Origin of the sequence: [Bacillus] caldolyticus, from assembly GCF_003595605.1 — a bacterium.
Taxonomy (GTDB): domain Bacteria; phylum Bacillota; class Bacilli; order Bacillales; family Anoxybacillaceae; genus Geobacillus; species Geobacillus thermoleovorans.
The window spans coordinates 2,220,858-2,278,528 of the sequence record NZ_CP025074.1 but is presented as its reverse complement, the minus strand read 5'-3'; the positions used below and the strand labels follow the sequence as shown (position 1 = coordinate 2,278,528).

Sequence of the window (57,671 nt, the reverse complement as noted above, 5' to 3'; positions counted from 1 at the left end):
CGCCTCGCGCCCGTTGGCGCCCTCGGCGACCACCTCGATATCCGGAAGGTGGTCGCTAATCATTTTGCAAAGCGCTCTTCGCTCCAACGCCTCATCATCGACGATCGCCACTTTCACCGTTCATCCCCCCTTGCCATCTTGGCAGCCATAACCGCACCGTCGTTCCTTTTCCTAGTGCAGACTCGATTTCGGCCACATCCATCACTCCGTAAAACAGCTGCAGTCGGCGAATGACATTGTGCAAGCCGATGCCGGTTGAATGGCCGCGCCCTTGCTCACGGCGCGTCCGCGGTTCTTCGCCGCGGATCAACGCTTCAAGCTCCGCTTTCACCTGCTCATCCATGCCAACGCCATTGTCGCGCACTTCCACAACGACCCGCCCGTTTTCGGCGAAAACGGACACGGACAGCTCGGCTCCCTGCTCGTACGTCTCAATGCCATGGATGAACGCATTTTCAATCAGCGGCTGCAACGTGAGCGGCGGAATCGGTTGATCGAGGCAAGATGGTTCCGCCTCTAACGAAAACTTGATCCGATCAAAAAACCGCGTCTGCTGGATGAAGAAATATTCACGGGCGATGCGCACCTCATCGGCAAGCGTCACCGTCCGCTGCAAATCGCCCAAGTTGTAGCGCAAAATGGCCGCCACCGCTTCAATCAGCCGCGACGTTTGCTGGGCGTCCTCCAAGTACGCCATCTTCGCAACCGTGTTCAGCGTATTGAATAAAAAATGCGGATTGATTTGGCTTTGCAAGCTTTTGAGTTCCAGCTCCTTCACCAGCCGGTCGAGCTCAGCCTTTTGTTTCATCTCCGCAATCAGCTGCTTTAAATTGCGGCGCATATCATTAAACGTGATCGTCAACAATCGCAGTTCGTCATTCGTCGTCGGCTCCACATCCGGCCCGTCCAGCCGCCCGTCAGCGATGGATCGGGCAGCGCGCGAGAGAAGAATGATCGGCTTCGTTACGTGGCCGGAAAAGAACACCGCCAGCAAGGCGCCAAGCAACAACGTCGTGACAAACAATCCCATTCCCATATAGCGGAAATAGCGGTTGCGCCGCTCCACTTCATCGTACCGCCGTTGGTAGGCCGTCAGCTCATCGTCAATCAAGTTTAACGTTTCCTCTTGCAAAAAGGACGCAATGTTCATCGTTTCATGCAAGTGGGACGAGTACAAGCCAATATTTCCAGCTTGAAAATGATAGACCGTCAGCGCCGCCTCCTCCAGCAAACTTTCAATCATATGTTCATAGTTTTCCGCCGCCAACCGGTCGGACAGCACTGGCAAGATGGCGCCGAGCTGCCGGCGGCGTTGCTGCAGCCAGCGGAACTCCCGCTCATAAGCGCGTGCATACCGTCCTTCTTTTTCCGAGACGTACGCATTGAGTTGTTCGGTCATCCGATTCGTCCGCTGCGACACCTCATTCAGCAACAGCAATCGGCGCATCCGTTGATCATAATCGCTCATCATCTCTTCGCTCGTCTGATACAAAAGAAACACCGCTCCGTTGAGCAAAAGCAAAAACACGGTAAAGCAAAGCAGCATCTTCGTCCGAATGTTCATCTCGATTCCACCCCGCTGTCACCGGCGCTTTGTTGCCTGCATCGCCCTGCCGCTTCAAGCCGAACGTGTTCGAACGTCAAGGACGGCCATCTCTCATGCTTTAGCGGTGTTCGCCAACCTTTCTCCGCTTTCAGCCCCCTCCCTACGGAGGCTTGGAAGGCGCCTTCATGGCGTGTTGACCTCATAATGGCGCGCCGGGCGCAGCGGCAAATCCTCTTTTCGGATCACTTTCGTCTCCGTATTCGTCACCGCCGGCACGTCTTTCCCGGCGACGATCTCGGCCATCATGTTGACCGCCTTGTATCCCATTTCATACGGCTCCTGCACCACGGTCGCCGCAATCGTTCCTTTCTGCAAATAGCGGATCGTCTCCGGAAGCGTATCAAAACCGATAATATACGTCTTTTGCTCGCGGTGAAACTGTTCCACCACTTGGGCAATACCGATCGCATCAAGCGCGCTTGTGCCGTAAAACGCATTCACATCCGGGTGCTTTTTCAAAATCGTATACGCCTTTTCCGCGGCTTGCACACGCGTAATGTGCGACTCTTCGATGGCGACGATGCGGATGCCTTTTTCCTGTCTCACCGCATCCTCAAATCCGCGCACTCGCAGCTGTTGGTGCGCCGCCGTCAAACTGCCGGTAATAATCGCGACCGTCGCCTTGCCCTTCGTATCCTCAGCCAACGCCCGTCCCGCGAGAAAACCGGCATAATAATTATCCGTTCCCACATAGGCGACACGTCGGCTCGTCGGGGCATCCGTATCGATCGTCACTACAGGAATATTCTTGTCCGTAATTTCGTTAATCACGGGGACAAATTCCGCTTCCGTCAACCCTTGTGTGATGATCCCATCGACTTTCGCCGCCGCAGCTTTTTTCAAAATGCGCAAATGCTCATCCATATTCGCCTGCCGCGGGCCGATATACTCAAGATCAACCCCCAGTTCTTTCGCCGCCGCTTTCGCTCCTTTTTCCACGAGCCGCCAGTAATCATTATCGAGTTCCTCTGGCACAAGCACGAAATGATAGGCCTCTTTTGTTTTTTCCGGAACCCGTTCCTTCTCTGATTTCGGATACGCATACACGTTCCAAGCGCAATAGGCGGTGAAGGAAGCGCTTGCAAAGAGCAGGGCGATGCCGCCCCCGTAAAACAGCCGTTTCCACCAATCGCGCATCTTGATCCCTCCTACCGCCATTGTACACGAATGCCGGGGCGCTAGCCTAGACAAAAGAAAATGGATGCCGTGTCTCTCCCTTCTTCCCGCCTGCCGCGGCCTCACATCGCCCTCCTCTTCTTTTCGACGTATATAAATGATGCCCTTTTATGCAAAAAATTCATTTACCTACCTTTTTTGGCTCTTCACCACAACATGTACTTGACAAGCAATACAGTTTCCTGCACAAAGATGTGCCAAAATCGCGGATTTGTTGATTTTCCCTCACAAGCATAAATAAGGTATGTTCAGAAAAAATCAAGTACAACTTTTGGTGAAGAGCCCCTTTTTTACATGGACAATATATGTACCTTAAGAAAAAATTCAAAAAATTTTTGATCATATTTTCCTTTCGATCCTGCTTCTTTTTGTCGAATAATGATATAATAGAAACGGAAAAAAAGGAGGTGAAGATGATGGAGCAGTTGTTAGAACGTATTTTTGATGAGCTGGCTTTTTTGCGGGCGAATATGGCAACGAAAGACGATGTGGCTGCGTTGAAAGATGATATTCGAGCATTAGAAAGTCGCGCCAGTCATATTGAGCAGACAATGGCGACAAAAGACGATATTGCCGCTATGGACAAACGCATTAGCCAGATCGAACAAACGATGGCGACAAAAGACGATATTGCCGCCATGGACAAACGCATCAGCCAGATCGAACAAACGATGGCGACAAAAGACGATATTGCCGCCATGGACAAACGCATCAGCCAGATCGAACAAACGATGGCGACAAAAGACGATATTGCCGCTATGGACAAACGCATCAGCCAGATCGAACAAACGATGGCGACAAAAGACGATATTGCCGCTATGGACAAACGCATCAGCCAGATCGAGCAAACGATGGCGACAAAAGACGATATTGCCAGCATCGAACAGCGGATGGCGACGAAAGATGATGTGGCAGATATTCCGTTTATTAAACAAGCGGTGATGGAAACGTTAGAAACCATCAATGAAATCCCAGCAATAAAACAAACCCTCTCTGAAGCGCTACGAAAACTAGACAATGTTATCGCCAGTCAAGCGCGGCAAGAGCTCGTTCTCCAATCACTTGCATTTCGCTCGCTTGAACAAGAAAATGAGATTCGCGCATTAAAAGCGAAATAATCTAGCCACGCAACAACACTTCTTACCGTAGCAATCAATCCTATACTAAGCGCAAAAAGCAACCGCATGCACGGTTGCTTTTCTCCATTTATGGAATGATGGATCAGGCGCGCGTAATGCTTCTGCCAACAACGATAAAACATAAATTGACAACCAAACAAAAACATCCGACACTGGCCAATCCGCAGCAGATCAAAAATGTCCCGTAACAATCGGAAGAATGCTTCTGTCGTATTTCATGACCAAGCCGCCTGTCGTCGGCGGCTTGGTCAATCCGTTCCTAAGCGGCTTAGTTCCCAGCCGTTGCTTTTGCCTGTTTAAAAAACTGCGGCAAATGTTCTTTATGCGCTTCAAGCATTTCGTCCAACATTTGTTTGGCGATGGTGTCAGACGGGACAAGCGGGTTGATCGTCATGGCGACGAGCGCGGTTTGGTAGTCGCCAGTGACCGCGGCCTCGGCAGCGACGCGCTCGAACGACTTGATTTGCTGGACGAGCCCACGCACCGCGACCGGCAAATCGCCGACGGCGATCGGTTTCGGTCCATCTTTCGTGATGACGCAGTTTACCTCCACCGCCGATTCCGGAGGGATGCTCGCAATGGCGCCGTTGTTTCTCGTGTTGACCGGCTGAATGTCGCGCTTGTCGTTGTAAATGGAGCTGATCAAGCTGCACGCGGCGTCGCTGTAGTACGCCCCGCCGCGCTGCTCGAGCTGCGGCGGCTTGATGGCCAAGTTCGGGTCTTTGTACAGCTCAAACAGCTCTTTTTCGAGCTGCTGCACAACTTCGGCGCGCGTCCCTTTCGTTTTCGCCGCCTCGAGCTCTTCAGCCAGCATTTTGTCCGTTTGGAAGTAATATCGATGGTACGGGCACGGCAATACTTTCAACCCTTTCAAAAAGTCCGGCTCCCAGCCAAGGTCAACGATGTTTTTCATCGTCACACCGGAGCGGTCTGGATGGGCGACGAGGTCAATCACCTTTTCAGTCACTTCGACTCCGTCCAGATAGACGTGCAAGCCAAACACCATATGGTTCAAGCCGGCAAAATCAATGTGCACGCGGTCGGCATCAACGCCAAGCAGCTTGGCGACGCCCATGCGCATGCCGATCGGCACGTTGCACAAGCCGACCACTTTCTCCTGTTTCGTATAGCGCAAGACGGCTTCCGTCACCATCCCAGCCGGGTTCGTGAAGTTGATAAGCCATGCATCGGGGCAAAGCTCTTCCATATCGCGAATGATGTCCAAAATGACCGGGATCGTCCGCAATCCCTTAAACAATCCGCCCGGGCCGTTCGTCTCTTGGCCGATCACCCCGTATTTGAGCGGGATGCGCTCGTCTTTCGCCCGCGCCTCAAGACCCCCGACGCGAAACTGCGTCGTCACAAAATCCGCCCCGTCAAGCGCCCGACGGCGATCCAAAGTCAAATGAATCTCGATCGGCACGCCGGCTTTTTCGACCATCCGTTTGGCCAGTGCGCCAACGATTTCGAGTTTTTCTTTGCCTTCCGGAATATCGACAAGCCACAATTCCCCGACCGGCAATTCATGATAACGCTTGATCAACCCTTCGACCAATTCCGGCGTGTAGCTCGACCCGCCGCCAATCGTCGCAATTTTCAATCGTTTATCCATATTCCTCTTCCCCTTTCGCCCTGTTGGGCATGGTATAATCAATGTAGGAATCAACCAGTGGGCTTGAAAGCGCCATCCTTTCCCAGCTATCGCACGTTCCGTCCCATGAAAGCGAGGTGTCCCGATGTTCACTCCTGAACAAATCGCCCAGTTCTCCGAGCTCGACTACGCCATTTACGACTATGTGATGAAACATCCGCATGAAGTCGCGTACATGCGCATCCGCGAGCTCGCCGAAGCCGTCCATGTCTCGCCGCCGACCGTGCTCCGCTTTTGTAAAAAGGTCGGATGCGAAGGGTTCAGTGAATTTAAAACGAAATGGAAGCTGTATTTGCGCGAGACAAAGCGAACCGCGATCATCAGCAGTCAAGAGGCGCTTAAGGAATTTTTCGAACGGACGCTGACCGCCGATTACGAGCGGACCATTCTGGATGCGGCAGCCGCGATCGCCCGGGCGGATCACGTCATTTTCGTCGGATCGGGCAGCTCCGGTATTTTGGCCGAATACGGCTCGCGCTATTTTTCTGCCTTTCAAAAGTTTTCTGTCTACATCAAGGATCCGTTTTTTCCGATTTACGGCCATTATTTCCACAACTGCGCCGTCATCGCCTTGTCGGTGTCTGGAGAGACGTCCTATACGCTCGCCCAAGTGCACCGGTTCAAGGAAAACGGCAGCACGATCATCAGCATCACCAACCGGAAACATTGCACACTCGCGAACATCTCGGACTACAACTTGACGTACTACACCACACCGGAGCGGATCGGGCAGACCGATGTCACAACCCAGCTTCCGGTCGTCTACTTGCTCGAACGGTTAGCGAAAGAAATGTATCGACTGCTGGGACGGAAGACGGAAACGATCGGAAAGGACAGCAGCCCAACCGTTTGAGCCCAACTCTGCTGATTGCAGCAACGCCATCGCCTTGTTGTTGGCTCCATCTACTATTACTAAACCGCGCCGGATGGCAAAAGTAAAGGGCATGGCGCCTTGTTGTAACAAAAGGAAAACGAAAAACAACTGTTTCTATGTTGTAACACTATGTTACAAAGGCAAGAACGGGCTGTGCATATAAGTTTTAGAAGGAAGGGGGGAACTAGGGCGTCCCGTTTCCTAGCAACCCTTCTCAAATGAAGAAATCTTGAAACACCCGTTTCTCTTTTTCCATGATGGTCGATCCAAGGGAACCGGCTGTTTTTCACCAACCTTTTCGCGGACAATGCGTTTGTTTTTGTAAACTCAGCCTTGACACTGTGGTGTTGTTTGAGGCACGCTTAGCGGATTTCTCCTTTGCGCCGCCCGCCGATCAAAAGAAACATCCCCGCCAACAGGCAGGGATGCAGAGCGTCCGCTATGATCAAAAAATTTTCCCCGGATTGAGAATGCCGTTTGGGTCAAACAGCTGTTTCAACCGTTTCATCCACACGACGGCGTCTCCTTTCTCCTCGCGCAAAAACGCCCGTTTGCCAAGGCCGATGCCGTGCTCTCCCGTGCACGTGCCGCCGCGCGATAAAGCGTAGCGGACGATATGGGTGTGCACGCGTTCGATCCGCGCCATCTCATCTGCATCGTTCGGGTCAAAGGCAAGCACCGTATGGTAATTGCCGTCGCCGACGTGGCCGAAAATCGCGGCGGTCATCTTCTGCTCGTCAACGAGCCGACGTGTATCGGCGATAGCGTCGGGCAGCTCGGACAGCGGCACGCACACGTCGGTGGAGAGCATCGCCTTGCCTGGATAGGCGGCTTGAATGGCAAACGCCGCATGGTGGCGCGCTTCCCACAGCTTCGCGCGGGCGAGCGAGTCGGTCTCGACCACAAACGAAACCGCCCCCTCCGCTTCGCACAATTCGTTGACAAGCTTTGTCCCTTCCTCGACGCTTGACGGGCTGCCGCTCAGCTCAATAAAGAGCGTCGGCTTCACCGGGTAATCGGTTTTTTTGTACGCATTGACCGCGGCGATCGTCGCCTCGTCCACCAGCTCGATTTTGCCGGGGCCGACGCCGGACCGCAAAATGGCAAACGCAGCCCCTGCCGCTGTCTCGAGAGACGGGAAGCACACTTTGATGGCGTTCGTCGCCTCCGGAATGCCGTGCAGGCGGACGACGAGGCGGGTGAATACGCCAAGCGTCCCTTCCGATCCGACGAACAAGCCGGTCAAGTCATAGCCGGCCGACGATTTCACCGCCAAACTTCCCGTCTGAATGACTGAACCGTCCGCGAGCACCACCTCTAATCCGAGCACTTGATCGCGCATGACGCCGTATTTCACGCAGTTCGTGCCGCTCGCGTTCGTCGCCGCCATGCCGCCGATCGTCGCGTCCGCCCCCGGATCGACCGGGAAAAACAACCCGTATCGCTTCAGCGCCTCATTCAGCTGCAGCCGCGTCACCCCCGGCTCGACGATGGCGAGAAAATCGTCCGGGCGAATGTCGATGATGTGGTTCATCAACGTCAAGTCCAAACTGATGCCGCCCGCAACTGGAATGACATGCCCTTCCAAGCTCGTGCCGGCGCCAAACGGTGTGACCGGAATGCGATGCTCGTTGGCAAACGCCATCACCCGGCCCACTTCCGCCGCCGTTTTCGGAAAGACGACGACATCTGGCTTGTGCGGCGCATGGTAGGCGATGCCTTTGCTGTGGTGTTCGAGCACCGTTTCATTGATGCTCACCCGCTCGCGGTCGCCGATCAATTCAAGCAGTGATTCGTATACGTTCATCGTTCTCCTCCTCACCCGATCGGATCAAGCGACGCCACCCATCGATGCGCCGCCTTTTCTCTTGACGCACTCTGATGGTGGATCGATCGACCCGGATGGCATGGTTCGTTTAGTAACGGAGCAACGTTTCAATTCCTTCCGCAATCCGCTCAGCGTTCGGCAGCCAATCATCCTCCACCGACGGCACCGGATACGGCGTGTCGTAGCCGGCGATACGCACGATTGGAGCTGATAGAGAAAAGAGCGCCCGCTCGCTGATCAAGGCCGCCACTTCGGCGCCAAACCCGCCCGTTTTCACTGCTTCATCCTATTTCGCGCAGGAGACTCCCACTTCAACGACCAAAGGGAGTAAGTGGGAGAGGAATGCGCGTTCCCCTTTTCTTTTGTGTATGATATAATAAAGGCGTGGAGAAAACCGTTTAATAAAGGCACTCCAATAACTGCTACTCGATGTATGGAGTTGGTTACAGGAAACGTTGTAACCGTAAAACATCGAGCGTAGATCCGTCTGTTGTGTGTGGAAGCCAAGTACTGCCAACAGACACACCGAGAGAATCGGTAACGATGCAGGCATGACCTGCGTCGTTGGGTAGTTGTCAACCTGCCCTGATGCAACCCCAAGTCAAGGAAGGAGGACGAAGTCCGCTTGTACTTCTGGGGAGTTGCAAGCCCCCACTTCAAGCGTTAGCTAAGTGGGGGTAGTTGACGGACGATCATCACCCGCCCTGTTTTTTCCACCGAAGTGATGATGGTGTCGATATCAAGCGGCTGCAGGCAGCGAAGGTCGATCACCTCCGCATTGACTCCTTTCGCTTGCATCTCGGCGGCGACTTTGGCGGCAAGCGGCACGGTCGCCCCCCAAGCAATGATCGTCACATCGTCTCCTTCTTTCACAACCCGTGCTTGGCCGAGCGGAATCGTGTACGGCTCTTCGGGCACTTCCATGCGAAACGCCCGATACAGCTTCATCGGCTCCAGAAACAGAACCGGGTCTTCATCGCGAATGGCGGAAATGAGCAGCCCTTTCGCATCGTACGGATTGGACGGCATGACGACTTTTAAGCCCGGCGAATGGGTAAACAGCGCCTCCAACGCATCGGAGTGCAATTCCGGCGTCCGCACCCCGCCGCCGTACGGGCTGCGCACGACGATCGGGCACGAAAACCGTCCGGCCGAGCGGAAGCGGATGCGCGCCGCCTGGGCCGCCAGCTGGTCCATCGCCTGGTACACAAACCCGAGAAACTGAATTTCGGCAATCGGGCGCATGCCGTTGATCGCCAGTCCAATAGACGTGCCGATAATGCCCGATTCCGCAAGCGGCGTATCAAACACGCGCCCCTCGCCAAACTGCGCAAGCAGCCCGTCCGTCGCCCGGAAGACGCCGCCGTTTTCGCCGACATCTTCGCCCAGCACGATGATGCGCGGATCGCGCTCCATCTCTTGGCGCATCGCTTCATTGATCGCTTCAATCATCGTCAATTCCGCCATTTATCTCACCCCGCTCCGTTGTTTGCGCCGCATCACTTCGTCTTTTTGCTCGGCCAGCAATTTGGGCGCCTCGCTGTACACACAATCGAATGCATCGACAATCGAACCGGACTTGCTGGCGATGGCCTCCTCGTACGCCGCGGTCACTTCATCATTCACTTGGGCGACAAGCGCGTCTTCCTGCGCTTCCGTCCATAATCCGCGCCGTTCCAAAAGCAGGCGCAGACGGCGGAGCGGATCTTTCGCCCGCCATGTCTCGACTTCTTCCGGCCGGCGGTATTTCGTCGGGTCATCCGCCGTCGTGTGCGGCCCGAGCCGATAGGTGAGCGCCTCGATCAACATCGGCCCCTCGCCGCGGCGAGCGGCTTCGACGGCCTGCTTCATCGTTTCGTACACCGCCAGCACGTCATTGCCGTCAACGAGCACCCCTTTCATCCCGTACGCAAGCGCCTTTTGCGCGATCGTCCGGCTGGCCGTCTGCTTCCGGTACGGGACGCTGATGGCGTATTGGTTGTTTTGGCAGAAAAAGATGACCGGCACGTTGTACACCGCGGCAAAATTCATCGCTTCATGAAAATCGCCCTCTGACGTCGCCCCGTCGCCGAAATACGCCACCGATACGTGCGGTTCGCCCTTCAATTTCGACGCCCACGCGCAGCCGACCGCATGAAGCGTCTGAGCAGCGATGATGATTTGCGTCGGAAAAATATTCACCCCATCCGGCATCCGTTTCCCTGACAAGCGGCCCTGCACGTAATGGAAAAACTGCTCAAGCGGCATGCCATGCATCAAGCATACCGCCACTTCGCGGTAGCTCGGGAAAATCCAATCGTCTTTATGAAGCGCAAGGGCGCTGCCGATTTGCGCCGCCTCTTGGCCGCTGAACGGGGCGTAGGTCCCGATCCGCCCCTGCCGCTGCATGCGCAACAGCCTCTCATCAATGACACGCGCCCGCCGCATTTCCCGGTAGGCACGAAGCAGCCACTCATCGGAAAACGCTGCCAGCTTCCCCTCGTCGCCGTTTCCGTTTTCGTCCAAAATTTGCACGACCTCGACCGACAATTGGTCCGGATCAAACATGGGTTTCCCTCCCATTTGTATTTTCATAGGCGGCTCGTTCCTTTTCCCATCTCGCCCTTTTCCAACATGGGGCAAAGGCCCGCCCGTCACCGCGCATCCAAAAGCAGCACTTCCGGATGTTCCAAATAGTAGGCCACCGTCCGCATAAACCGCCCGGCCGGCTCGCCGTCAATGACGCGGTGGTCAAAGGTGAGCGACATTCCCATCATATCGCGGATGACAATTTCGTCGCCGACGACAACCGGGCGCCGTTTGATCGCATGCGCTCCGAAAATCGCCACTTCCGGATAGTTGATGATCGGCGTCGCAAACCACCCTCCGCCCGCGCCGGTGCTCGTGATCGTAAACGTGCTTCCTTGCAGCTCGTCAAGGCGAAGCGCCTGGCGGTGCGCTTTTTCCGACAGCTCGGCGATCTCAACGGCGAGCTCGCGGATCGATTTTTGATCGGCGTCGCGGATGACAGGGACGACAAGCCCCGCTTTCGTCGCCGTCGCGATGCCGATGTGATAGCGCTTTTTCAAGACGATTTCATTCGTCTCTTCATCGAGCGAAGCGTTAAACATCGGATATTGCTTCAGCGCCCTTGTCACCGCTTTAATAATAAACGGCAAATACGTCAGCTTGATCTGCTCCTTGGCCAGCTCGCTGGCCAGGTTTTTGCGGATCTCGACGAGCTTCGTCACGTCCACCTCGTCCATGCCGGTCACATGCGGCGCCGTGTACGCCGATTTCACCATTTTTTCGGCGATTTTTTTGCGCAAGCCGCGAAGCGGGATGCGCTCTTCTTCTGGAAGCACACGCTCCATGCTGGCGATGGACGTCCATGCGGCTTTGTCCGCCTTTTGCTCTATCGCCGTGCCCCCAACTGGCAAAACCGCGGCCCCGCTCCTTTCACGTAGCTCTGCCACCGCCACGGCTGCTTCCCGCTCGCGGACATATCGCTCTAAGTCGGCGAGCGTCACCCGGCCGCCTTCGCCCGTTCCTTCCACTTCATCGATCGGAACGCCCAACTCCCGCGCCCGCTTGCGCACCGACGGCGCGGCAATCGCCCGCTTGCGCCCCACCGTTGGGCGCGGGGCTTCTATATGAACAGCAGACGCAGGCTCCTGAGCCAAATGGTCAGTCGGCGCCGCTTCGGCCGCCACCGCCGCCTCGGTTTCCACGACAATCAACGGCTCTCCAACCTTCACCGTCGCCCCTTCCGGCCCGGCAAGCGCCACCACTTTGCCAGCGACCGGCGTCGTCATTTCCACCATCGCCTTATCCGTTTGAATTTCAGCGATCGGCTGATCGGCCTTGACCACATCCCCTTCGCGAATGAGCCAGCGGATGATTTCCGCTTCATGCAGCCCTTCGCCGATGTCAGGCAATTTAAATTCGTAGATCATGCCATATCCCCTTCCCCTTGTTCTCATGCTGTGATGGGAAACAAACACAATGGTGCAGCATCAATTGGTGCGGCGATCATGAGGAAACATAGAAGTTAAGCGCTTACAAAAAACGTGGTGACCATTCGTTTTTTCTACCAAAATATCAAATGAATATTTTAAATTTTCCAACCTACAAGATTTATGATAGTCTATAGATTGTCAAACTGTCAATATAAGGAGAGCAGACATTTTTCGCCCACTTCGACAATCAACGACAGCAACTTCCATTATCGCAACATAACATTTTCGATTTCATTTGTCCCCAAACACCGGGAACGGGTCCAAAACGGCGGGGAGGCTGTTTTTCCCAGTATGAGCCATACAGGCGCCAATCGGCGGCATTGGGTGAAAAAGAAGTTGGTTTTATAAGGTTTTTCTAATTGAAAAATAAAACTAGTTCAACGGCATCACCCGTTTATATAAGGAGGAATTGACATGCGCCTTGCCACGATTCACCATATCGCTTTGATTTGCTCGGACTATGAACGATCAAAACGATTTTATACAGAAATTCTCGGATTTCGCCCCATCCGGGAGCAATACCGCGCTGAGCGCCGTTCGTACAAACTCGATTTGGAGGCTGATGGCGGCATTCAGCTTGAGCTATTTTCCTTTGAAAACCCGCCGAAGCGCCCAAGCTACCCGGAAGCGTGCGGACTGCGCCATCTTGCTTTGGCGGTGGACAACCTCGATGAAGCCATTGCCTACTTGCGCCAACACGGCATCGATCCCGAACCCGTCCGCGTTGATGAAGCGACCGGCAAACGATTCACCTTCTTCCAAGATCCGGACGGGCTGCCGATCGAGCTGTATGAAAACTAGAGAGAAAAGCACAGTTGCTCCATGACGATGACAAAACGAAGCCTCTCCGTTGATTTGTGGTACAATGGGGTCGATACAAATGAAGGAGGCCAAACAACATGATTCGATTCGCAACCATCGGCACAAACTGGATCACCGAAGCATTTCTTGACGCCGCGCGCCTCGTCGATTCCTTCGAACTCGCCGCCGTCTACTCGCGAACCGAGGAGACCGCAAAGCAGTTTGCCGACAAAGTCGGGGCGCCGCGGACGTTCACGGACTTGCAAAAGCTGGCCGAAAGCGACGGCATTGATGCCGTCTATATCGCCAGCCCGAACGCACTTCATGCCGAGCAGGCGATTTTGCTCATGAATCACGGCAAGCACGTCTTATGCGAAAAACCGCTCGCCTCCAATGCGAGAGAAGTCAAAGCGATGATCGAAGCGGCGGAGCGAAACGGCGTCGTGTTGATGGAAGCGATGAAAGCGACGCTGCTCCCCACATTCCAGTCCATCCGCGAGCACATCCATAAGCTCGGCCGCATCCGCCGTTATGTGGCGAACTATTGCCAATACTCATCGCGCTATGACGCTTATAAACAAGGAACGGTGCTCAACGCCTTCAACCCCGCTCTCTCGAACGGGGCGTTGATGGACCTTGGCGTCTATTGCCTGTACCCGATGGTCGTTTTGTTCGGCCAACCCCGCAGCGTGAAGGCGCAAAGCGTGAAGCTCGAATCCGGCGTTGATGGCGAGGGCTCGATCGTGCTCGATTACGGCGACATGGACGCGGTCGTCTTTTATTCGAAAATCACGAACTCACACTTGCCTTCGGAGATTCAAGGGGAAGACGGAAACATGATCATCGACGCCATCCACACACCAGCCAAAGCGGAAATCCGCTACCGCGACGGACGCGTCGAGGACATCACCGCGCCGCAGGACAAGCCGCCGATGTATTATGAAGCACAAGAGTTTATCCGTTTGATCGAAAACGGAGAACACGAATCGGCCATCAACTCGCACCGCCATTCGCTTTGGACGATGGAAATCATGGACGAAGCGAGAAAACAAACCGGCATCGTGTTCCCAGCCGACGATCGATAATAAAAAGGTTCCAACCTAGTCTTCCTGGGGCTCGGTTGGAACTCTTTTTCTTTCTGTCTCATTGGATTTCCTTGGCTACCGATAAGCCATGGCTGTCACCTTCTGCTAAAATACGGGCCAAGCCATCCGCTTTCATGCGTCATGACAAACGTCCAGTTGAACTCACTGTCCACCACATATAGATCGATTTTGTCGTTTTCCGCTGCCAGATCGGCGGCTTTCAATCCGGACGCATCCTCCACGGTGAACGCATCGTCGCCATGTTGAAAGAAAAGATAGCAACACGTTTTCTCTTCTTGATCAAACGCCATTTCCGCTTCTTCTCCTGTGAAACAGCCTCTCATCCCATAGCTGAACACATGCCATAAGTAGCCGTTGACTCCATTCCGATTACGAAGGTGGATGTGTTGTTTTTCTTCCGCTGTCAAATGGCCGGCAAACACCTCTTCCCACTGTTGTCGCCATTGCGCTCCGAAACCGGACTGTTTGCGGATTTTGATGTTTCGGCGAGCTAACTGATGAAATAACTCCATTTCGTTTCTCCTCCAGTGACCTAATGTGGCACCGCCTTCATCGATGTGCTCATTTCGTCTATCAACAAGATGGCTTCTCACCATCTTCGTCACACCGAGCGGTTTTCGTCCGCCCAGCCACTTCCCTGTTTCCGTCCGCACTTCGACGAGCAGTTGCTGCGCACCCTATGCAAGATAGTTTCCCCGCTCTTTGCGCCTGCCTCGCTGCACCGCCCCTATTCCCCCGTCTCGGCAAACCGGCGGATGCGCGCGCCGATTTCATCGCGGACGCGGCGGAACACCGCGAGTTTCTCCTCTTCGGTCCCTTCCGCTTTCGCCGGGTCGTCAAAGCCCCAATGGACGCGCTTCACGTGCGGCGGTGTGACCGGGCAGTGGTCGGCCGCATGGCCGCACAGCGTCACGACCAAATCAGCGCGGTTGAGGAGATCCGGGTCGATGACATCAGACGTTTGGTTCGAAATGTCGATGCCGACTTCCTTCATCACTTTCACCGCATTCGGATTGAGGCCATGCGCTTCAATGCCGGCGCTGTGCACTTCCCATTCCTCACCAAGAAGTTGTTTCGCCCAGCCTTCCGCCATTTGACTGCGGCACGAGTTGCCGGTGCATAAAAAGTATATGACTTTTTTCTTCATCGCTGGTTCCCACCTTTACGTTGATGTTGGATTGCCCGAAGAAAAATACTTTCGCTGAAACGCCAATGCTACGTTGACAAGCGCCAGCATCACCGGCACTTCAATGAGCGGACCGATAACTGCCGAAAACGCCGCGCCCGAATGAATGCCAAACACCCCAACGGCGAGGGCAATGGCCAGCTCAAAGTTGTTGCTCCCCGCTGTAAACGCCAGCGTTTAAAGTCAGCACCCGCAGCGGTCCGCGGGATTCGCTGTCTCGATTTTGCGAATGTTTTCGCCTTGGTCCGGAACGTACGACAACACCGCTTGCAGCAGGGAGTAGTATTCGCTTTGCGGCCGGAGCGAATAATACACCCATTGCCCCCTCCGCTCCTCTTGGATCAGCCCGGCGTCTTTCAACTTGCGAAGATGCTGGCTGATCGCCGGCTGGCTGGTCGAAAACACCTCCAGCAGCTCGCACACACAGCACTCCCGCTGATTCAAAATCGCCAAAATCGTCAGCCGCGTCGGATCGCCGAGCAGCTTCAACACCCGAGCGGCTGCTCCTATCTCCATTGCGAGTTGCGGCATATAACCTCCTCCATTCATCATCATATCATGATTTGCTTATATAAAAACGAACATCCATCATGAAACGGCCACGCCGACCAATGAAATGGTTTCCGTCAATCAGTATATAATTAAATAATGATATAAGTTAACCATGATGTATCGACAAAAGCAAGAAAAGCGAGCGTGCCGCATGTTTCCGCCGCACGCCCCCCAATGTCAGTCCATCCGCTTTTTCGCCGCCGACAGAAGATCGATTGCCTTCGTCCCCACCCCGACGAATGTTTCCAAAATCGCTTGCGCCCCAGCGATCGAAAAAATAAAAATGAACGGCATGGCGATCTTCGGGATGAATAAATACCCAAGCGCGAGAAACATCGCGCTCCATACGCCCGCGCACCAGTAACAGTTCAACAAATAGCCGAATTTCGATTTCGGCACTTTCTTGATTTCCGTACTCCCGTCTTCGTGTTGGATTTTCTCTTTTTTCATGAACGGATTGCGAATAAATTCCGTGATTTTATCAAAGACGATCAAGTGAGTGAACCGATAGCTGGCCAAAATGATCATGATGTACGTCATCCAGTCAAGTTCGCGAAGCATGGTGGGTTCCTTTCTTTTTCCATTTTTATTCTTTAGTATGAACCAAGATGCGTTTCTTTATGACCTCCGATGGTTAATGGAGCCGGTCGAGGGAAAGAGCGGAAATCACTACTCACATGTCACACCCTAACAAGGTAGAAACAAAGGATTTTTGTAGATTGGTTGGTTTTGTTATCCCCTCTTGTATATGCTATAATAGATGTACATTATAGCCAGCGTATGTCTCGTACATGTTTTTTCAAAACAGGCATATGCTATTGCTAAGGTGGTGATAGCGTATGCGCAGAAAGGAGCATCGCCAGTTGCGAAGATCAGCCATCTCAAGGCGAAAAGATGTGCGAGCACAGTCATTAAGATCGATTTATGCTAAACCTGCTGTGCGAAATCGATACGCAAACATCAATGCGTCTTTAAGTTCAAGCATTTGTTTTGATCGGTTGCCTTCTGCTCCTTTATTGGATGTTAGCCCTGATGGTGTTGTGACTGTGAATCCCGATAATCCTGTGCATCAACGGTGGCTAGATGAAGAATGATGCAGCCGGGTGGTATTTACGATATATATTTTCGTTTTCAGGAAGGGCAGGGCGGTACATATCGTCCTGTTCTTATTTTGGGTTTTAGAGGCAATCGAGCCATTGCTATTGGATTAAAAGTCACAAGATCAAAACCAACATCTCGATACCCTTATCGAATACCAATTGTTTATTGGAAATATGTTGGATTAAAGGCACAATCATATGTTCAGTATGACTGGTATAACGAAATTCCATCTACCGTTCGGTTTCGGAAATTTTACGGGATTATGCACCCTTATGATTTTAATCGCGTCCTTAATGCGTTTCGTCGTTATCATGGCATTTAATAGATACATAGTGATCAAAGAGCTTGCTTTGCCAGAGTTTTGTTTTGATTAACCCAGGTGCTAGTTGAGCGTCAGAGCTCAACTAGCACCACGGATAAAATCCCATATTATTGCCCTTGAACCAACTCGAGCGGAACGGGGATAAATTGATCCACTTTCTCCCCTTTGTGAACACGAATGGCGGCTTCTACCGCCTTTTCGCCAATCAATGCTGGTTTTTGCGCGACGGTGGCCGCCATTTTCCCTTCTTTCACCGCCTTGATTGCGTCATCGGTCGCGTCGAATCCAACCACAATAACGTTATTCATTCCATGGGCTTGCAAGGCCTCCAACGCCCCTAAGGCCATTTCGTCATTATGGGCAAAGACCGCTTGAATGTCTTTATGGCTTTGCAAAATGTTTTCCATGACCGATAACCCTTTGGCCCGGTCAAAATCAGCCGCCTGTTTGGCCACGACTTTCATATTGGCGGCTTTGTCGATCACTTGGTGGAATCCTTCTCCCCGTTCACGTGCGGCCGAGGAGCCCGGAATCCCCTCCAATTCCACAATGTTTCCGCCGTTTTTCAAGTGGTCGACGATAAACTGCGCGGCCATTTTTCCTCCCGCCACATTGTCGGAGGCGATATGGGTGACCACTTTCCCGCCGTCCGCGCTGCGATCGACGGTAATGACCGGGATGTTGGCGCTGTTGGCGGATTCAATCGCAGACGTGACAGCGCTTGAGTCCGTCGGGTTGACCAGCAGCACATCGACTTTTTGCCTCATTGACTTCGTTCCTGTTCGGCCAAAAATGATTCCACCTCCTCTCGTCTCGGCATCCCAGCCTGCGCCCCGAGTTTTGTCACGGACAGAGCCGCAGCCGCATTGGCAAATCGGCACGCTTCATGAAGCGCCTTCCCTTCCGCCAGCGCCACCGCAAGCGCCCCGTTAAACGTATCGCCCGCGCCCGTCGTATCCACGACGGGAACTTGGAAACTTGGAATGAGCCGTTCTTGTCCATCTTGCCAAATGCGCACCCCTTTTGCCCCTTCGGTGACAATCAGCTTATCGGCAAACGCTTCTTCGTCCATCTTGTCAAACAAAATCGTCCGTTCATGTTCATTCGGCGTCAAGAAACTCGCCTGCTCAAGCACCACGAGCGGCAGCGGCTGGGCTGGAGCTGGGTTCACGATGACGCGCACGCCGTGGCGATGGGCGAGCGAAACCGCCCGTTCCACAACGGGAAGCGGAATCTCGAGCTGCAATAAGCAAACATCGCTTTCGGCGATCACGGATTCACATGAATCGAGATCTTCCGGCGTAAGCGCATGATTCGCCCCAGGAACGACGATGATCCGATTGTCCCGCTCAGAAATCGTAATGGAAGCAATGCCTGTACTCCCATGTGTAACCGGTTTCACATAATCGACGGAAATGCCCTCATTTTGTAACGAACGGATGAGCTCTTGACCAAACGCATCATCCCCCACCGCGCCAATCATCCGTACATCGGCGCCGAGGCGGGCGGCGGCCACCGCCTGGTTCGCCCCTTTGCCGCCGGGAGTGGTGAGAAACTGTTCGCCTAAAATCGTCTCTCCTTGGTTTGGAAATCGCGCCGCCACAGTGACTAAGTCCATGTTGATGCTGCCGATCACCGTAATGGTTGGTTTGTTCAAGTCAATCCCCTCCTTGACGTCGACTGCCGCACCACAAGTTGAACCGGAAGTTGATAATGGAGCTTCTCAAGCGGCTTCCCCTCAATTTGTTTAATTAAAATTCTTGCCGCCATGGCCCCCATTTCGTAAATAGGCTGAGACACGGTCGATAGTTCGGGTGTTGTCATTTCCGTCAGCGGGATGCCGTCGTAGCCAATAATGGCAATATCATCCGGAACCCGCAGCCCGCATTGCTGAACCGCTTTCAAAGCACCGACCGCCATCGCGTCGTTGCCGGCAAAGATCCCGTCCATATCATGTTCAGCCAACGCGGCCATCACCGCTTCTTTCGCCTGCTTCAACTGGTAATTCCCTTGAATGACGAGCTGACGATCTCCCAACCCTAACGCCCTCATTTCATCTTGATAGCCGCGGAAACGCTCCATGGCGTTCACCACGTGGTTGGGCCCTTGAATATGGGCAATCCGCCGGCAGCCCACTTCATACAAATGCCGCGTCGCTAAACGAGCTCCCTCGTAATTATCCGCGACCACCGACGGATAACGCTCATGCAACGGACGGTCGAGCACGACAATCGGAACATCCCATTCCTCGACTTCTTCCGGCGCGAACTGATTCGTGGTCAAAATGACGCCGTCCACATATTTTTGCTTTAACACTTCGATGTATTCTCGTTCTTTTTCTACTTTCTCATCGGAATTGCATAGAATGACCGTATAGTCATAAATATTCATCACATCTTCCACCGCGCGAACGAGTTCGGGAAAGAACGGATTGGTAATATCAGGGACAATGAGTCCGACTGTTTTCGATGTCTTTTTAAACAGAGCTCTCGCCACTTCATTCGGTTTATAATTGAGCTCTTTCATCGCCTGTCTAACCCGTTTTTCCGTTTCCTCATTAACATATCCATTTTGATTTAACACACGCGAAACGGTGGCGACGGAGACACCTGCACGCTTTGCCACATCACGAATCGTTGCCATGTTCGCTTCCTTCTTTTCTGTCTATGTGTAACCGGTTACACATAGTATATCCTATTTTTTGTGCGCCATCAAGCTTTTTTTAAATACTAGTGACTGTAGATGAGCAAATTCACTGACATAAATTGACAACTAAACAAAAAAGGAGACATGAACCCGATTCCTTGGTTAGAATAGATGTACCACCAACTATCCACAAGGAGGTTCATGTCTCATGAATAGATTAGCACATCACCAAGGAATCCACAAGTTTTTCTTCACGCTGGGGTTGACGCTGCAGCTTTCCAAATCGGTCATCAAGCATCTCATTCATATTGTCGATGCCTTGACCACCAAGGGATTCTCGGGAACATTGACTGATATTCATTACTGGAGCTTTCATCCGAATCATCGAACGACGCTCAGTCACTTTTTCACGAAAAGCCCTTGGAACGAGGAAAGGCTGCTTGGGAAGCTTCAAGAGTGGATCCTTTCCCAGGTCGAACGACTGGCCAAACGGAAGAATCAACCCCTTTTTGTTTCGATTGATGATACGATTTGCCAAAAAACGAAGCCTTCGTCACGGGCTGCGCACGCCATTCAAGGGTGCGACTGGCACTACTCGCATAAAGATCATCAATCGGTCTGGGGGCATTCGCTCGTTTGGCTGATGGTGCACACCTTCACGCAGGCGTTCCCATTTGCGTTCCGCCTGTATGACAAGAAAGCGGGAAAAAGCAAGATCGACCTGGCGATCGAGATGCTTTCCTCGCTCAAGGTGAAGCGGGCTCAGCCGGTGTATGTGCTCATGGATTCGTGGTATCCGTCCAAAAAGCTCATTGAAGCCTGCTTGAAACAGGGATTCCATGTCATCGCGATGCTCAAGACGAACCGGATTCTCTACCCGAAAGGCATCGCCATCCAAGCCAAGCAGTTCGCCCGCTATATCGAGTCCAAAGACACCCGCCTCGTCACGGTGGGGCAGGAGCGTTATCGCGTGTATCGCTATGAGGGGGCCATCCATGGCCTCGATGACGCGGTGGTGCTGCTGGCTTGGAAGGCGGATCAGCCGATGGCGCCGGAACATCTTCATTGCATCTTGAGCACCGACCGGGAACTCGGGGACGAAGACATCTTGCGTTACTACGCCCAGCGCTGGACGATCGAGTGCTTTTTCCGGCAGGCGAAAGATCAACTGAAGCTGGATGGATACCGCGTTCGCCACATTCGGGCGGTGAAACGGTATTGGGCGGTGGTGCTGTTGGCCTGCGTGTACAGCATCGCCGAATCCCGACAAAACCTCTCCACCGGGCTGGAGCTTCTTCGGTCGCGGAAAGACCACAGCGTCGTCGAGTTCATTTATGACGCTGCAAAGCAAGATATTCCCATTGATGTGATCAAAAAACAGCTCCGTATCGCGTAAGGGGTACCCTGTTTGTCTCTCTAACCATGGAAATTATTGTAATGAAAAATGCTCATCTACAGTACTAGTGATTTAAGGGGAAATGTTGCTCCCCAGCAACGTTTCTCAAACTAAAAAACCTTACAAAAAAACATAATTTTATCCCCTTCAACTTTTCGAATCCGTTGTGCTTCGCCGGTCTTTCACGGCGGTTCTCAAACAATGTGCGGCCTTTTTTGCAAGCTGACATAAACATGATCGCACAGCATTTTCAAAAAAAATCCCTTGCCTGCCGCAAGGGACTTCTCACTTTTCCCTCCACCGTTCGCTTGCTTCATCCGCCCGTTTCGCCACCGCCATCATGCTCATGATGACGAGCATCACAAACGAACCCACAAACATTCCCGCGATAAACGCGACCATGGCCCTCTCTCCCTTTTCTCGCAAACTCGTTATTGGCCATTCTTTCCGTTTACATCTAAATCTATACGATGGGAGAGCTTTGTTCTATTATACGCCGCGTTTGACCGCCCGATGCTTGGTCCTTGCCCAACAGCGGCAAGCCCATACAATCAAAAGCGCCAGGAGCGCCCCACATGAATCAATCACCACGTCTTTTGGCGTCGCCGTCCGCCCCGGTTCAAACGATTGGTGCCACTCGTCGGTTGCCGCATACACTGTCGCAAACAGCCAAGCGCCCGCATACGCAAACCGTTTTGGCGCAAGCGCCCGCCACACAAGCGCGGCCAAAATGCCAAACTCGGTCAAATGCGCCGCTTTGCGGATCACAAAGTTCAACCATGACGGCCCCTCTTCATCCCCTCCGCCAAACGGCAAGTACGATAAAATCACCTGCAGCACATGCGCCGTATTCGCCCCAGTGAACCAGGAAGACTCGCTGAAGCTGTAAATGACGAGGCACCAGAGAATGACGGGAAGCCAGCGGGAAAGGAAAGCTCTCATCGTTTCACCTGCCAACAACCTTTTTCCCAACAAAACAAGGTACCTACACAACAAACGAAAGTAGACACCTTGTTCGCTGAACCCTTTATCATCATAACAGGAAGGGTGATCTTTTTCCATTTTCTTTTTTGAAAGCTGCTTTACCATTGTTTTAAAATCGTTCGCTCACAGGCTGGAAAGAAGACTTCTTTTCCGTTCCCCTCTTTTCTTTCGACCATTCCCCTTTTAAGGGAGATTCTCTCCCTAGTTTATGTTTTCATGAACAAGGGTATGGGTATAGTAGTAAAAGGAAAATGTGTACATTTTTTTCGGTCAGCATTATAATTTTTAGAAAGGAGAATCAATGAGGTGATCGATATGCCTTCCGCTTTGGAAACGAAAATGAGGGTGACACTGTCTTGCACGGAACAGGCCAACAAACCGGATAAGGATCTTTCATTCGCCGAATTACGGAAAAAAATAGCCAAACCTTCTCCCTTTGGCAAAAAATTAGTGGACATCTACAAACAAGGACGGTAGCCGATTATGTCTTTTGTGATGACATATGAAGATGCCATAGATGAACATTTTGGACAAGCGTCTATATATATCGATGCTTGTCAACATTCAAGATTTAGCCTTGGCTCAAATGCGGTTCCTTCAGCTCGAAGCCTATGATGCCTTGCACTACGCCATTGCGACATACCATCATTATGACTACTTCGCTACGCTTGACGGCGATTTTGTCCACGCTCTTTACAGCTAGGATTCTGCCTCAATCCCGATGATCGGAATCGCCAAAATCGCCTAACCATCTTCATCTTACACGAAAAAGAAGGCACAAGCACGCCCGCTTATGCCTCCTCTTTTCCACTTTCTTTCCTATCCCGTGAAGGAAAATAAAGCTTTTTTCCTACATCGCCCGTTTTCCTTCTTTCACCGTAACTGGGCCAAACGGAATCCAACTCACCACAACTGTCACGACAGTGTTGACAATCAAAGCGACAATGCCAACGTTCAAATCTTGCACGGCTTGCAGCAACGATGGAAACATGGTGCCGACACTGCTGCCTGACAAGTTAATATACGCTACGGTGGCTACACCAGCTAAAATGCCGGCAAACGCCCCTTGCTTCGTGACAAAGTTTTGCTTCGTCAAACTGAGCACAAACGATGGGAACAGTTGGGTGACAAGGCTGTACCCCATCAGAAGCAACGCCACGATCGTATCCCCGCCCCGGAACGTAAAGTACAAGGAGACGAGAGCGATGATCGGGACGAGGTATTTCGCCAGTTTCGCGACTTGCTCATCTGTAGCAGACGGCACAATCACTTGGTACACGTTTTTCGCCAACAGGGTTGATGCTGTCATTAAAATCATCGACCCTGGCACCATGGCCGTGAGCAACCCAGCGGCGCCAATCAATCCGACCACCCAAGGATCAAACGTTTGGACTGACAATTTCAACAACGCCAAGTCTGCATCCGAACCTTCGAGCCCCGGTACTTGCAAAATCGCGGCAAAACCGACGAAAAAGACAAACAGCAACACGAGTTGGTAAATTGGCAAAACAATCGCATTTTTCCGAAAAACATTGGCGCTTTTCGCCGAATAAATCGACCCGAACGTGTGCGGCCACATATAGAATCCGAGTGCCGTCAGCAACACTGTCGAAATAAACCATGAGATGCTCATGCCTTTGTCCGGCAACGTCAAAAAGCCAGGTTTTGCCTGCTCAACCGCCTCAAACATCGGCTGAATTCCACCGTAATAGTGGAACGGGAGATAGATCCCTAAAAAGACGGCCACCGCCAAAATCATAATGTCTTTCACAACAGCTGTCCATGCCGAACCATGAATGCCTGAAATCATCACGTAGACGGTTACTGCCAACACCCCGATCCAAATAACGGCAGTCGGGGGAATCGTACCATAGGAAGCTTGGGAAACGATGATGCCCAACCCTTTGAGTTGCAATACTAAATACGGAATGAGCGCCACCACCCCAACAAGCGCTACGAACACACCTAACATCGGGCTGTTGTACTTGCGGGCGAAAAAGTCCGATTGGGACATCAATCGGTGTTCTTTCGCGTACTTCCATACTTTCGGAAGCATGCAATACGATAACACATAGGCCAGGCAGCCGTAGGCAATGATGTAAAACGTCGGCCCCCCTTTTCCATAGGCCCAACCGCTTCCGCCAAGGAACGTGAACGTTGTGTAAATTTCACCGGCCATCAGGAGGAAAACGAAAACCGTGCCAAATCCGCGCCCACCGACGGTCCATTGCTCCAAATTCATGTCTTTTCCTTTTCGCGCCTGCACCCCTAGATAAAGAGACAGCAACAAGAAAGCAAAAATCATCACTAAGGCCGAGTTCATGTCTGCTCATCCTCCTTCACCGCAGGGTCAAAACGATACACGATGGCCATGATAACCGAAGTGGCGATCACCCAAGCGACCAGCCAAAAGAGAAGCAACGGCATGCCAAACACGTACGGAGTCACTTGATTCACAAAAGGAACGCCGCCGAGCATGCCGATAAATGGGACAATCATTAACCAACGGATGCTTTTCATCTTCTCTCCCTCCTTGGATATGTCAAGCGAAAACAGCTATTCCGCCCCCGCCAACAGTTTCAACGTCGCCGCGACAAACATTTGCACGCCAATCTCAAGCGCGTCTTCGTCAATCGTAAAGCGCGGGTGGTGGTGCGGGTAAACGATGCCTTTTTCTACATTGCCCGCGCCGACGTAGAAAAAGCTGCCGGGCGCTTTTTGCAAAAAGGCGGAGAAATCTTCGCCGCCCATGTTCGGTTTCAAGCGGGCCACTGCCTCTTCGCCGAACAGCTCGCACGCCGTTTCCTCCATGACGCGGGTCACTTCATCGTAGTTGATGACCGGGCGGTAGCCGTAGTCAAATTGAAACTCATACGAGGCGCCGTGCGCTTCGGTGATTCCTTTGACAATGCGCTCCATCCATTGCGGCACCGTGCGCCGCAGCGTCTCATCGAACGTGCGCACTGTCCCTTGGATTTCGACCTCCCCAGGCAGGACATTATGCGCCGTACCCGCCACAAATTGCGTCACGGACAGAACAAGCGGCTCGAGCGGGTCGACATAGCGCGAGACGATGTGCTGCAAGTTCGTCACGACTTGCGCTCCGATGGCGATCGCATCGATCGTTTGGTGCGGCATCGCTCCATGGCCGCCTTTGCCGATGATGCGGATGAAAAAGCGGTCGGGTGCGGCCATCATCGGCCCATACACAATGCCGATTTTTCCGCGCTCAAGCGGCGACCAAAGGTGAGTGCCGATGACGACGTCCACCCCGTCCATGACGCCGGCTTGCACCATCTCCTCCGCCCCGCCGGGGAACAATTCTTCCGCGTGTTGGAACAAAAAGCGGATTTCACCGCGAATGTCATCGCGCAGCTGGGAGAAAATTTTCGCCGTCCCGAGAAGCATCGCCGTATGGCCGTCATGTCCGCACGCATGCATCACGCCTGGGTTTTTTGAGGCAAACTCAAACGTGTTTTCCTCTTGAATCGGCAATGCGTCCATATCAGCGCGAATGGCGACGACCCGGCCTGGCTGTTGGCCAATGAGCCGCGCCATGACGCTCGTTTTCGTCGGCCGCGACAACTCAAGATGGCCGAATGATTGCAGCGTCTCATAGACAAACTGCGCTGTTTTCTCTTCTTGGAACGACAATTCCGGATGGGCATGCAAATGACGGCGCCAGGCGATGACGTCCGTTTTCACTTCATCGACGAGTCGTTTGATTTCTTCACTTGTCATCCATGGTCTCCCCCTGTTCGTTTGTCTTTTTCGTTATTCCCCTTGGGCCAGTTGCCACACTGTATGATAAAGCACCTCTGCTCCAGCGGCGCAGTCTTCTTTAGTACTCCATTCCGCCGGACTATGACTCACTCCGTCTTGGGAGCGGACAAAAATCATCCCGATTGGGCAAATCGGAGCCAACTGTACGCTGTCATGGGCTGCGCCGCTCGGCAGCCAAAACGACGGGTAGCCAAGCTTTTGGCACGCCGCCTCCGCCGCGCGCTTCACCTCATCGGAACATAGCACCGGCGGCATTTCTTGCAGCCGCTCGGTCGTGACGCGGACGTTCCGCTCCTTGGCGATCGTCTCTGCCCGCACGGCTATGGCTTTCCATACTTGATCGCGCACCTCAGCCTTCAAGTCGCGCAAATCGAGCACAAATTCGACCCGTTCTGGAATGACATTAATACCGCCCGGATATACATGCAACTGTCCTACAGTACCGACCGTTGTCCCTGTTCGTCTTGCTTCCTCTTCGATCACTATGATGATCTGGGCGGCCGCCGCCATCGGGTCGCGCCGCAATGACATCGGCGTGGCGCCGGCATGTTCCGCTTTTCCTTCGATGATAAACTTCACCCAAATCAGCCCGGCGATGCCAGTGACGATGCCAACTGGAAGACCAGCCTCCTCCAGCACCCGTCCTTGTTCGATGTGCAGTTCGACATAGGCTTTCACCGTTCCTGGTTTTCGTGCTGCCTGCGGCAAGCGGTCCGGGTCAAGCCCCGTCTGTTTCATCGCTTCAGCGAGGGAAATCCCTTCCGCGTCGCGGCACTCGAGCGCTTCCGGCGGCAGTGTTCCGGCCATGGCGCGGCTGCCGATCATGCCGAAACGAAAGCGCGCTCCCTCTTCGTCAGTGAACGCCACTACTTCAATTGGGTGGTGCGTCACAACACCGTGCTCGTTCATCGTCTGAACGACTTCCACGCCGGCCAACACCCCGAGCGGTCCATCAAAGCAGCCGCCGTTGTAAACCGAATCGAGATGAGATCCAACAAGGACGACCGGGGCATCCGGATTCGCCCCTTCTTTCCGTCCGATCAAGTTGCCAGCCGTGTCTTCATATACGAAAAGCCCGGCTTCGCGCATGTAGGAAGCGACCAAGTCTTTCGCCCTCCGCTCTTCAGCAGTGAACGAGAGGCGCGTGACGCCGCCGCTTGGTTTCTTGCCGACCTCCCCTAGTTCCATGAGCCGTTGCCAAAGACGTTCCCCTTGAATCAAGCTATCCTCCCCTCACGCCAATTACGGATAATTTTCGGATATGTCCTTAATTATAATGGAAACAGAGGAAATTTTCAAATAATACAAATAATACAAACGCCTTCAAGACAACAAAAAACTTCTGCCTGTCGCTAAAGGCAGAAGCTGATCGAGCAATTATAAGAAAATGCGGTATACTTTGCGCGGACGCCCGCGCGGATACGGGTTTGTTTCCCCGGCCACTTCGGCAAGGCCCACGGTCTCCAATTGGTTTAAAATCCGGCGGGCGCTGCGCGGCACAATCCCCATGTAAGAGGCCAACTCATGCGCTTCGATCTCGTTGGTTCCTCGTTTTTGCAATATTGCTTTCAATTTGCAGAGCGTCGCGGCGCTTAATCCCGTCCGCTCCGCCAGCTGCCGCAGTTCTCCGCCGCCGAGCGAATAGCGGAGGTGCACACTTTTTCCTAACGGACCCGAGATCGTTCCGTCATCAAACACCACCATCCACGCACCCCGTCCGCTTTGTTTCGCATGCAAAAACGCCTTCCCAGCCTGAATTTCGGCCTCATACGCCGTTCGGCCGATGCCGATTCCGCACGCGATGACCTCGCTGTACAAGAGCTCCGTCTCCTCCGCCGAGGGGACCGTTTTATAGCCATCGGTGATCTCTTTTAATGCGCCCCTTGTCGTAAAAATGACATAGCGGCCCGGCCCGGCGCTTTTCAGCGACCCTTGGACTTTTTTTGCATACCGTAGCAATTTTTCCGTTGTCTTCATCTCCAGACGATATATGTCATCGGTCGAAAATGTCTCTGGGGAGGCCGCCTGCATCGCATCGACTTCAATCATTTGCACGGCGATTTGCGCATCTTGCGCCTGTAGCATCTGTCCGGTGCGAATGATTGTTTGGATGACCGCTTCCACCGCCGAGCGGGCAGGCAATACCCGATACACCGGCATCCCGAGTTTCTCCAGTTCGAGATGGGCTGTCCGCAAACAGGTGACCGCTGCTTCCGTTTTCCCTTGTTTCCAAAGGGTGTAATGATAGTCGGACAGTTCCTGGGCCGAAATGCCTCCCTCGTAATGCTTGACGTATGGAATCGGTTCTTCGATGCCCGCCTCTTCCAGCAGCCGTTCGATTTCGCGACGCTCGTACGTGTCAAAACTAAGTCGGCTGACCGGAATCTGCTCCGTATAGTGCGCCTGCAGCAGTGTGCGGTACAAGCTGGCACCAATATGTGGAACATAAAACAGCGGCGCATCGACCTCACCGGACTGCTTGACGATCGAATACGGCACTTGTCCGGAAAACAGCCACATATCAACTTCTGACGCGAGCGGGCGGATCAAATCGATCACTTCACTTTCATCCCAATACACAACGGGAACGCAAACAAGCTCTTTGTACTCTTGCGCCACCGCCTGAATAATTGACAGCGAATCGTCCGCACCAAACAGACCTAAGCGAATGCGGATGATACATCCCTCCTTTTGCCGCCTGCCCATAGCGGTGGGAAAAGACGGCTTCTTCAGCCGCTCTCTTCCCCGCCTGTCTCCGCTTTCAAAGTGGCGGGCCACGACCCCACGTTTTCCCATAAAACCACTGGAAACATAACCTTCTCTTTCTTTGAAACGGCGATTGATGCCCCGCGCCCGCCGGCATGTCTACTATCCCACTTCCATCGAACGGACAGACCGCCTTATTCCCTTTTTTACAAAAAAGCCGTCGTGGCGATGCGAACGGGACAATTAAGCGGCATCCCTATTCACTTTGTTTGTGGAAAAAGGCAGCTGAGGCGCACTGGAGAACGTCAACAGCCCGATCCACTTTCAGCTGCCTATGCCCCACCGGCCGACCGATCGACTCGTAGATGAGGCCGGCGGCGTCGGCTTGTTTCGGGTCGTAGCAGTTGCGCCCGTCAAGCACAATTGGCCGATTCATCAGCGTCTTGTAACGGTGAAGGTCAAATTGCAGCACAGCCGGCCATTCGGTGAAAATGAAACAAACATCCGCGCCGCGAATGGCTTCCTCCATTGTCTCGCAACAAACAACCGCATCGCCAAAACGGCGCGAGACATGACCGAGGGCGGCCGGGTCCCAGACGCGCACGTCGGCTCCTTCGGCAATGAGCCGTTCGATGTTCGCCAATGCCGGCGATTCGCGCACATCGTCAGTGCCGGGCTTGAATGCGGCGCCCAGCACGGCTGCTGTTCGACCGCTGAACACACCAAGGTGGGCGCGCGCTTTCTCGAACAGTTTCCATTTCTGTTTTTCATTGACGTCCATCGCCGCCCACACGGTTTTGAGCGAATAGCCATGGGAGGCAGCCAACGCATAAAGCGCCTTCGTATCTTTCGGCAGGCAAGAGCCGCCATAGCCGACGCCGGCGCGCAAAAAGCGGCGGCCAATGCGCGGATCCATGCCGATTCCTTCCGCCACCGCCTGAATGTCGGCCCCTACCAACTCGCATACGTTGGCGATCTCGTTGATGTACGAAATTTTCAGCGCCAAAAACACATTGGCAGCGTACTTGATCATCTCTGCGCTTTTGCGGTCGGTGACAACGTACGGGAGCGCAAACGGGGCGTAGAGGTCCTTCATTATCCGCTCAGCTCTCTCCGATTCGACGCCTAACACAATGCGCGGCGCCTGCAACGTATCGCGCACCGCCGTTCCTTGTGACAAAAACTCCGGATTGGAAACGACATCGATACGCACCCCCCCGCGTCCGTGTTCCGCCAAAAAGCGAGCCGCTTCGTCTCCCGTACCGACTGGCACGGTCGATTTGATGGCCACAAGGCAGTCGCGTTCGGCCGACGCGGCGATGCGGCGCAGCGTTTCCCATACGTCATCGAGCTTGACCGATCCGTCCGGCAGCGGCGGGGTGCCGACCGCGACCATGATCACTTCCGCCCATCGATACGCTTCCGCATCGTCTGTGGTAAAGCGAAGGCGGGCCCTGTTCCGTTGGATGAGCGGTTCGAGCCCCGGTTCATAAATGGGGACGATTCCTTCATTCAACCGCCGAATTTTTTCCTCATTGACATCCACGCATATGACATCATGCCCTTTATCAGCCAGGCAGGCGGCGGTCACAAGCCCAACATACCCAGCCCCGGCGATCGTGATTCTCATCGTTCCTCACACCTTTTTGATCCATTGCGGCTATTGTCGCTTGTTCTCATTATATCGAATCGCCTGGGGATTTTCATTGTTTTCGCCTAGCCGCTGAGTTCACCGGTTGTGCTCTGCGGCCAAAAGAAAACCGGGAGGAGCCACCCCCCGGTTGCGCGGCGTGTTTCCGTTTGCTTGATGACGGCCGATTGATCACAAAAACGAACAGACCGCCGATCAACGATTTCTCCACCATCATTCCTTATTCAAAATAATGCCGAACCGCATCCGCAATCGCGGTCGTCACCGCTTCCTGATAGTCGTCTGTCGCCACCGTCGCCGCATCTGTGCGGTTGCTTACATAGCCGAGCTCAAGCAATACAGACGGTCTGTCGTTTTCCCGCAGCACGTAATAGTCGCCAAACGCAACGCCGCGGAAAGGCAGTGCGGCCAATCGGGAAAGCGGGTCTTCGAATGATTGCGCTAAGCCGTAATCGGCAAAACGGTCGTAATAATAAACGGTGATGCCGCTCGCCTGTTGGTCGTCTGCGCTGTCATAATGCAGGCTGATAAACGCATCCGCTTGATACAGGCGCGCCATCGCCACGCGCGCGGACAGCGGCACATACTCATCGCTGGAGCGCGTCAGCACGACGCGGGCGCCGTAAGATTGCAGCTTGTTTTTCAGAAGCTTGGCGGTTTCCAACGTCAACTCCTTTTCCTTGATGCCATCGACACTTTGGGCCCCGCCGTCTTTGCCTCCGTGGCCAGCGTCAAGAACGATCGTTTTTCCGGCCAGCGCCTGAACAGGACCGCGCGTCCAGCTGTCTACATACAGGCGCGAGTCGCTAGGCGCGATGATGGAAAGCAGCGAGCGGTCAGCCGACTGGGGCGCTTCCGCTTCCTTTTCATTGGCTTGTCCACCCTTTACCTGCACATACGCGGACGAAACCCAGCCACCAAGCCCTGTTGAGGAGGCAATTTTATACCATCCCGGTTTCTTTTCTACAATCTCGACCTCTTCACCACGGACAAGGCGGCCGACGCGCGCTGCCTTCAATGACGGCTCAGCCCGAACGTTGAGCGAACTGGCGTTGACGATTCCGGTTTGATGCGAAATCGATGACTCCCGAGCTGCAGTGAGGTATGCTGAAGACACCCAGCCGATCGCACCGTCTGCGATCACTTCCGTCCATTCCCCATCTTCCTTGATGACCCATACCGTTTCTCCCCGCGCCAAATGCCCGATAATTCGCCCATCTCGGCTCGGCTCTTGTCGAAGGCGGAGTCGGTTTTCTTGCACGATGGCCGTCTCTTTTGCCAACGCGACGTACCGCGCGGCGATCCACCCGGTTCGATTCGGTTTCCACTCGATGTTCACCCATCCATCCTTGACCTCGATCAGCCGATACGCCTCGCCGCGGTGAACGTTCGCCAATGGACGGTATGGCACCCCCGGCCCTTGGCGGACGTTCACCTGATCCGCCGTCACCACCGCCAACTGAGCGGTTTTCCCACTCTCCCCTTTCGCCCCCACCGGCCAAGCAGCCGCAGCCAGCCATAGCAAACAAAACAACAGGGCGAGCCATATTCCTCGCCTCATGCGCATTCCCTCCCCCGTTGTCTCCAATTTGTCTACTATATCGTTCGCGCACAACGGGGAATTTCCTGTCTGTCACTTGGGAAAACCGCTCGACAAAACTAGCGGGGCGGCATCCATCAACCGACAATAGCTCTCCTTTTTCTGCATGATGCCTCTTCACACGACAGCAGCCACAACGCGCAACCCAGTCGAACCATCCAGCTACGGCCGACATACCACCATCGCTTCTCTAACCGATGTCCGAATGGATAAGCCGTCCCCATGAAGAAACACGCAGAAGCGCCAAAAGCGCTCCGTGCTCCAACGGGAGACGGTGTCCTTTGTCGCGCTGGAACCATTCAATGACGCGCATTCCATTGGGAAAACGGTGAATGAACAAGCACCAAAGTGTTTCAAAAAATCCAAAATATTACAAATACTTCATACCCTCTATTTTTTGGTAAAACGTCCGTCTCGCCACTGCTTGTTCGTTGTAAGACAGCGATTCATCCAAAAATCGCTGCACCATTTGCGACAGCTCATATTTTTGGCCAAAAAAGCGGCGCTGGCGCACCCGTTTGATTTCATGATTCTGCTGTTTGTTCATGCAGCACTTCTTATACTTTTTCCTACTTCCACACGGGCATGGGTCATTCCAGCCGATCGACATGCGTCATCCTCCTCTCCCATCTTTCTTTTTTCAATATTTCCATCAATAATGTTTAAATTCTACTATGGACAGGATAAACTACTATTATACAAAACGTTTATCCGAAAGGAGACGAGGGCTATGAACCCCGACAATCTTGCTAAACTGATCGACGAATTGTCTGCCATGTTCCATCCGACAGAGCGGGACCGTCCACACGGCAGATGGGTTAAGGCGCCAAAGAGCACACCCCCCTCCAAACGGCGGCGGTCCAAAACAGCCTACCAGCTGAAAATCACATTAAACGGCATCCGCCCGCCGATTTGGCGGCGCGTCCTTGTTCCCGGACATGCGACATTTCACGAGCTTCATCTCATCATCCAAGAAGCGATGGGATGGGAACAAGCCCATTTATACGAATTCGATTTCGGAAGCGTTCTCATCGGCATCCCTGACGGCTGGGATTCGTTTCAGCTGGAAAAAGAACTGATGGACGCCCGCCGCATCCCATTACAGCAATGGCTGACGGAAGAAAAACAAAAGTTTCTATATATTTACGATTTTGGCGACTACTGGCGCCATACCGTCACTGTTGAAAAGATTGAAACACTCCCAAAACCGTTGGAACGCGCCGCTTGCCTGAAAGGAAAACGGGCGTGCCCTCCCGAGGATTGCGGCGGCGTCTATGGCTACCTGGAGCTGCTGGAAGCGGCGGCGCAAAAAGACTCTCTTGCCGATCCCGAATTGCGCGAGCTGGTAGACTGGATGTACGACATGAAAGGCGAAGATTTTGACCCTGATGCCTTTGACGTCGAGGAAGCGAACGAGCGGCTGGCCTATATCCGATTGTAACGCATGCGAAAGAAGGTATCCGTCATCTCTCAAGGGCACCTTCTTTCGCACCCATCTGTCCTTTGTTGCCTGCTTTGTCCATCGCCTTACAAAAATCCCCGTTCGGCAAACGTCTCCCAGACGAGCTCCTCGAGCTCCTTGCGCAACTCAGCTGCATCGACTCCTTCAAGCAACCCGTCCTTTTTCCATGTTCGGATCGCTTTGTCGATCAAGCGATGGACTTGATCAACGTCCCAGCCCTCGCAATCAAACAACTCCTCAACTTGGTCAAGCCATTCCTCAATCGCACGGTCCAGCTCATCGCCATCCTCCATCCCACCGTCGTCGAACCAGATCTCATCACCGTCATCCCCATCGTCAAAGAGCCACTCATCATCATTCTCGCCCTCATCATCTCCATCATCGAGCAACTCTGTGCGAAATAAAAACAATTCCATCACAGCGGCTTCCACTTCCTCTACAGGAACGCCGTAGTGTTCCGCAACCTTTTCCATATTGACAAATTCTCTTCCAGCCATTTCACTCGCCAAATAACGGAGTGCAGCCGCATACACAGCAGGATTCTTGATGACCGGTTCATCCATTTCGCAATATGCGCGCCAAAGGAACGCAGCCTCGCTGAGCACTAGGGAGGAGGTTGTTTCTTCCTTTTTCTTTAATTCGCGAAAAACATCATCTTGATCTCGATCCCCCCAGTCCTTTTCGCTCAGCAGCTGCCACAACAGCTCATGGACCGCTATTTCAAGCAATTCCGGAAACGACTCGCGCAAAAACACTTCACACGTTTTCATATCCGGATTCCATTCCGCTTGAAGCGCCCGCGCAAGCCGATCCTTCCCGCTCTTTGGAATCGGCAGCACCTTCATGAAGTACGCCCACTCGTCCCCATGCGGAACGAGGCATCCTACTAACACGTCCCCCTCCCTAGCAGACGGAAGCTCCTCCGGCGTCAAAAAACGGACGTACTTTTCTTTTCTGGTCAACAGATCGCGTACAAGGAAACGCCGCTCATCCTCGATATGAATGATCTCGTCAAACGACGGAACCGCCTCGTCCCATCGCTTCAAATGAGTTTGCACTGCTGGACGCCACCGCGTGCGGCGCCGGCTTCTCATATAGGCTGAAAAAATTGTCATCCCTTTGTCATCAACGTGTCTGTGAAAAATCGCCCAGTTCGTCAGCAATAAATTGGCGCTGGTCTCCAGCTCGTTAGGAAGCCCTTGAAATGGAGAACCAGACATCATGAAAGCAAGCTCTTCCTCATATCGCTCTAACGCAAACGAAAACACATCTTGCATACATTTGGCCACTTCACGGTCAATTAGAGATTCTATCGATACTGCTTCTTTCTTCCCACAACAATGCTTGTACGTTTTCCCACTGCCGCATGGACAAAGATTGTTTCGCGATGCCTTCACCATATAGCTACCTACTTTCTTTGTATCATAGTCATTGAACGTTCTCCCCCTCTACGCTAACGCTCGGGCCAGCTAAACACTTTGGGGAGACATTCACGATCAACGTGTGATGGAACTGCTTTCAGCAACACATATCGCAAGCACTTTGGGACTTCCGTCGCTCATGTCGAGAACATCGATTCGCATTCCATTTTTTATCAAAAGGTGCCCTTGGCTTTTTCAAAACATGCCATATTTCCTTCTCCAAGGAGAAATCAGCCAATCCATGATTTTCATGCCGGTTGACACTCCGCACTCCTAAAGGTGTAGGATTCTTGGATCATTCGCGTTCTCATCCGTTTCTCGGTAAAACGAGAAAAACCCTGCTTCTCAAGCACACGTTATGGTGATGGACCAAAATCCTAAGAATGTCAACTACCCCCACTTAGTTAACGCTTGAAGTGGGGGCTTGCAACTCCCCAGAAGTGCAAACGGACTTCGTCCTCCTTCCTTGACTTGGGGTTGCATCAGGGGGCAGGTTGACGACTACCCAACGACGCAGGTCATGCCTGCATCGTTACCGATTCTCTCGGTGTGTCTGTTGGCAGTACTTGGCTTCCACACACAACAGACGGACCTACGCTCGATGTTTTACGGTTACAACGTTTCCTGTAACCAACTCCATACATCGAGTAGCCGTGATTGGAGTGCCTTTATTGAACGGTTTTCTCCACGCCTTTATTATATCATACACAAAAGAAAGGGGGGAACGCGCATTCCTCTCCCACTTACTCCCTTTGGTCGTTGAAGTGGGAGTCTCCTGCGCGAAATAGGATGAATGACTCTTACCATTGGGCTTGCCTGCATAATGGAGAATCATAGAGGCCGAGCCGAGAGAAACAAGCGCCCCGTCATTCATCGGGACGCCTACGGCCGGCGAAGCAAACGGGACAACGAGGCAAGCAGGCGCTCTTGAAACGCAGCCCGTTCTTTCTCCACCTTGTCTGGCCACTCTTGCAGCGCCTGAAGCCACGGCTCTACGTACGGAGAGAAAGACGGCGGATATACGCGGGCAAGATCGTCCAGCTTGCCGTTGCGATCGGTCGCGGCGACGATATACATGCCCGGCAACAGATGCGGCTCTGCCCGCTTCGGAATGTCCCATGTCACCGTTCGGTTATGGGCAAGCCAATCCAGCACCGCCTTCCCCTGTTCCACACGCTTGACGCGGAAAAACGAGAAACCGACGGAAAGGGGAATAGGCAAACCAAACAAACGAGCAAGCTGCCAAGCCATCAGTTCCTCATCCGCCTTTCCGTTCTCGCCCCTCCATTCATCCAGCAAAGCAAAGCAATGTTCCAATTCGCTTCTGACCTCTTCCAGCACGGCACAAACAACAGTTCGATGATTCGTTCCATAACGGCGGTCCAGCCAATCGGCCCACTCAAGCAACATATCGAGCGCTCGGCTCACCACTTCCCATGAAAACGAACTCCATCTTGACGGGATTTGCTCGACGATGCATTGTTTCCATTCTTCTTCTCCTACGTCCTCCCACGATGAAAACGTCCGCCCGGTCATATATTCACACACGAGCAAAACCACGGCCCAACACGCCTCTTTGGCTTCTTTTTCTTCGCTCACGATGACTTCGTTATAAAACGCCAATGCGTCATCGGTAAAATACATCCCTTCCCATTCCGCGCGGATCAACAATGTCTCGGTTCTTTCCGGCCCCATCCATTTCATTTTCCATAAGTCCGAAAGACGATGTGATGAGCTAAACGGAGATGGGGGCAATCCATAACGGGAGCGAATGGAATTCACTCCGATGAGCACCGGCAAATTGGCTCGTTCTTGCATGTTAAATAAATGGAATTCATACTCTTTCAGCCACTCATCCACTTCCTGAACACGCCCCTCGCGCGCCATTTCGTGAGGGGTTTTTCCATTCCATTTCTCAAGCGGGATGTGAAGGGCTTTTTCCATTTGAACATCCAATCCGGCCATCGTTGCCACCCAAGGGGGAGAGTCTGGGTCTGAATCAATATGAAGCGAAACGTTTTCGATCCCTTTTCGGCGCAAAACAGCTTCTGTCCCCCGTTTTCGTTCTTTTGGGGAATACCCAAACGCCTGCAGCAACGACACGAGCTGTTCGGCCGTCCCTTCCTCCTCGGTAGACAACACGAGACGCGACCGATGAGCGGATAATGACCCGCCTAATTCAAACACATGAATCGGCTTGGGGGAAATCACTCCGACATAATGGTACACATTGGTGCACCATGAACCTTCCACTTTCTCCCCATCGTCATGATCAATGTGAGCGCGTCCGATCGAAGCAAGCTTCCTCATCGCCTCAGCGGCTTCCTGGCATTCGTATTCATACGTCCATCGCGTGCGCTCCTCTTGCACATCGTCCGCCCTCGGAGGATAGCCTGCATCAACGATATCGAGAAAATGTTCAACGGCTACCTTTTCATACGGCCAATCGGTTTGCGTCAACAAGACGCGAATGTTCTCTTCCGCCCGTTCCACGCCCTTCGGATCCACAATCGATGATACACCGCAAACGTAATAGCCGCCGTCAAAGGGCTCCAAAAAGGCAAACATGCCGCCCCAAGGGCGCACAACCTCCAATGTCTCGCAATACGGCATGAGAAGTTTCTCGCCCGTCAACCGGTCGACCGCCACTCCTCCTTCATCATGCAAATCGACAAATTGCACAAGGCGCGGCACAAGCCGAACCCAGCGGTCCAACATTTCCTTGAGCTCCGGAGACAGACGACGCCCTTTTTCCTGTTGAAACCATTCAACGCCGCGCAATCCATTCGGATAACGATGGAGGAAAAAACGCCAAAGCGTCTCAAACACCTTCAACTCTTCACGATGATCCTTTTGTTCGATCATTCGGCGAAATGTACGGTTGACCGCTTCGCGTTCATCATAAGACAGCGATTCATCCAAAAACCGCTGCACCATTTGCGACAGCTCATATTTTTGGTCAAAAAAGCGGCGCTGCCGCACCCGCTTGATTTCACGCTCCTGCTGTTTGTTCATGCAGCACTTCTTATACTTTTTCCCGCTTCCGCACGGGCACGGGTCATTTCGGCCGATTGCCATGCAAAATCCTCCCTTCTAATCATTCCTTTCCAAAACGGCGACCAAGATAATGAACCTCCCCCACTTATCGAAGTGGGGGTTTCCTGTTTCCCCTTCGGAGGTGGATGCATGATAGGCTGGTTGGCAGCCTATCTGCAGGCAACACCTGGCACCCGTCCCGTTGGGAGCCACAGGCAACATGAGTATCCATGATACTCAAGGGCGGGAACTCGCCATCTACGACTTCATACCTAAGCAATCCGTCGATACGTAAACGGTTTGACCGTAAATTCCAATGGGCGGATTTCACCATAATATACTTTGGCAAATAAATTCATTGCCCCATGGATATCACGGTGTCGTTTGTACCCGCATTGACATGTATAATTTCTAGAAGAAGATTTATTTTTCTTCCCGCAAACAGGGCATGTTTGCGAGGTATAACTTTCATCTTTTTTCTCGATTTGAATTCCTTCGGCATTCAATTTGTATTTGAGATAATCAAATAATTTTCCAAACGACCAATTGGATAATTTCTGATTGGTCTTTTTGTTTCGTTTCTTTTTCGTATTCCGTTGGATTCCTTCGATATCTCCAATGACGACTTCTTTCACTTGGTTTTCCAAACACCAACGAACAAATTGTCTCGTGGTTTTGTGCAGTGCATCCTTTAGTTGTGCCTCTGATTTCGAAAGTACATATTGTTTCGCCCGATTGTACTTTTTCCATTGTTTGGAGCCTTTTTTGCATCTGCTCATGAGTTTTTGCAGTTCTTTTAATTTCTTGTTTCTCAACCGATGAATGCTTCTTATTTTTCTTCCCGTGATAATGAGGCTTTCCCCATTTTCACAAATGGCTGCGATGGTGTGAATTTCCCCTGGGTCAATAGCAACACGGTTTTTACATGGATTTTCTTTTGGTTTTTTCCCATCTTCATACGATAAACAAAGCCACAAACCACGGTCATAGACCAACTCGATTTCTTTGACTTTTCCGTTTGGAAGTTTCTCTTTGTCGATTTTCACCACCAAAGGAGATTGTCGTTTTCGATTCCAAATTCCTAGCGACAGTTCCAACGTTCCGTCTTCATGCAAAACAAACCCATCTTTTGCCCATTTCGTGTTGAAATGTTTTTTCTTTTTGTATGGATATTTGATTTTTTCTCCTTTTTTCCGTGCTTCTTTTGCCCCATCACGGGCAAAGATATATTTATGCACAACCGCCTGGATGCTTTGGCTGTGGATAGAAAAACGACCTTTTGTTGCTTTTTGCAGTTCCGTTTTGGTTATCCATTTTCCTGTTTCCAAATGATGTTCTTTTGCCAAACGAAGGCATTCGTTCCAAACTTCTGCGGAGATACGATTGCATTCAAATAGTTTTTGGATAACTTCTTTCTTTGCCCGAAAACGGGTTTTCAGCGTTCGATACATGGTTTCACCTCCTATGTTTATTGTATTCTATTGCCATCCAAAGAAGAAAGAGAAAAACAGAAAAACCGAACGCCATTCATCCCCCACCTGTAGAGGTGGGGGACTTCTGGCTGATTTATGTTAAAAACGGTCGGAATCGCGCACAAAGCCATTTTTCCCAATCCATTATGGATTCGGTCAAAACCGATCGTTCCCCGCCGCTTTTTTTGGAGTTTCACGAATGGAACGCATTCCATTCCCTGTTTCTACTTATAGAGGGCTTGGGTTGAGCCCAATGATGTTTGAATGAGAGAGCCCTTATGGAACCGGCTTTCCTTTCTGACGAAATGCCGCTGACTTGCGCGCAGCGCCCGTTTTTCTGCCAGCTTCTAGATGAATCCCCGATCGGTGAAGATCTCCCACGCTACATCGCGGAGTTCTTTACGCAATTCTTTTTCATTCACTTCCTCGAGCAGGCCTTCATTCCGCCACGAACGGATGGCGCGGTCAATATGACGGTTGACTCGCTTCTCGTCCCATCCTTCACGCATCAACATCAGATCGATGTCATCGATCCATTCATTGATGCGCGCATCAAGCTCATCCCCTTCCTCTTCGAACCAGTCTTCCTCCCAGTCATCGAGCCATTGCTCGTCGTCTTCATCATCAACAGCCATCAGGAAAAAATCCAACGCCGCCGATCGCACATCTTCTGGCATCACGTCATACCGATCGGCGATGTCTTCCACCTCCGATCCTTCCGCCTTCATCAAATGCCCAGCCACATAGCGGAGCGCCGCCGCGTAGACGGGGACCGAATAAGGGAGGCGGGATGTTTTTCCGCAATAGATCGCCCATATGGCGAACGCTTGATTGAGCAGCGCCGCTGGCGCCTCCGGCTCGTTTTCATCGAGCTCGCGAATGACGGCCGCTTGTTTCGGATCATCCCATTTGAACTGTTTGGCGAACTGCCAAAGCCACTCCAAGAGCACATCGGAAAGCACAGCGACGAACCGATCGCGCATCCATAAAGCCGATGGCTGACCGCTCCACTCCCCTTCTTGTTGAATCGCCCGAAGCAATCGATCTTTCCCTGACGCCGGGAGCGGAAACACCGCTGTGAAACACGTGAACACGTCTTGGTACGGCACAAGGAAGCCGAACACCACATCTCCTGTTTCGATCACGCTCGGCCATTGATGGGAAGCCAATAAATGAACGATCTTTTCCCCTCCCGTCAACAAATCCCGGACAACGGGGCGATTGTCGTCCTCATAGCCGATGAACTCGCCAAGCGACGGAACGGCTCCTTCCCACCTCTCGATGTGAGCCTGAACGGACGGGCGCCACCGCTCCCAATGACGGCTTTTCCGGTAAGCAGAAAAGATCGTTTGTCCTGTTTCATCAAGCGGCCAACAAAACAACATCCAGTTCACCGCCATGATCTGCACGCCAAGCTCGAGTTCCTCCGGCATCTCATCAAGCGGGAACTGGTCTAAAAGCTCTTCCGCCTCCCTCTCATACCGCTGTAAAACAAACTGACGCATATCATTCATGCATTCGATCAACTCGCGGTCAATCAATGACGAAATCGAAACCGCCTCTTTTTTTCCGCAACAATGCTTGTACTTTTTCCCGCTTCCGCACGGGCATAACGCGTTCCGCGGCGTTTCCGCCATATTCGATGCACCTGCTTTCTTTTCCATTTGGACTTTTTCTATTCCTATTATACCATCATCGATAGACGTTCAACCATCACCAGCTTTCTTTCTATCAAAACGCGTACACGTTCAAAAGCTCGCAATGTCCTTTCATGCCGGCTCGAGAACAGACGCGTTTTGTCACATTGCCCCTCTTTTTTCGACACGCTATCACATGCTATAATTAGATGATAAGGAATGGAACGGAAAGGACGGACCGACATGTTGCAAACAACCGTTTCCAAGCCGCTTTTGAAGCAGGCGGCTGGGGAATTGCTGAAAGAATTGCCGTTTCCTATTTTCCACAATCTCATTCAAAAAGGGCGCGACTTGTCAAGAAACGGGTTGGTCTATAACGTCATGGTGATCAACAGCCACGAAGTGGAAGGGGTCGTTTCCGACATCACCCCCCATGATGTCATGCTTGATTTGGCCAACATCACCCGCCGCCATCGCTGCCCATGCGGGACGGAAGGGCTGTGTCCACACGTTTTGGCGCTGTTCTTTTATATATACGGCAACGTGTTCGACGTTGGCGAGCTGTTCCGCCTTTGGAAAAAAGGGCAAATCGGCGCGTTGTGGAAAGAATCCGCTGTCCATGAACCAAAAACGCCTGCTCCAAAACGCGCGGGGAAAACGGCAGGCCTTTCGATCACAGCCAATGAAACCGTCGAAGATTGGCGGGACCAATTTGAGAAACAGTATCAAGACTTTTTCTCCCGCCATCAAAACGGCCAAAACTGGCCGTACCGTTTAGCCTTCCAGCTGCTCCCGAAACTTGGCAAAAACGAAGGGAAGCAAGCTGGCGCCCGTCCGTTGCGGGAGCTTCATGCCGCCCTCTTTTTGTTGGAAAAGCTTCGGCAGTACGGGGAGGCGCAAGGGTGGAACGACGTCGTATTCGCCTCTTACGGACAGTTTTCCTGGCAGCAGGACGTCAACTATGTCGCCGACCGCGCCTTTGACGCCTTGGAAAAATTGTCTACTCAATCGCTGCCGCGGTCGCTCAACGCGTTGATTGAACAGACGATTCCGTATGTTCGTGATGTACTGTTTTTGGACGGAGGGCTGTCATCATTCGGCTATGACTTTTACACAACCGCGTGGGAGTTGTTGTTCACCAAGCCCACATGGCGGCAAGAGGAACGAGCCGAACTCCTTCGGCTCGCCAAAGACCGAGACGACATCCGCGCCGCTATGGCGGCGGCTCATCTTTCCTTTTTGCTTGGCGAAGACGACGAAGCGATGGCTCTGTACCGCGCGTTTCCCCATCAGGCAGGCTTGTTTTTGATTGAATGGATCGGGCGATTCATCACCAACGGCCTCGTCAAGCGGTTTGAATCCGTTTGGGAAAAAGCGAAGGACGATTGGCCGCTTTATCTTTCCCACATGTCCGACCTCGCCCGGGGAAGTTTTTTGGACGAAGCGGTTCATTTGTTTGAAATGTATGCCCGCCAACGAAACCGACCGGATGCATGGGAAGATTTTTTGCAGCGCAGTCTTCCATACAGCGTCAACTATTATACCAACTTTTTGTATCGGCAAGGGCGATACCGAGAAGTCGTTGACCTGTTTTTATGGGCGAACATCACCGCTGATGAGCTGCATCCGCAGCTGCTCAAAACATTGCAAGCGCGCGGGACGGATCTTGTCATGCCGTTATATCATCGGACCGTGATCAAGCTGCTCAACGAGAAAAACCGGTCAAGCTACCAAAGGGCGGTCCGCCACTTGAAAACGATGCGGGCTCATTACCGCTCGATGAAGCGATTCGATCAATGGGAAGCGTATCTTGAACAGCTGCTCGCCAAAACGGCGCGCCTGCGCGCGTTTCATGAAGAATTAAAGAAAGGAAAACTGCTTCCATGAAGGCATTGGAGACGATTCAGATTTCCTGCAGATGGAATGAAGAGATTCGATGTTTCGAGCTCTCTGGTTCCACCCATCCCTCATCATGGGTTTCGCCTTTATTGGCTTGGCACGAAGAAACCTTTTACGGGACCATGATTGATATCGAAGACGACATCGTGCGGCTGTCGCCGTGGCAAGCGCTCACTCTGTTCGCGTTGCGTCCGCACTCGCGCTTTTCCGTCATCGAATGGGCGGATGAATTCACCGCCCGATTGGAAGAGTGGGCGAGACACATTTGGAATGGGTTGGGGGAACGCCGCTTCCTTCCAGATGCTTCCTTGTGGAAAAGCACAGGCGGCGCATGGAGCGAAGCAGGACGCACCCGCTGGCGCGGCGCGGATGACGATCCCGATCCGTTCGTCGCCACATGGCGGTCGCTTGCGGTCGCCGACTGGCTCTCACGCGACCCGGAACTTCGCGGCATTTGGGGCGAAATCGTTCGCACTTATCCATTGATCGCCTCCCCCAGCGGCCAATGGACCGGAACGGAAGACGATTGGCTGGAACAAATCGGCTGGCTCGGCGACCGGCCGCCGTTTACGGTCGGGCTTCGCCTCGTCGAGCCGCCTGAGGACGGCGACGCATGGACGCTGGAAGCGGTGTTCATCGCCATCGACGACAGCGTCATCGCCTCTGCCCGTGATATTCCGCGCGCCTGGCGCCCATATGAATCATCGATCCAGCGCGCCATTCGCCGCATTTGCGCGATCGTGCCGTGGCTTGGCGATGAAAATGAGTCTTTGCTTCATGAACTGTCTGACGAACAAGCGTGGCGCTTTTTGTCCGAAGACAGCTTAAAGCTGACGGAAGCGGGCGTGCGCCTGCTGCTTCCCGACTGGTGGCACGACATCCGCCAGGCGCAGCTGTCGATCAAAGCGAAACTGTCGCCTTCCGTCAACGCGGAATCATTATTCGGCCTTGAGCGGCTCGCGGACTTTGACTGGAGGGTGGCGACCAACGGGATTGAGCTGACAGAAGAGGAGTTTGCCGCTTTGGCGGAACAAAAGCGGCGCCTCATCCGCCTGCGCGGCCAATGGCTCATTCTCGATCCCGCCCTTGTCCGCCGCGCACAGGCGCTCATGGAAAAGGCGAAAAAAGAAGGCGTGCCGATCCACGACATCGTGGCGCAAACGCTGCTTTCGGAAGCAGAGGAGCGCGAAGAGGCAACGGACGAATCGATCCCGATCCACATTGACGTCCACGACCAATTCCGGGCGTTTATCCGCCAGCTCCAGCAGCTTGATGGATTGCCGAAAGCGAATGTGCCGCCGTCTTTTCACGGCACGCTCCGCCCGTATCAGCAGCGCGGCGTCGACTGGCTCGTCTTTTTGCGCCGATTCGGCTTTGGCGCCTGCTTGGCCGATGACATGGGGCTTGGCAAAACGGTGCAACTGCTCGCCTATTTGACCTATGTAAAAGAAATGGAGCGGCCGGACACGCCGGCCTTGCTCATCTGCCCGACCAGCGTGATCGGCAACTGGCAAAAGGAATGCGCCCGCTTCACCCCAGACTTGCGCGTCTACGTGCACCATGGACCGAACCGGGCGAAAAACGATGCGTTCGTGCAAACGGCAGGCGAGGCCGATCTCGTCATTACGTCTTACAACCTTGCTCATTTGGACCAAGACGATTTAAAACAGATGCACTGGCACGTCATTTGCTTGGATGAAGCGCAAAACATTAAAAACGCGCAAACGAAACAAGCGCGCGCCATCCGCCGCTTGAGCGGAAAACATAAAATCGCCTTATCCGGCACGCCGGTTGAAAACCGTCTCGGCGAACTTTGGAGCATCTTCCACTTCCTCAACCCCGGCTATCTCGGCAGCCGTGCGGAGTTTGAGCGGCGCTTTGCCGGGCCGATTGAAAAAGAAGGAGATGCCCATAAAAAAGCGGCGCTGCAGACGCTCATCCGCCCATTTCTCTTGCGGCGGACGAAAACGGATGAAGCGGTTGCGCTCAACTTGCCGGATAAGCTTGAACAAAAAGAATATTGCCCGCTCACGGCCGAACAGGCTGCCTTGTACGAGCAGCTCGTCAACGACACACTCGAACGGGCAAAGGAAGCCAGTCCGTTTGCGCGGCGCGGCTTGATTTTGCAAATGCTAAACGGTGTTAAGCAAATTTGCGACCATCCGGCGCTGTATTTGAAAGAACGCCGACCCCGCCAGCTCGTCGAACGGTCGCACAAACTCGAAAAGCTCATCGAACTGATCGAGCAAATTCGCGCCAACGACGAATCGTGCCTCATCTTCACGCAATATGTGCGAATGGGCGAGATGATCCAAGAACTGCTTTCCGACTTGTTTGATGAGCGGGTGTTGTTTTTGCACGGAGGCGTCCCAAAACAAACGCGCGACCGGATGGTGGATGAGTTCCAAGCGAAAAAAGCGCCGATTTTCCTTTTATCGCTCAAAGCCGGCGGCACCGGGCTCAACTTAACAGCGGCCAACCACGTCATCCATTTCGACCGCTGGTGGAACCCGGCCGTCGAGAACCAGGCGACCGACCGCGCCTACCGCATCGGGCAAACGAAATTCGTCCACGTCCATAAATTGATCACCGTCGGGACAATCGAAGAAAAAATCGACGAGATGCTCGAACAAAAGCAAGCGCTCGCTGATGTGATCACCGAAGGCGAGGCGTGGATCACCGAACTGTCCGATGACGAACTGCGAGACTTGCTCGCCTTATCAGCCGCGGCGAAAGGAGGCGCTTAAGCATGGCGGGAGAAAAGCCAAAGCGCAAGAAAAAAACGGCGGAAAACCCGTGGGAAAAGCTGCTGAAGCGAATGGAGGAGAAAGTGAAAGAGCGGGAAAAGCGGCAAAAGCAACCGTAAAGGAGCATCACGCGGGCGATGAACGTCGCCCCGATCCCGTTGGACACAGAAAAGATCCATGAGCAACCTTTGCCCTTCACCTGGGCATGAAAATGCCCCATCAAGACGCGTGCATTTTCACGGAAACAGCGTGGGAAGAATCCCACGCTGTTCGCTTTTAAGCAGTCCTTTCGAAGACCGTTGAAAAACGACGGATTTGTTCGATTTGGGAGAAGCCGAAAGGGGTCACGCGACGGTGTTGCAAAGTTTTGAACTGAAGAAACGCTGTGAGGAAGCAACATTTCCTCTTTCATCACGATAATGCAAACAAACAAGGTTGAACATCCGCCTGCTCATATAGCCGTTCCTCATTGAGCACATACACCGTCACCGAACAAGTCACGTTTATGTCAAACCGAAGTCCTTCGCACAAGGCAAGAAACCGGCCAAATGCAAAAAAGGACCGGCCGCCAACCTTCCTCATCAAGAGAAGGTCTGTCGCACCGATCCTTTCGCTAAACGGAAGCATACATCCGATCGAGCTCTTGCGCTTCGTATTTCGCAAACGGGTCGATGAGCGAAATTTTTTGCGCTTCCGCATCGCCGACGCCGGCGTACAGCTCGGCGGTGCCGTCGCCTTTGCGGATGAGCCCGCCGCTGAAGACAACGTTCGCCAAATCCGGCCGTTTCGCCGGCCCGTCTAAAAAGTGGGAGCGAAGCGCAAGCAATTCCAGCTCCGAACGCTCCATCGTCTCGGGGTTCAACACGAACACCATCGGGTAGTAATGGCGGTTGCCTTGCTCGTCAAAGCAAGCGATATGGCCGAGCGCCCCAACAAGCCCGTTTGCAAGCAAATGCGCCTCGTTCACGCCGCCCCATTCTTCATCCGTAAATTGGGCATCAAGAATCGGCGCTGCCTCGATCACGTCCGGCGTCAACTCATCGAGCGAGAAAATGCGGGTGAAACCGATTTTCCCGCGGCCGCCTTTTTCCCCTTGCGGTCGGGTAAACACGCCGATCGAGCCATCTTTCAACTCGACGAGGCGAATGTCTTTCATCCCATCCGGCCCTTCGGCGAACTTTTCTAAGCGGCGAATGTTCGGTCCACGGTAAAAGACCGTCCGCCAGCTATGCTCGCCAACAAACACCGGATGCGGAAACGTCTCCACGCCGCCAAACACAAGCTGACCGTGAATGCGCGACACGAACGGGTCTTGCAAGGCGAACACCGGCGCCCCTTCACGAGGGACCCAAACGCCGTCACGCTCGACGAAAAAGTACACTTCCGACTGCTCGCTGTCGCGCGCCTCGACGCGCCCAGCGATCACCCATTCTCCTTCATCCACAAACGGTGCGGAAATATTATAAACGTCTCGGTCCCCAACACCCGCAAAGCGGAGTTTTTCCGGCTCAAACGGCTGTGGGGCCAGGCGGAATTCATCGACTAATACTTGACATGTCTTCAATGTTGGCGATTGGAATAACATGATCATCCCTCCAGGCGTTGCCAAAAACGCCGTATGCATCGCTTTTGGCCATTTTCCCTGAACAGGTTCGAACAGGAAACGCTCTCCAACTTCCTTTCATGCCAGTCCAATCAATCGGACATGGATGGCTGCGCCACCTCCTAGGCTAGGCAAGGAAGTCAATGAAACTGGTTTGTGTGTTATATTATAATATGATATGAAGGATTGTGAAACACGTTATTCTTTGCCAAAAAAAGAAGGGCCAAGCGTCTGTCAAGGCCCTTTTTTTCTTAATTTTTATTTAATATGAATCAACCATTTGGATAAATGACTCGTCGATATCAACGACCACAAATTCCACATCCTCAACCGGCGCGAGCACCTCGCGAAATAACCTAGCCACTCTCGCTTTGTCAAGCCGGCCGACTCCGGTTCCCAAGGCCGGCAGCGCCACCTTCTTGATCCCGTGCTCCCGACAGTGCGCGACAAGCCGCTCAAGACACGACCGGACGATCTCATACGACGTTGCTCCAGCCGGCTGCTTCATCGTCACAAGATGAATCACACCCCGAAACGGCAACGAGCCTGCCCCTGTCACGTACAAATCGCCTGGCTGTGGATCTTGCGCTTGACAGACGCGGATCGCTTCCTCTTCAATCACGCGCCCGCCTGCCCGACGGATCGCCGCTGCCACCCCGCCGCCCATCGGTCCGATGCCGTTGGCGGCATTGCAAATGTACTCGACCCCTTCAACCTTCGTCAAATCGCCGACCATCGCAGAAATCACCGTTCATCCCTCCTGGCTTCGCCTCTCGGCTATTTTGCGCAAAAAATCACAAAGGACAACGGCATGGTTATGTCGTTCATTTTTTGCTGCATACAACAGCGTCACCACTCCGGAAAGCAACAACAGCTCATCCACAAGCTCCTGCTTCGTTTCCTCTGTTTCCAACTCCCGCTCATATGCCCGCGCAAACTCGGCAAACCGCTCTGGCCGATGGCCAAACCATTGCCGCAGCGCTGGACTCGGGGCAATCTCTTTCATCCAGCGGTCGATGCGCGACTCGGCCTTTGACACCCCGCGCGGCCAAAGGCGGTCGACGAGAATGCGGATGCCGTCATCCTGTCCGATTGGGGTATGACTCCGTTTTAGCCTGTAATAACCCATACCGGTCGCCTCTTTCCTGCCCTATACGTTTACCTCGTCCCACTTGGCTTTTACCACTAATGTCCCACCCGTTCTCCTCAACATTTTTTCCAGCTTCATCAAATAAGTCGATTTCAAAGCAGGCGTTCTCACACGGGTAGTCACGATTCTCCCTTCGAATCGATATCCAGGCAGCCATTTCCCTAACTGTTCGATTGTTCGGGCGATCTGGTGTACAGCTTGCTTAAGGTCAGACCCTTTTAGTTCGATGAAAAATGCCCGATCTCCTTCGATCACTAAAAATAAAAAGTCGCATTTTACCCCCTCTTTAATCAAACAACCGTCTACACGGTACAGGGCCACCCTCTTTTCCCTCTCATTGACAAAACGAACCCCTCTCCCGTTTTCCTCAACAACTGCTAGTTTTCGACGGTCGCAATAGTGTAAACAACTTTCCCAACCTACAACCGCCATGTTTACTCCCCCGCTTCCTCTGCCTCCATGAGTTCATCAAGTACGCGGTTGATCGCAGATGATGCTTCATCGATCGCTTCGGCCTGTATGAACTGTAATTCATTATCAATAATGCTTCGATAATGGAATTTCCCTCCTTCACTCTCTAGCATGTAGGCCTTTAACCGCTCTGGAGAAAGGCGCAGCTTTCGGTCCACAATTGGATGCACACGTTGATCCAGTTTGTTTCCGATTTTGGCAGCGTACAAATAAATATTAAAAGCAGACAAAATGTACGGGCTATGAGTCGTAATCACGAGCGTACTATTCGTCACATTCAGCAACAACGCAAATAAGGCAACCATTTCTTTTTGTGCGTTCGGATATAAGTGTGCCTCGGGTTCTTCAATCACCATAAACACTCGCTGCCGTTCCAGAATGATTGTAAATATCAGCAGCAAAATCCAAACGACTTCCTGTTGTCCAGAAGATGAAAATTTCAGTTTTGTATACTCTCTTTCATTAAAAAAAATCCTTTCCCCATAATCAGAGAACATGTATTTCCCTTTCATCACGCCTTCGATCATCTTGATGGCCAGTCGGATTGCCTCAAAGTCAATTTTTTCTGTCGAGAATTTTTTTCGATCTTCGATGATTTCCTCAAACGAATGCGAAAACATCTTCTTTAGTAGATTAATTCGCTCGATAAACTGTTCTGTCAACACATCGAGTTGCTGCGGGTTAATATCCTGAAGCTGATCCGACAATGTGGCAACTAAACTCCTCCCTGCAGGGATAAAAATGGGTGTTTTGGAATCGCCGAATACCTCAGTGATCGCTGCTTTGACCTTTTCTAACACATTTTGTTGACGCACTTTCCACGAGGAGACATTCCAAAAATCATCCAACTGTTGTTCTTCATATTGCATTTCCTTTTTCATCTGCACAACATGTTTAAAATTTTCCTGAATCTCCCGTTTTAGCGGATCGCTGAAATGGATTTGTACATAACCGTCCTTTAAATCAAGACGGACAAACTTTTCAACATCATACTCATAACGAATATGAAACGGTTTCATATGTTTGGTTGTGCCAAAGTACCCAACAAATTTTCTCCGAAGACGTTTATTGAACTCAAAAAATGGGTTGTTTTCTTCCGTTTGACGTACTGAAAGCAAATAGTTTACCCATTCATCAGGAATCGATTGAAAGAAAAAAATCAATTTGCTGATCGTACTTTTTCCGCTCGCTTGGGGGCCAATCAAAACGGTAACATCCGTGATCTCCTCATCAAACAGCTTCACAGGACCAAAATGTTCAATCCGTATGCGCGCCACATCCTACCCTCCTTTTTTGTCTTCATCTTCTGAAAAATTTGATTAGTTGTTCTTCGATCCCTTCGCCTCTGCCACCACCCGCTCCAAAAACGAAAGCAAGTCATCCCGCAGCTCCTCGTTTTGCAAGGCAAACTCAATCGTCGTTTCGATAAAGCCGAGCTTTTCGCCGACATCGTACCGCTTTCCTTCAAATTCATAGGCAAACACGCGCTGAATTTCATTCAACCGCCCGATCGCATCGGTGAGCTGAATCTCCCCGCCTGCGCCGGCTTCCTGTTTCTCTAAAAACAAGAAAATTTCCGGCGTCAACACGTAGCGGCCGACGATCGCCAAGTTCGACGGCGCTGTGCCCGGAGCTGGTTTTTCCACGAAGCGGCGCACTTGGTAGCGCCGGCCTTGCTGCTCGAGCGGGTCGATGATCCCGTAGCGATGCGTTTCTTCCTCCGGCACGCGCTTGACACCAATCACCGAGCTGAACGTTTGTTCATACTGCTCAATGAGCTGTTTTAAACAAGGCTTTTCCGCCTGGACGATATCATCGCCCAACAACACCGCAAACGGCTCGTCTCCAATGAAATTGCGCGCGCACCAAACCGCATGCCCGAGCCCTTTCGGCTCTTTTTGGCGAATGTAGTGGATGTCCACCTTCGACGGCTCTTTCACTTTCTCAAGCAGATCCAGCTTCCCTTTTTGCTTGAGCATCTGTTCCAGCTCAAACGCGTAGTCAAAATGATCCTCAATCGCCCGCTTCCCTTTCCCGGTGACGATAATAATGTCCTCAATGCCTGAGGCGATGGCTTCTTCGACAATATATTGAATCGTCGGCTTATCAACGATCGGAAGCATCTCCTTCGGCATTGCCTTCGTCGCCGGCAGAAACCGCGTCCCAAGCCCGGCCGCCGGAATGATCGCTTTGCGTACTTTTTTCATCTCCGATGGTTCCTCCTCTATCCGATGATCATCTGTTGTTTCGAGTCATGGCCAGTGTCTTTCATTGCCCAGCCGCAAACCGCTCTGCCGACCTGACCGATGAATCGGCGTTGTTTTTATTATACCAAATCCTGTTGAACGGAAAAGAAACGAAACGACGCAATGAGCGTTGAACGCTCTCCCACCTGCGCTCACGGTATGTTCGCGGCAAACCAAAAAAGAAACGCCCGGCCATCCAGGCGTTTCCGTTCTTACACCGCAACGTGCGGGCAACTTCGCTTTCATACTTTCACAAGCGAATCCAAAATCTCGTCCAGCTTCAGCTCGACGCACGCCATCGACGTATCGGCGGCGCCGTAATACATTTTCACAACATCGCCGTCAACAAGCGCCCCGCATGAGAACACGACGCGGCCGAAAAAGCCGTTCACCTCATAATCCGCTTCCGGCTCAACAAGCGGCCGCTCCGAGCGGGCGATAACTTTTGCCGGGTCGTTCAAATCGAGCAGCACCGCCCCCATGCAATAGCGGTGGTCATCCGACGCCCCGTGGTACAACTCGAGCCAGCCGTGCTCCGTTTTGATCGGCACCGCCCCGCCGCCGATGCGGGCGCTGTCCCACTTTCCTTCGCGCAGACCGAACAAAAAGCGGTGATTCCCCCAATGAAGCAGATTCTCCGACTCCGCGATCCACACCTCGGGGCGGCCGTTGCTTCGCGGCACTGGGCGATGGAGAGCGTAATATTTGCCGTTGATCTTCTCCGGAAAAATGAGCACATCTTTATTTTCCGGAGCGAAAATCATGCCGTGGTGCGTCACCGTCCGGAAATCCGTTGTGGACACCATCGCCTCGCCGACTCCTTTTGGTGAGACGGCGCTGAAATAAATGTAATACGTGCCGTCAATGTACGTAATGCGCGGATCTTCAATACCAAATGTCTCGAGCTCATTCGATGGATAGACGAACGGGCGGTCGTCGATCGTAAACCGCCGCCCGTCTTGACTCCGGGCGAGGCGCAAATAGGAGAGCGACGTCAAATACAAAAACCGCTCCGCCCCCGCCTCTTTGATCACCCGAGGATCGGAAAAATCATAGCGCGGATCGTCTTTGCGAAATTCGTAAACATCGACCTTCCCCGTCTCTGGGTTCCATACCGGTGCTTTCACGATGTTCGGGTCATCCGACATCGGCCGCTCCGCCACCCGAAGAAGCAGCAACACTTCCCCTTGAAATTTCGCCACCCCAGCGTTAAACGCCCCGATCACTTCAAACCCGTCGTGGTGCGGCGGCACATCGTTCGGTGTAATCAGCGGGTTTTCTTCGTAGCGGTAAAGGTGCATCGTCACCCCTGCCTTTCGTATTTCGTAAATGGATCAACGATTGTTAGTTTTTGCGCTTCTGCGTCACTTGTTCCAGCGTAAAAATCGGCCGTGCCGTCCCCTTTGCGAATCAGTCCGCCGCTAAACACGACATCCGCCAAATCCGGACGCTTCGCCGGGCCATCGAGGAAATGGGCTCTTGTGGCGATCAACTCCATGTCCGACGCTTCCCCCGTATCTGGATTGAACGCAAACACCATCGGATAATAATGACGGTTCCGCTCCTGATCGAAACAAGCGATATGGCCCAAGACGCCGACGAGCCCATTGCCAAGCAAATGCACTTCGTTGGCGCCTCCCCATTCTTCATCGGCAAATTGGCCGTCAATCAATGGGGCATTCTCAATCGCCTCCACCGTCAACTCATCGAGCGCACCGATGCGGGTGAAGCCGATTTTTCCGCGTCCGCCTTTTTCCCCTTGCGGACGGGTGAAGACCCCAACCGACCCATCCCGCAGCTCGACAAGACGAATGTCTTTCATCCCGTCGGGACCGGTGAAAAAATGCGCCAATTCATTGATCGTTTTTCCGCGGTAAAACACCGTCCGCCAATACAGCTTCCCGTGAAGCACGGGATGCGGAAACGTCTCCACGCCGCCAAACACGAGATGCCCGTGCACCCGCGAAACAAACGGATCCTGCAAGGCAAACACCGGCGCCCCTTCCCGCGGCACCCATGTCCCTTCACGCTCGACGAAAAAGTATACTTCTGATTGCTCGCTGTCTCTTGCCTCCACCCGTCCGGCAATGACCCACTCGCCATCGTCTTCAAACGGCGCGGAAATGTTGTACACATCCCGCCCCCCAACGCCGGCAAACACGAGCTTCTCCACCCGAAGCGGCTGAGGAGCACGCTGAAATTCCTCAAGCAGTGTCTGGCATGTTTTCATCGTCGGCGTCCTCAATAGCATCCATATCCCCCTAACTCTCTCATTTATCACACGAATAATCAAGTTACAATATAGTAATTAACAATATGCATTTTCACATTACAAAACGATAAACTATCAAGTCAATATCTTTTCGATATTTTTACTCAATATTACACGCACCATGTTAGGTTCATACCTACAGTATCAAATAAATAACGCAAAACGATGTCTTGTAAGCAAAAATGAAAACGACCCCTCCAAACTATGTAATTTAAGTTGTGTGAGTAAAATATTTGTGGGTGACATTCCGAAATGATCCCCGACGAGGGTTGCGAACTTTTGTTCGCGACGCTCGTCGGGGCCACCAAGCGAAGCGCGGTAGAAAAAGCAAATGTCGTGAAAAAAGGACTCTCTCCCTGCTATGATGGTGATTGTCAACATCAACCGAAAACAGGAGGGAGAGAGTCCATGAAACATCTTACCACAGAATGGCCTTTATTAAAAGAGCTGGAGGAACAATTAGTCAGAACTCTTCAAAAGGTGTTCGCTGTCTTGTTGGCGGCCCTTTTGGAGGAGATTGATCAACAACTGGCGGAAGCGCGGGACAAGCGCCGGTATCAGCTGAAAGACAAACGGCCGACCACGATCCAAACGCTGTTTGGAGAAGTGACGTTTCGACGGAACTACTACTATGATCGGCAGGCGGGGGCGTATACCTTCTTGCTGGATGCCGAACTGGGCTTTGATGGAGCGCAGTCGATCAGCCCTTGCCTCGAGGAAACGGCGGTCGAGTTGGCCGTAGAGTGCTCTTCCTACCGCAAAGCAGCCCGTACGTTGGAGTCGATCGTGGGGTATGCGGTCCTAAGCCACGAGGCGATTCGCCAACTGGTGCTGGAGGCCCCTGTCTCGCTGCACCACCCTGTTTCCCAACGGCACGGCCGAGTGCTATTTGTGGAGGCGGATGGGCTGTTTATTTCCCGCCAGGGGAAAGGGAAACGGGCGAAAGAAGAGAAAATCCTGGCGGTTCACGAGGGATGGAAACGAAACGGTTCGCAGCTCGAGCTCGTGAACCGGCGCCACTACCTCCATGAAGGGGAGGGAGACGTGTGGGAACGGTTTGAAGAGTGGCTGATGAACGAATATGCCTATGACCCGTGCCGGGACCTTTTGATCATCAACGGCGACGCGGCGTCGTGGATCACAGCCTGCCGGGAGTATTTTGGAAAGCGGGCCTGCTTTCAGCTGGATCGATTTCATGTGGCGCGGGAGCTGCGTCAGTGTCTGTCCGGCCATCCGCGTTGGCGGGAGGTGCGGAAGAAGCTGGCGAAACAAGACGAAGAAGGACTTTTGGTCGAGCTGAACAGCGCGGTCGGCACGTTGGAGGACGAAGCGAAAGAGAAGCAGATGGCTGCCATGATCCGCCGGATCGAGTCGATGCCGGGATGCATCCGGGACTATCGGGAGTGGCTGTCGGAGCAAGGGGTGGAGACGACCGGCATGCGTCCGATGGGCCACGCCGAGAGCGTGATGAGCCGGTTTGCGCATCGGGTGAAATCCCGCCGCAGCTGGAAAGACCAAGGGCTTCGGGCGTTTCTGAGGGCGATGGCAGCCCGAATCGACGGGATCGGGTGGAGAAAGGGACGGTGGGAGGAGCAAGAGCCCCAGTCGGCCGTCTCGGCCTCAACAAAGTCCAAGCGGATCGAACAGGCCAAACGGAAGGCCGGACGGTTATGGGCAGATGTGGTGCGTCAGAATCTACCGTGTCTGCAGCGGTCATCCGGGACGCCGATCCATCAAGCGTTGTCGGCGCTCCGGGATGGTGGTTGGGTGTAAAAAAATGGAATACAATATCATCACCTCAAGATGAGGGATGAGAGTCCGAAAGCGCTTACGATATTAATTCCTGAAAATGGTTCGCTAACTAGTGATTGACAACGCCCGTAGTGAACCGAAAAAATGTTCTCCACAAAGTCTTGACTGACTCATTTAAGTTTTGTTAATTGACAAAATCGAAAAATAATGTAATAATCAGGTTAAAAAATACTTTATTTTTTAACTGCTATTGTTAGCGCTACCAAAACAGTTAACAAAAAGGGGGAGAACAATGTGAAAAGAAACTTTTGGCGAAAAGTCATATCTGGAGTCGCCGTTGCTTTCATGTTAACTGGAATGATTGGATGCTCTGACAGTTCAAACACAGCGAAAGAGGGCTCCTCTTCGTCTAGCAACAAAAAAGTAGAATTAAAGGTTGGAACCTGGGCAGGTGCTCAGGAATTAAAAGAATTCCAAGCAATCGTCGACAAATTAAATCAACAAGCAAAGGACTATCATCTAACAATCCAAAGCATTCCAGCTGATTATTACAAGAAAATTCAAACGATGGCTGCTGCTAAGCAAGCCCCTGATTTATTTTGGCTATCCCAGGAGTACATACCTATGTACGCGAAGTTAGGAGTAATCTCACCAATTGATGAATATGTAAAGGATCACCCAGAAGTAAACCTTGATGATTACTTTGAAGGGCCATTGAAAATTGGGGAAGTAGATGGAAAATTGTATGGCCTTCCTTGGATTAACCAACCAGTAATGCTCTATTATAACCAAACACTCTTTGAAAAGTATGGAGTGGAACTTCCGAAACCGAACTGGACATGGGAGGATTTTAGAAAAGCAGCCATCAAGCTGACAAAGGATACAAATAACGATGGGAAAGTTGACCAGTTTGGAACTGTTGTTGATGGATGGCCGCCAATCGCACTCTGGATTTGGACATATGGTGGAGAAATTGTCGACAAAGATGGGAAAGTGCGCATCGATGAGCCTGAAGCAATCGAAGGCATTAAAATGTTTGACCAACTAATCAACAAAGATAAAGTAACCCCGTCTAAAACACAGGCCCAAAATACCGGTGGACCTGAAATGTTCAAAACTGGAAAAGTAGCTATGTTCTTCGGTGGGGCTGGTGACGATTTGGAAAAACAAATCGGGGACGCATTCAAAGTCGGTATGACAAAAGTACCTCATGCAACGAAAGAAGCGACATTCAGTTGGATCGCTGCCACCGTTATGTCAAGTACAACGAAAAACAAAGAAGTAGCAGCAGAAGCGCTGATCGATCTAACGAACGCGATTCACGAGTGGAAAATACTTCCCCCAACAAAATCAGATTTAACAAATGTAGCGAAAATTCGCCCTGACAAAGCATATGCTATTGATGTAATCAAAGAAAGCTCGACCATTTCGCGTGGCTTCAATAACCAAGATAAACAAAATGAATTGGATACAGCGATTTGGCAACAGTTGTATGAACCAATCCTTTTAGGCAAAAAATCGCCTGAACAGGCTGCAAAAGATGCTGGGAATGCTCTTCGCAAAATTTTAGGTCAATGAAAATTAAAGAAGAGGCTGTCTACCTCGCGACTTCAAGACGGCCTCTTCATTTCTGTATTTTTTGATGATTCATTGAATGGTTTTTATCCTAAACAATATGAAGGTGGGACTCGTGAAAAAGAACATTAAGAAATATGAAGGGTATATATTTATCCTACCATGGATCTTAGGATTTTTTATTTTTACTATTTTCCCCATTGGATTCGCCTTCTATATCGGTTTTACTGATTGGAATTCGTTTACTGAACCTAAATTTATTGGTCTAGATAACTATATTTCCCTTTTCAAAGACCCAAATTTCTTAAATTCTTTAAAAGTTACCGTTATCTATGCTGCATTCGCTATCCCTTTAGGTATCGTATCTTCTCTCTTAATTGCTGTAATTGTTAATGTAAAAGTGAAAGGAATCTACCTTTTTCGTACTGCCCTTTATCTCCCAGCTGTCGTTTCGGGCGTATCGATTGCCCTACTGTGGAGATGGATTTTAGACCCCGACTACGGTTTGATCAATTTTCTTCTTTCTTATATAGGGATTTCAGGGCCTAATTGGCTCGGTGACCCGGCTTGGGTATTGCCTTCGTACGTGATGATGGCCATTTGGGGAGCGGGGGGTGGAATGTTGACTTACCTTGCCGGCTTACAAGATATTCCTCGAAGTTTATACGAATCGGCTGAAATTGACGGAGCCGGTTGGTGGACTAAATTTCGTCACATTACCCTTCCGATGCTTAGCCCCGTGATTTTTTATAATCTTGTCATGGGCATCATCGGAGCATTTCGTAAATTCAATGATGCCTACATCATTGGAGGCGCAGGTAA

The 57,671-nt window shown here is 52.4% G+C and carries 47 protein-coding genes and 5 pseudogenes (2 of these 52 cut by a window edge); 12 read left to right on the top strand and 40 right to left on the bottom strand.

Translation table 11 applies throughout. The features are described 5' to 3' along the window. The 3 genes from CWI35_RS11840 to CWI35_RS11830 all read right to left on the bottom strand — a co-directional run. Positions 1-117 carry the 5' portion of a response regulator transcription factor gene (locus CWI35_RS11840; protein WP_119877781.1) on the bottom strand. 1,425 nt of this gene lie to the left of the window's left edge, so only the first 117 of its 1,542 coding nucleotides appear in the window; the start codon lies at positions 115-117; the stop codon falls past the left edge of the window. Then, positions 95-1,564, bottom strand: coding sequence for a sensor histidine kinase (locus CWI35_RS11835; RefSeq protein WP_119877780.1), 1,470 nt, complete (start codon positions 1,562-1,564; stop codon positions 95-97). Before CWI35_RS11835 ends, CWI35_RS11840 begins: the two co-directional genes overlap by 23 nt. 165 nt (positions 1,565-1,729) lie before the next feature. After that, a complete protein-coding gene (locus CWI35_RS11830; protein WP_119877779.1) occupies positions 1,730-2,743 on the bottom strand; it encodes a sugar-binding protein in 1,014 nt (337 codons plus the stop codon). Between the two features lie 455 nt (positions 2,744-3,198). Here CWI35_RS11830 and CWI35_RS11825 point away from each other — a divergent pair, with 455 nt between their 5' ends. Beyond that, positions 3,199-3,900, top strand: a complete 702-nt coding sequence (locus CWI35_RS11825) for a hypothetical protein (protein ID WP_119877778.1) — start codon at positions 3,199-3,201, stop codon at positions 3,898-3,900. A gap of 289 nt (positions 3,901-4,189) precedes the next feature. Here the strand turns inward: CWI35_RS11825 and CWI35_RS11820 are convergent, their stop codons facing one another. Continuing rightward, positions 4,190-5,533 (bottom strand): 6-phospho-beta-glucosidase, encoded by a 1,344-nt coding sequence (locus CWI35_RS11820; RefSeq protein WP_119877777.1) that lies wholly within the window; start codon positions 5,531-5,533, stop codon positions 4,190-4,192. A 124-nt stretch (positions 5,534-5,657) separates the two neighbouring features. On the opposite strand from CWI35_RS11820, the gene CWI35_RS11815 reads away from it, so the two are divergent. After that, on the top strand, positions 5,658-6,425 hold the full coding sequence (locus tag CWI35_RS11815) for a MurR/RpiR family transcriptional regulator (protein ID WP_015375932.1): 768 nt from the start codon (positions 5,658-5,660) through the stop codon (positions 6,423-6,425). A 466-nt stretch (positions 6,426-6,891) separates the two neighbouring features. Here the strand turns inward: CWI35_RS11815 and CWI35_RS11810 are convergent, their stop codons facing one another. The 5 genes and pseudogenes from CWI35_RS11810 to CWI35_RS11790 all read right to left on the bottom strand — a co-directional run bounded on the left by CWI35_RS11810 (position 6,892) and on the right by CWI35_RS11790 (position 12,209). Beyond that, positions 6,892-8,253 carry an FAD-binding oxidoreductase gene (locus CWI35_RS11810; RefSeq protein ID WP_119877776.1) on the bottom strand — a complete coding sequence of 454 codons (1,362 nt, stop codon included), beginning with the start codon at positions 8,251-8,253 and terminating at the stop codon, positions 6,892-6,894. A 109-nt stretch (positions 8,254-8,362) separates the two neighbouring features. Further along, positions 8,363-8,557, bottom strand: a pseudogene (locus CWI35_RS11805) (transketolase C-terminal domain-containing protein); the annotation flags it as partial. 398 nt (positions 8,558-8,955) lie between these two features. Beyond that, positions 8,956-9,741: pseudogene (locus CWI35_RS11800) on the bottom strand (alpha-ketoacid dehydrogenase subunit beta); the annotation flags it as partial. Next, positions 9,742-10,821 carry a pyruvate dehydrogenase (acetyl-transferring) E1 component subunit alpha gene (gene pdhA / locus CWI35_RS11795; RefSeq protein ID WP_119877775.1) on the bottom strand — a complete coding sequence of 360 codons (1,080 nt, stop codon included), beginning with the start codon at positions 10,819-10,821 and terminating at the stop codon, positions 9,742-9,744. Between the two features lie 86 nt (positions 10,822-10,907). Beyond that, complete coding sequence (locus CWI35_RS11790; RefSeq protein WP_119877774.1) at positions 10,908-12,209, bottom strand: dihydrolipoamide acetyltransferase family protein; 1,302 nt, start codon at positions 12,207-12,209, stop codon at positions 10,908-10,910. 477 nt (positions 12,210-12,686) lie between these two features. Here CWI35_RS11790 and gloA2 point away from each other — a divergent pair, with 477 nt between their 5' ends. After that, a complete protein-coding gene (gene gloA2, locus CWI35_RS11785) occupies positions 12,687-13,073 on the top strand; it encodes an SMU1112c/YaeR family gloxylase I-like metalloprotein (protein ID WP_033011380.1) in 387 nt (128 codons plus the stop codon). A 98-nt stretch (positions 13,074-13,171) separates the two neighbouring features. After that, entirely contained in the window at positions 13,172-14,158 is a 987-nt protein-coding gene (locus CWI35_RS11780) for a Gfo/Idh/MocA family protein (RefSeq protein WP_119877773.1), read from the top strand. Positions 14,159-14,253: 95 nt separating this feature from the next. Here CWI35_RS11780 and CWI35_RS11775 read toward each other — a convergent pair whose 3' ends face one another. The 8 genes and pseudogenes from CWI35_RS11775 to CWI35_RS11740 all read right to left on the bottom strand — a co-directional run bounded on the left by CWI35_RS11775 (position 14,254) and on the right by CWI35_RS11740 (position 19,983). Next, on the bottom strand, positions 14,254-14,691 hold the full coding sequence (locus tag CWI35_RS11775) for a DUF4275 family protein (protein ID WP_015375939.1): 438 nt from the start codon (positions 14,689-14,691) through the stop codon (positions 14,254-14,256). 215 nt (positions 14,692-14,906) lie between these two features. Continuing rightward, positions 14,907-15,326 (bottom strand): arsenate reductase (thioredoxin), encoded by a 420-nt coding sequence (gene arsC, locus CWI35_RS11770; protein WP_011232692.1) that lies wholly within the window; start codon positions 15,324-15,326, stop codon positions 14,907-14,909. A gap of 15 nt (positions 15,327-15,341) precedes the next feature. Further along, a pseudogene (locus CWI35_RS11765) lies at positions 15,342-15,542 on the bottom strand (arsenic resistance protein); the annotation flags it as partial. A gap of 6 nt (positions 15,543-15,548) precedes the next feature. Further along, complete coding sequence (locus tag CWI35_RS11760) at positions 15,549-15,896, bottom strand: ArsR/SmtB family transcription factor (RefSeq protein ID WP_119877772.1); 348 nt, start codon at positions 15,894-15,896, stop codon at positions 15,549-15,551. Between the two features lie 198 nt (positions 15,897-16,094). Further along, positions 16,095-16,478: a DUF1360 domain-containing protein gene (locus CWI35_RS11755; protein WP_119877771.1), complete on the bottom strand. Its 384-nt coding sequence runs from the start codon at positions 16,476-16,478 to the stop codon at positions 16,095-16,097. Between the two features lie 969 nt (positions 16,479-17,447). Next, positions 17,448-18,107 (bottom strand): annotated as a pseudogene (locus tag CWI35_RS11750) (substrate-binding domain-containing protein); the annotation flags it as partial. Then, a complete protein-coding gene (gene rbsK / locus CWI35_RS11745; protein WP_119877770.1) occupies positions 18,104-18,997 on the bottom strand; it encodes a ribokinase in 894 nt (297 codons plus the stop codon). The gene rbsK and the pseudogene CWI35_RS11750, both read right to left, overlap by 4 nt. Beyond that, on the bottom strand, positions 18,994-19,983 hold the full coding sequence (locus CWI35_RS11740; RefSeq protein WP_119877769.1) for a LacI family DNA-binding transcriptional regulator: 990 nt from the start codon (positions 19,981-19,983) through the stop codon (positions 18,994-18,996). The genes rbsK and CWI35_RS11740 overlap by 4 nt, the downstream gene beginning before the upstream one ends. A gap of 211 nt (positions 19,984-20,194) precedes the next feature. Here CWI35_RS11740 and CWI35_RS11735 point away from each other — a divergent pair, with 211 nt between their 5' ends. Beyond that, positions 20,195-21,382 carry an IS701 family transposase gene (locus CWI35_RS11735; RefSeq protein WP_119877768.1) on the top strand — a complete coding sequence of 396 codons (1,188 nt, stop codon included), beginning with the start codon at positions 20,195-20,197 and terminating at the stop codon, positions 21,380-21,382. Positions 21,383-21,667: 285 nt separating this feature from the next. On the opposite strand, the gene CWI35_RS18605 is transcribed toward CWI35_RS11735, so the two are convergent. Then, positions 21,668-21,784 (bottom strand): DUF3789 domain-containing protein, encoded by a 117-nt coding sequence (locus CWI35_RS18605; RefSeq protein ID WP_011232702.1) that lies wholly within the window; start codon positions 21,782-21,784, stop codon positions 21,668-21,670. An 87-nt stretch (positions 21,785-21,871) separates the two neighbouring features. Then, positions 21,872-22,324 carry a VanZ family protein gene (locus tag CWI35_RS11730; protein WP_119878013.1) on the bottom strand — a complete coding sequence of 151 codons (453 nt, stop codon included), beginning with the start codon at positions 22,322-22,324 and terminating at the stop codon, positions 21,872-21,874. A gap of 559 nt (positions 22,325-22,883) precedes the next feature. Between CWI35_RS11730 and CWI35_RS11725 the strand changes: the two genes are divergently transcribed. After that, entirely contained in the window at positions 22,884-23,069 is a 186-nt protein-coding gene (locus CWI35_RS11725; RefSeq protein WP_119877767.1) for a hypothetical protein, read from the top strand. 147 nt (positions 23,070-23,216) lie between these two features. Here CWI35_RS11725 and CWI35_RS11720 read toward each other — a convergent pair whose 3' ends face one another. From CWI35_RS11720 to CWI35_RS18600, 9 genes and pseudogenes are all read right to left on the bottom strand, one after another. After that, the gene (locus tag CWI35_RS11720; protein ID WP_119877766.1) at positions 23,217-24,689 is read right to left on the bottom strand and encodes a sodium:solute symporter family protein; all 1,473 of its coding nucleotides are present in this window, start codon (positions 24,687-24,689) and stop codon (positions 23,217-23,219) included. Next, the gene (locus CWI35_RS11715) at positions 24,686-24,886 is read right to left on the bottom strand and encodes a DUF3311 domain-containing protein (RefSeq protein ID WP_011232711.1); all 201 of its coding nucleotides are present in this window, start codon (positions 24,884-24,886) and stop codon (positions 24,686-24,688) included. Before CWI35_RS11715 ends, CWI35_RS11720 begins: the two co-directional genes overlap by 4 nt. Before the next feature lie 36 nt (positions 24,887-24,922). Continuing rightward, a complete protein-coding gene (locus tag CWI35_RS11710; RefSeq protein ID WP_119877765.1) occupies positions 24,923-26,107 on the bottom strand; it encodes a M20 family metallopeptidase in 1,185 nt (394 codons plus the stop codon). Positions 26,108-26,140: 33 nt separating this feature from the next. Continuing rightward, positions 26,141-27,370 (bottom strand): hydantoinase/carbamoylase family amidase, encoded by a 1,230-nt coding sequence (locus CWI35_RS11705; protein ID WP_119877764.1) that lies wholly within the window; start codon positions 27,368-27,370, stop codon positions 26,141-26,143. Positions 27,371-27,526: 156 nt separating this feature from the next. Then, positions 27,527-28,855: a helix-turn-helix domain-containing protein gene (locus tag CWI35_RS11700; protein WP_119877763.1), complete on the bottom strand. Its 1,329-nt coding sequence runs from the start codon at positions 28,853-28,855 to the stop codon at positions 27,527-27,529. A 256-nt stretch (positions 28,856-29,111) separates the two neighbouring features. Then, the gene (locus CWI35_RS11695; protein ID WP_119877762.1) at positions 29,112-30,485 is read right to left on the bottom strand and encodes a UDP-glucose dehydrogenase family protein; all 1,374 of its coding nucleotides are present in this window, start codon (positions 30,483-30,485) and stop codon (positions 29,112-29,114) included. Between the two features lie 241 nt (positions 30,486-30,726). Further along, a complete protein-coding gene (locus CWI35_RS11690; protein WP_119877761.1) occupies positions 30,727-32,067 on the bottom strand; it encodes an N-acetylmuramoyl-L-alanine amidase family protein in 1,341 nt (446 codons plus the stop codon). A 409-nt stretch (positions 32,068-32,476) separates the two neighbouring features. Beyond that, on the bottom strand, positions 32,477-32,653 hold the full coding sequence (locus CWI35_RS11685; protein WP_014195142.1) for a hypothetical protein: 177 nt from the start codon (positions 32,651-32,653) through the stop codon (positions 32,477-32,479). A gap of 18 nt (positions 32,654-32,671) precedes the next feature. Next, a pseudogene (locus CWI35_RS18600) lies at positions 32,672-32,716 on the bottom strand (SEC-C metal-binding domain-containing protein); the annotation flags it as partial. A 120-nt stretch (positions 32,717-32,836) separates the two neighbouring features. Here CWI35_RS18600 and CWI35_RS11680 point away from each other — a divergent pair. Next, on the top strand, positions 32,837-33,547 hold the full coding sequence (locus CWI35_RS11680) for a plasmid pRiA4b ORF-3 family protein (protein ID WP_021321451.1): 711 nt from the start codon (positions 32,837-32,839) through the stop codon (positions 33,545-33,547). A gap of 86 nt (positions 33,548-33,633) precedes the next feature. On the opposite strand, the gene CWI35_RS11675 is transcribed toward CWI35_RS11680, so the two are convergent. The 4 genes from CWI35_RS11675 to CWI35_RS11650 form a co-directional block, all read right to left on the bottom strand. Beyond that, complete coding sequence (locus CWI35_RS11675) at positions 33,634-34,968, bottom strand: SEC-C domain-containing protein (protein WP_015865238.1); 1,335 nt, start codon at positions 34,966-34,968, stop codon at positions 33,634-33,636. A 903-nt stretch (positions 34,969-35,871) separates the two neighbouring features. Beyond that, positions 35,872-38,067: a YecA family protein gene (locus CWI35_RS11665; protein ID WP_119877760.1), complete on the bottom strand. Its 2,196-nt coding sequence runs from the start codon at positions 38,065-38,067 to the stop codon at positions 35,872-35,874. Positions 38,068-38,297: 230 nt separating this feature from the next. Beyond that, the gene (locus CWI35_RS11660) at positions 38,298-39,476 is read right to left on the bottom strand and encodes an RNA-guided endonuclease InsQ/TnpB family protein (protein WP_011231306.1); all 1,179 of its coding nucleotides are present in this window, start codon (positions 39,474-39,476) and stop codon (positions 38,298-38,300) included. 368 nt (positions 39,477-39,844) lie between these two features. Then, positions 39,845-41,161 (bottom strand): SEC-C domain-containing protein, encoded by a 1,317-nt coding sequence (locus CWI35_RS11650; protein WP_119877759.1) that lies wholly within the window; start codon positions 41,159-41,161, stop codon positions 39,845-39,847. Positions 41,162-41,377: 216 nt separating this feature from the next. On the opposite strand from CWI35_RS11650, the gene CWI35_RS11645 reads away from it, so the two are divergent. Both CWI35_RS11645 and CWI35_RS11640 read left to right on the top strand, forming a co-directional pair. Next, on the top strand, positions 41,378-43,021 hold the full coding sequence (locus CWI35_RS11645; RefSeq protein ID WP_205536305.1) for an SWIM zinc finger family protein: 1,644 nt from the start codon (positions 41,378-41,380) through the stop codon (positions 43,019-43,021). After that, a complete protein-coding gene (locus tag CWI35_RS11640; protein WP_119877757.1) occupies positions 43,018-45,780 on the top strand; it encodes a DEAD/DEAH box helicase in 2,763 nt (920 codons plus the stop codon). The genes CWI35_RS11645 and CWI35_RS11640 overlap by 4 nt, the downstream gene beginning before the upstream one ends. A 613-nt stretch (positions 45,781-46,393) precedes the next feature. Here the strand turns inward: CWI35_RS11640 and CWI35_RS11635 are convergent. From CWI35_RS11635 to CWI35_RS11600, 8 genes are all read right to left on the bottom strand, one after another. After that, positions 46,394-47,365 carry an MTP-1 family protein gene (locus tag CWI35_RS11635; RefSeq protein WP_011232734.1) on the bottom strand — a complete coding sequence of 324 codons (972 nt, stop codon included), beginning with the start codon at positions 47,363-47,365 and terminating at the stop codon, positions 46,394-46,396. A 280-nt stretch (positions 47,366-47,645) separates the two neighbouring features. After that, positions 47,646-48,131 carry a macro domain-containing protein gene (locus tag CWI35_RS11630; RefSeq protein ID WP_023634280.1) on the bottom strand — a complete coding sequence of 162 codons (486 nt, stop codon included), beginning with the start codon at positions 48,129-48,131 and terminating at the stop codon, positions 47,646-47,648. Positions 48,132-48,134: 3 nt separating this feature from the next. Further along, positions 48,135-48,512 (bottom strand): DUF488 domain-containing protein, encoded by a 378-nt coding sequence (locus CWI35_RS11625; protein ID WP_011232736.1) that lies wholly within the window; start codon positions 48,510-48,512, stop codon positions 48,135-48,137. 21 nt (positions 48,513-48,533) lie between these two features. Continuing rightward, complete coding sequence (locus CWI35_RS11620; protein ID WP_011232737.1) at positions 48,534-48,965, bottom strand: hypothetical protein; 432 nt, start codon at positions 48,963-48,965, stop codon at positions 48,534-48,536. Between the two features lie 2 nt (positions 48,966-48,967). Further along, a complete protein-coding gene (locus CWI35_RS11615) occupies positions 48,968-50,281 on the bottom strand; it encodes an AAA family ATPase (RefSeq protein WP_011232738.1) in 1,314 nt (437 codons plus the stop codon). Between the two features lie 42 nt (positions 50,282-50,323). Next, positions 50,324-51,211, bottom strand: a complete 888-nt coding sequence (galU, locus tag CWI35_RS11610) for a UTP--glucose-1-phosphate uridylyltransferase GalU (RefSeq protein WP_011232739.1) — start codon at positions 51,209-51,211, stop codon at positions 50,324-50,326. 281 nt (positions 51,212-51,492) lie between these two features. Further along, positions 51,493-52,551 carry a BtaManbiosPhlase gene (locus tag CWI35_RS11605; protein WP_011232740.1) on the bottom strand — a complete coding sequence of 353 codons (1,059 nt, stop codon included), beginning with the start codon at positions 52,549-52,551 and terminating at the stop codon, positions 51,493-51,495. A 2-nt stretch (positions 52,552-52,553) separates the two neighbouring features. Further along, the gene (locus CWI35_RS11600) at positions 52,554-53,501 is read right to left on the bottom strand and encodes an MTP-1 family protein (RefSeq protein WP_100659830.1); all 948 of its coding nucleotides are present in this window, start codon (positions 53,499-53,501) and stop codon (positions 52,554-52,556) included. Between the two features lie 429 nt (positions 53,502-53,930). Between CWI35_RS11600 and CWI35_RS11595 the strand changes: the two genes are divergently transcribed. The 3 genes from CWI35_RS11595 to CWI35_RS11585 form a co-directional block, all read left to right on the top strand. Next, on the top strand, positions 53,931-55,295 hold the full coding sequence (locus CWI35_RS11595; RefSeq protein WP_119877350.1) for an ISLre2 family transposase: 1,365 nt from the start codon (positions 53,931-53,933) through the stop codon (positions 55,293-55,295). Positions 55,296-55,568: 273 nt separating this feature from the next. Beyond that, on the top strand, positions 55,569-56,852 hold the full coding sequence (locus CWI35_RS11590; protein ID WP_060788615.1) for an ABC transporter substrate-binding protein: 1,284 nt from the start codon (positions 55,569-55,571) through the stop codon (positions 56,850-56,852). Between the two features lie 112 nt (positions 56,853-56,964). Beyond that, positions 56,965-57,671 carry the 5' portion of a carbohydrate ABC transporter permease gene (locus tag CWI35_RS11585; protein WP_232722120.1) on the top strand. Its footprint extends 205 nt past the window's final position, so only the first 707 of its 912 coding nucleotides appear in the window; its start codon is at positions 56,965-56,967; its stop codon lies off the right edge, out of view.

Bases quoted from the DNA above. Each gene is read 5' to 3' on its own strand.
- CWI35_RS11815 (WP_015375932.1), top strand. From the start codon at position 5,658: ATGTTCACTCCTGAACAAATCGCCCAGTTCTCCGAGCTCGACTACGCC.
- CWI35_RS18605 (WP_011232702.1), bottom strand. From the start codon at position 21,784: ATGGTCGCGTTTATCGCGGGAATGTTTGTGGGTTCGTTTGTGATGCTC.
- CWI35_RS11830 (WP_119877779.1), bottom strand. From the start codon at position 2,743: ATGCGCGATTGGTGGAAACGGCTGTTTTACGGGGGCGGCATCGCCCTG.
- CWI35_RS11730 (WP_119878013.1), bottom strand. From the start codon at position 22,324: ATGAGAGCTTTCCTTTCCCGCTGGCTTCCCGTCATTCTCTGGTGCCTC.
- CWI35_RS11650 (WP_119877759.1), bottom strand. From the start codon at position 41,161: ATGGAAAAGAAAGCAGGTGCATCGAATATGGCGGAAACGCCGCGGAAC.
- CWI35_RS11775 (WP_015375939.1), bottom strand. From the start codon at position 14,691: ATGGAGTTATTTCATCAGTTAGCTCGCCGAAACATCAAAATCCGCAAA.
- CWI35_RS11635 (WP_011232734.1), bottom strand. From the start codon at position 47,365: ATGTTATTCCAATCGCCAACATTGAAGACATGTCAAGTATTAGTCGAT.
- galU (WP_011232739.1), bottom strand. From the start codon at position 51,211: ATGAAAAAAGTACGCAAAGCGATCATTCCGGCGGCCGGGCTTGGGACG.
- CWI35_RS11790 (WP_119877774.1), bottom strand. From the start codon at position 12,209: ATGATCTACGAATTTAAATTGCCTGACATCGGCGAAGGGCTGCATGAA.
- CWI35_RS11605 (WP_011232740.1), bottom strand. From the start codon at position 52,551: ATGCACCTTTACCGCTACGAAGAAAACCCGCTGATTACACCGAACGAT.
- gloA2 (WP_033011380.1), top strand. From the start codon at position 12,687: ATGCGCCTTGCCACGATTCACCATATCGCTTTGATTTGCTCGGACTAT.
- CWI35_RS11640 (WP_119877757.1), top strand. From the start codon at position 43,018: ATGAAGGCATTGGAGACGATTCAGATTTCCTGCAGATGGAATGAAGAG.
- arsC (WP_011232692.1), bottom strand. From the start codon at position 15,326: ATGAAGAAAAAAGTCATATACTTTTTATGCACCGGCAACTCGTGCCGC.
- CWI35_RS11835 (WP_119877780.1), bottom strand. From the start codon at position 1,564: ATGAACATTCGGACGAAGATGCTGCTTTGCTTTACCGTGTTTTTGCTT.
- CWI35_RS11685 (WP_014195142.1), bottom strand. From the start codon at position 32,653: ATGAACAAACAGCAGAATCATGAAATCAAACGGGTGCGCCAGCGCCGC.
- CWI35_RS11810 (WP_119877776.1), bottom strand. From the start codon at position 8,253: ATGAACGTATACGAATCACTGCTTGAATTGATCGGCGACCGCGAGCGG.
- CWI35_RS11645 (WP_205536305.1), top strand. From the start codon at position 41,378: ATGTTGCAAACAACCGTTTCCAAGCCGCTTTTGAAGCAGGCGGCTGGG.
- CWI35_RS11695 (WP_119877762.1), bottom strand. From the start codon at position 30,485: ATGAGAATCACGATCGCCGGGGCTGGGTATGTTGGGCTTGTGACCGCC.
- CWI35_RS11690 (WP_119877761.1), bottom strand. From the start codon at position 32,067: ATGAGGCGAGGAATATGGCTCGCCCTGTTGTTTTGTTTGCTATGGCTG.
- CWI35_RS11825 (WP_119877778.1), top strand. From the start codon at position 3,199: ATGGAGCAGTTGTTAGAACGTATTTTTGATGAGCTGGCTTTTTTGCGG.
- CWI35_RS11625 (WP_011232736.1), bottom strand. From the start codon at position 48,512: ATGGGTTATTACAGGCTAAAACGGAGTCATACCCCAATCGGACAGGAT.
- CWI35_RS11720 (WP_119877766.1), bottom strand. From the start codon at position 24,689: ATGAACTCGGCCTTAGTGATGATTTTTGCTTTCTTGTTGCTGTCTCTT.
- CWI35_RS11755 (WP_119877771.1), bottom strand. From the start codon at position 16,478: ATGCTTCGCGAACTTGACTGGATGACGTACATCATGATCATTTTGGCC.
- CWI35_RS11660 (WP_011231306.1), bottom strand. From the start codon at position 39,476: ATGTATCGAACGCTGAAAACCCGTTTTCGGGCAAAGAAAGAAGTTATC.
- CWI35_RS11595 (WP_119877350.1), top strand. From the start codon at position 53,931: ATGAAACATCTTACCACAGAATGGCCTTTATTAAAAGAGCTGGAGGAA.
- CWI35_RS11710 (WP_119877765.1), bottom strand. From the start codon at position 26,107: ATGACAAGTGAAGAAATCAAACGACTCGTCGATGAAGTGAAAACGGAC.
- CWI35_RS11680 (WP_021321451.1), top strand. From the start codon at position 32,837: ATGAACCCCGACAATCTTGCTAAACTGATCGACGAATTGTCTGCCATG.
- CWI35_RS11780 (WP_119877773.1), top strand. From the start codon at position 13,172: ATGATTCGATTCGCAACCATCGGCACAAACTGGATCACCGAAGCATTT.
- CWI35_RS11725 (WP_119877767.1), top strand. From the start codon at position 22,884: ATGAACATTTTGGACAAGCGTCTATATATATCGATGCTTGTCAACATT.
- pdhA (WP_119877775.1), bottom strand. From the start codon at position 10,821: ATGTTTGATCCGGACCAATTGTCGGTCGAGGTCGTGCAAATTTTGGAC.
- CWI35_RS11735 (WP_119877768.1), top strand. From the start codon at position 20,195: ATGAATAGATTAGCACATCACCAAGGAATCCACAAGTTTTTCTTCACG.
- CWI35_RS11675 (WP_015865238.1), bottom strand. From the start codon at position 34,968: ATGGTGAAGGCATCGCGAAACAATCTTTGTCCATGCGGCAGTGGGAAA.
- CWI35_RS11715 (WP_011232711.1), bottom strand. From the start codon at position 24,886: ATGAAAAGCATCCGTTGGTTAATGATTGTCCCATTTATCGGCATGCTC.
- CWI35_RS11820 (WP_119877777.1), bottom strand. From the start codon at position 5,533: ATGGATAAACGATTGAAAATTGCGACGATTGGCGGCGGGTCGAGCTAC.
- CWI35_RS11665 (WP_119877760.1), bottom strand. From the start codon at position 38,067: ATGGCAATCGGCCGAAATGACCCGTGCCCGTGCGGAAGCGGGAAAAAG.
- CWI35_RS11600 (WP_100659830.1), bottom strand. From the start codon at position 53,501: ATGCTATTGAGGACGCCGACGATGAAAACATGCCAGACACTGCTTGAG.
- CWI35_RS11760 (WP_119877772.1), bottom strand. From the start codon at position 15,896: ATGCCGCAACTCGCAATGGAGATAGGAGCAGCCGCTCGGGTGTTGAAG.
- CWI35_RS11740 (WP_119877769.1), bottom strand. From the start codon at position 19,983: ATGGCAACGATTCGTGATGTGGCAAAGCGTGCAGGTGTCTCCGTCGCC.
- CWI35_RS11700 (WP_119877763.1), bottom strand. From the start codon at position 28,855: ATGGGCAGGCGGCAAAAGGAGGGATGTATCATCCGCATTCGCTTAGGT.
- CWI35_RS11620 (WP_011232737.1), bottom strand. From the start codon at position 48,965: ATGGCGGTTGTAGGTTGGGAAAGTTGTTTACACTATTGCGACCGTCGA.